Consider the following 57671-nt stretch of genomic DNA (forward strand, 5'->3'; position numbering starts at 1 on the left):
GTTCCTTTCCTGGATAAAAAATTCCTCGATGTGGCAATGCGTATCAACCCGCAAGATAAAATGTGCGGTAACGGCAAAATGGAAAAACACATTCTGCGTGAATGTTTTGAATCCTACCTGCCAGCCAGTGTGGCATGGCGCCAGAAAGAACAATTCTCCGACGGCGTTGGCTATAGCTGGATTGACACACTGAAAGAAGTTGCTGCAGAACAAATTACCGATCAGCAACTGGAAACCGCGCACTTCCGTTTCCCGTACAACACGCCAACGTCAAAAGAAGGTTACTTGTACCGTGAAATTTTTGAAGAGCTGTTCCCGGTACCAAGCGCGGCTGAATGTGTACCTGGTGGCCCGTCAGTTGCCTGCTCTTCTGCCAAAGCCATTGAATGGGATGAATCATTCAAAGCGATGAACGACCCATCAGGCCGTGCTGTTGGTGTGCACCAGTCTGCATATAAATAACACTGCTATACAATTTCACTGCCAATGCCCGCTATATGCGGGCATTAAGGCTGATGGCAAACCTCATGTCCGCACAAAACGAGAGCTTCTCACCCAATAAAAAGTCTGGGAAATCAATTCATTGATTTTCGGCTGCTAACTAAAAAGAAGGAAAAACCACGTTTTTTCCTTCTTTTTCATCAATATGAATGCCCGCTATATGCGGGCATTTTTTATGCGGGCAGCAAACGAACATAAGCCATTACTATTATTTGCTGAGTCGTTCGCAAGCACCCTGCTTAATTCCTCTGTTCATTTCCCTCATCACTTTGTTTGTTATCTCACCAGGCATTTCTGCAATACCGTATTCCTCAGGCGATTACCGGCAGATACGCCAAAAACTTCGCCACTGATAATGATGGCTTTTTAACCAGGAAAATCATAAAAAACGTAATATTTTGTTGATTATCACACCAAGTCGTTCGCAAGATAGTCAAACAGACATTCATAGCCACTTTTCGGGAAAAAATGTGTTGACGCTGCAAGGCCCAATACGCATAATGCGCCCCGCAACGCCGATAAGGTAACGCGAAAAAAAGATGGCTACGTAGCTCAGCTGGTTAGAGCACAGCACTCATAATGCTGGGGTCACAGGTTCGATTCCCGTCGTAGCCACCATCTTTTTTGCGGGAGTGGCGAAATTGGTAGACGCACCAGATTTAGGTTCTGGCGCCGCAAGGTGTGCGAGTTCAAGTCTCGCCTCCCGCACCATTTCCGTTAGCGTTGTCGGATGGGGTATCGCCAAGCGGTAAGGCACCGGTTTTTGATACCGGCATTCCCTGGTTCGAATCCAGGTACCCCAGCCATTTTTTTTGCGACTCCTGCGTGGATACGCGTCAGTCGTTGGGGTATCGCCAAGCGGTAAGGCACCGGTTTTTGATACCGGCATTCCCTGGTTCGAATCCAGGTACCCCAGCCAGTCGTTTTTTTTGGCTGGTCAATAGCAGTACAATTTGGCTACGTAGCTCAGCTGGTTAGAGCACAGCACTCATAATGCTGGGGTCACAGGTTCGATTCCCGTCGTAGCCACCATTTTCTTGGGGTATCGCCAAGCGGTAAGGCAGCGGATTCTGATTCCGCCATCCGGGGTTCGAATCCCTGTACCCCAGCCAAATTTAAAAAGACGTTATACGTAACGCACCTGTTGGGGTATCGCCAAGCGGTAAGGCAGCGGATTCTGATTCCGCCATCCGGGGTTCGAATCCCTGTACCCCAGCCACTCAATAAAAAAAGCCCGTTTATCGGGCTTTTTTTGCATCTGTAGTTTACCGAACTATAGCTTACCGAACTGCCGTTTCCTGAATGTAGTTAACTGAATGTAGTTAACTGAACTCTGGTTTAATCATACCAGCCACAGAAAAGCCCGGCGGCAACAGCCGGGCACAGAGATCAGTTACGGCTACAAACCAATTGCATATTTCAGCACCTGTGATTTGACCTTTCCTGCATTCGCTGCCGCCATCAGACCTAAATTCCGGACCAACTTTACGGGCCCCAGCCGGTTAGAGAAACTGGCATAGAACAGATCCATCCCGGTTTGCATCAATATGTTATCCGGGTAGCGGCGTGCCTGGTAACGCAACAATACGTTTTTGGATGACCAGTCTTCACCATAACTGCGGGCATTAACCAGCACATCAAGTAGTGCATCGACATCCCGGTAACCAAGGTTCACGCCCTGCCCCGCCAGCGGGTGAATAGTGTGTGCTGCATCGCCAATCAGGGCCACACCTTGTTTGACATAGCGCCACGCATGGCGCCGCACCAGCGGAAATGCTCCCCGGGCAACCGGTTCGGTCTCACCAATACGCTCAGGGAAATGGGCCCGGATTTCATTCGCCAGTTGTGCCAGCGGCATTTTATTCAGTGCCTGAATGCGTGCAGGCTTGTCATACCAGACAACTGAACCGTAATTTCCCATTAACGGTAACCACGCCCGGGGCCCGTCTGGCGTGAATTGCTGCCAGGTACGGTCTCCTGATTCCTGTGACCGCTTTACTGTAATCAGCATACAGGCCTGGTCATACTCCCAGCCATGAATACCGATACCGGCCATCTCGCGCACTTTTGAATGCGCGCCATCTGCCCCCACCACTAACCGCGCAGTGAGCACTTCACCGGAATCGAGTACCAGTTGCTGCCCTTTCGCAACAGTGGATAGCGAACGTAATGTTGCCGGGCAGAAGCAAGTCACCGCCGGATGAGACGAAACGGCATCCCACAGTGCACGTTGTAACACAGGGTTTTCAACCATATGCCCTAAAACCGGCACACCTAATTCACCGGCGGAAAAAACCACCCGGGCATTATCCCATTCCCAGGTTTCCAGCTCGCGCCAGGGGTGGCTGCGCATGGCAGTAACAGACTGCCAGACACCAAGGCTGTTTAATAAAGCAATGGACGCAGCACTGACAGCAGAGACCCGCACATCAGGGGGTAACTCCGGGTTAAAAACAGCCGGCGTTTGCTGCTCAACCAGCGCAACGCTAAAGCCGTTTTGAGCAAGCCCCAGGGCCAGTGCCGCCCCAACCATACCGCCGCCAATAATCGCAACGTCTGTGGATAGATTCGTCATGGTTAATTATCCTTAGCACACATAGGCTAAGTGTACCGGATTTTCAATCCAGTGCGCTGTCTGTCTCTCACCTACTGGTCACAACAGCGCCAAAGCATTACAATACGCGCCCTGCATTCCTGGCGTTAACTGAGCAATGAGTCAATGACAAAAAAACTGCATATCAAAACCTGGGGCTGTCAGATGAACGAATACGATTCATCGAAGATGGCCAGTCTGCTGGAGACCACTCACGGTTTTACTCTGACCGAAGTGGCTGAAGAAGCAGATGTTCTGCTGCTGAATACCTGTTCAATTCGTGAAAAGGCACAGGAGAAGGTTTTCCATCAGTTAGGCCGCTGGAAAACATTAAAAGACAAAAACCCTGAGCTGATCATTGGTGTTGGCGGCTGCGTGGCATCGCAGGAAGGTGAACATATTCGCCAGCGTGCCCATTATGTCGATATTATTTTTGGGCCACAAACTCTGCACCGCCTGCCGGAAATGATCAAACAAGTCAGTGGCACTCGTAGCCCTGTGCTGGATATCAGCTTCCCGGAAATCGAAAAGTTTGACCGCCTGCCGGAACCCCGTGCAGAAGGGCCAACAGCATTCGTTTCTATTATGGAAGGCTGTAATAAATACTGTACTTACTGCGTAGTGCCTTATACCCGCGGTGAAGAAGTCAGCCGCCCAAGTGACGACATCCTGCTGGAAATCGCCCAGTTGGCTGCACAAGGTGTGCGTGAAGTTAACCTGTTAGGCCAGAACGTCAATGCCTACCGTGGCCCAACTTTTGATGACGGTATCTGCACATTTGCTGAGCTGCTGCGCCTGGTGGCGGCCATTGACGGGATTGACCGGATTCGCTTTACCACCAGCCACCCAATTGAGTTCACTGACGATATCATTGAAGTCTACCGAGATACGCCTGAACTGGTGAGCTTCCTGCACTTACCGGTACAAAGTGGCGCAGACCGCGTTCTGAATATGATGGGGCGCACGCATACTGCGCTGGAATACAAAGCCATCATTCGTAAACTGCGCGTGGCGCGGCCGGATATCCAAATCAGTTCCGACTTTATCGTTGGTTTCCCGGGGGAAACTGAACAGGATTTCGAACAGACCATGAAACTGATTGCTGATGTCAATTTTGACATGAGCTTCAGCTTTATCTTTTCTGCCCGCCCGGGTACACCGGCAGCCGATATGGTTGATGATGTCAGCGAAGAGGTGAAGAAACAGCGCCTGTGGATCCTGCAAGAACGGATTAACCAACAGGCAATGGCCTGGAGCCGCCGGATGCTGGGTACTACACAGCGGATTCTGGTAGAAGGCACTTCGCGCAAAAATATTATGGAACTGTCAGGGCGTACTGAAAATAACCGGGTGGTTAACTTTGAAGGGACACCGGATATGATTGGTAAGTTTGTTGATGTCGAGATTGTTGATGTCTTCCCCAACTCATTGCGCGGAAAAGTGGTGCGCACTGAAGACGAAATGGGGTTGCGTATCACCGAATCTCCGGCGTCTGTAATTGCCCGTACCCGTAAAGAAAATGAACTGGGTGTGGGTACCTGGCAACCCTGATTTCGGTCTGGCCCTCTTGTGGGGCCAGTTCCCCTTGCATTCTTCACAATCTATCCCCATATCCGCCTTAAGTGTTGTGTCCGGCCTTACGGGCAGGAATAATTTCACATGCCGCCCATGAGCGGTACATCTTCTTTGCTAACAGGCCCTGTGTGACCCAGAGGATAAGTTTGAATATCGAAACACGCGAATTAACGCTGGAGCCGGCAGACAATCAACGGCTGTTGAGCTTATGTGGCCCGTTTGATGACAACATCAAACACCTGGAGCGCCGGTTAGGTATCGAAATTAACCGCCGCGACAACCATTTTAAACTGACCGGTGGCACTCTGGTCATCAATGCCGCAGCAGATATTCTGCGTCATCTGTATGTTGATACCGCCCCGGTACGCGGCCAGACTAAAGACATTGATCCCGAGCATATTCACCTGGCTATCAAAGAGTTCCGGGTACTGGAACAGGCCGCAGAAAGTGTACCGGAATACGGTAAAGCCATTAATATCAAGACCAAACGCGGTGTTATTAAACCGCGCACGCCAAACCAGGCGCAATATATTGCCCATATCCTTGATCATGATATTACCTTTGGTATTGGCCCTGCCGGGACGGGTAAAACCTACCTTGCTGTCGCTGCTGCAGTAGATGCCCTGGAGCGCCAGGAGATTCGCCGTATTCTGCTGACCCGCCCGGCGGTGGAAGCCGGTGAAAAACTGGGTTTCCTGCCCGGCGATTTAAGCCAGAAGGTTGACCCTTATTTGCGGCCACTGTATGACGCACTGTTTGAAATGCTTGGTTTTGAACGGGTAGAAAAGCTTATGGAGCGCAATGTTATTGAAGTTGCCCCACTGGCTTACATGCGCGGTCGTACCCTCAATGATGCATTCATCATTCTTGATGAAAGCCAGAACACCACCATTGAGCAAATGAAAATGTTCCTGACGCGTATCGGTTTTAACTCCAAAGCCGTTATTACCGGGGATGTTACTCAGATAGACTTACCACGCAATACCAAATCTGGCCTGCGTCATGCAATTGAAGTGCTGTCTGAAGTTGATGAGATAAGTTTTAACTTCTTCCACAGCGAAGACGTGGTACGCCACCCGGTGGTTGCGCGTATTGTTAATGCTTATGAAGCATGGGAAGAAGCAGACCAAAAACGCAAGGCAGAACTGGCCGAAGAGCGTAAACGTGAAGCGCTGGCTGCTCAAAACAGCCTGCAGGAGCACAAATGAGCAAGGTGATAGTCGATCTCCAGTTAGCCTGTGAGAACAACCAGGGGCTGCCAGATGAAGCAGCATTCCAGCGCTGGGCCGATGCAGCTATTCTGCAATTTCAGGAAGAGGCAGAAATCACTGTCCGCCTGGTTGATGAAGCTGAAAGCCATGAGCTGAATCATACTTACCGTGGCAAAGACCGGCCAACCAATGTGCTGTCATTTCCGTTTGAAGCCCCGCCAGGTATTGAAATGCCACTGCTGGGTGATTTGGTGATTTGCCGCCAGGTTGTCGAGCGCGAAGCACAGGAGCAGGAAATCACTACCGAAGCACACTGGGCGCATATGGTGGTGCATGGTTGCCTGCACTTGCTGGGTTACGATCATATCGAAGATGACGAAGCAGAAGAGATGGAAAGTCTGGAAACAGAGATAATGCTTGCTCTTGGCTATGCTGACCCGTACATTTCCGAGAAAGAATAACGGTATTTTGCTGTTATTCTTCAATGAAGATGGTTGCCGGCCGGATGAGTTTGCTCCGGGCCGGTTATTTTTAAACTGATACAGGAACCCAAAATCACCGCCATGAGCGACGATAATTCACACAGTAGCGACACGCCTCACAGTAAAAAGGGATTCTTTTCCCTGATCCTCAGCCAGCTTTTTCATGGCGAGCCCAAAAACCGGGATGAGCTGCTGGCGCTAATTCGTGATTCTGAACAAAATGAGCTTATCGACCAGGATACGCGGGATATGCTCGAAGGGGTAATGGACATCGCCGACCAGCGAGTTCGCGATATTATGATTCCCCGCTCACAAATGGTCACCCTCAAACGAAATCAACCTCTTGATGAATGTCTGGATGTCATTATTGAATCCGCACACTCTCGTTTCCCGGTAATCAGTGAAGATAAAGATCACATCGAAGGGATTTTGATGGCAAAAGACTTGCTGCCGTTTATGCGCAGCGATGCTGAGCCATTTAGCATGGACAAAGTGTTACGAACTGCGGTGGTGGTGCCTGAGAGTAAACGTGTAGACCGTATGCTCAAAGAGTTTCGTTCTCAGCGTTACCACATGGCTATTGTTATTGATGAATTCGGCGGTGTTTCCGGCCTTGTTACTATTGAAGATATCCTCGAGCTGATTGTCGGCGAAATTGAAGACGAGTACGACGAAGAAGAAGATATCGATTTTCGCCAGTTAAGCCGTCACACCTGGACCGTGCGCGCACTGGCTTCAATTGAAGATTTTAACGACACCTTCAGCACGCAATACAGTGACGAAGAGGTGGATACAATTGGTGGTCTGGTGATGCAGGCATTTGGTCACCTGCCAGCCCGTGGCGAAACGATTGACATTGACGGTTACCAGTTCAAAGTTGCCATGGCTGACAGCCGCCGTATTATTCAGGTTCATGTCCGTATTCCGGATGACTCTCCGGCGCCTACAGTGGAAGAATAATTGATGGCATTCGCCTTTTTGTCTCGCCAGTGGCAACGACTGCTGCTGGCGTTACTTTTCGGGGCCTGCGGCACGCTGGCCTTTTCTCCTTATGATTTCTGGCCTGCGGCGATTATCTCGCTCACTGGTCTGCATTTGCTCACGCTGAACCGCCGCCCATGGCAAAGTGCCGCCATTGGTTTTATCTGGGGTTTTGGCCTGTTTGGAACCGGAGTCAACTGGGTTTATGTCAGCATCGCTCAGTTTGGTGGCATGCCAGGCCCGGTTAATATCTTCCTGGTTATCTTGCTGGCAGCCTGGCTGTCACTATTCCCGGCGCTGTTCAGCGGCCTGCTCAGCCGCTTGTTTCCGTCAACCACATTATGGCGAGTGGTTCTGGCAAGCCCTGCACTCTGGCAAGTCACAGAGTTTCTGCGCGGATGGGTGCTGACTGGTTTCCCCTGGCTGCAATTTGGCTACAGCCAGATAGACGGCCCACTGAAAGGCCTTGCCCCGGTCATTGGTGTAGAAGGCATTACCTTTTTGCTGGTGATGCTCACCGGTTTTCTGGCCTTCGCAATTGCGCAGAAAAGCTGGCGTTCATTGGTTGCCGCATGCGTGTTATTAGCGCTGCCATGGCCTCTGCGCTACATCACCTGGTATCAGGCACAGCCTGAGCGGGCAGTTAATGTCGCACTGGTTCAGGGTAATATTCCCCAGTCAATGAAGTGGGATGAAGGCCAGTTGCTGCACAGCCTGCAAACCTATGTCGACCTGAGTTCACCCTGGGTTGGCAAAGCGCGCCTGGTTATCTGGCCGGAATCGGCAATCAGTGATCTTGAAGTTAACCAGCAACGTTTTTTACACCAACTGGATGATACTTATCAGGCACATAACACCGCGCTGGTTACCGGTATCGTAGATGCCCGCCTGAATAAACAAAACCGTTACGATACCTACAATACGGTAATTACGCTTGGGGAAGGCAACCCCTATAACTATTTCTCGCCTGACAGGTATAACAAGAACCATTTGGTTCCCTTTGGGGAGTTTGTCCCGCTGGAATCCATTCTACGCCCGCTGGCGCCGTTCTTTGACTTGCCCATGTCGTCATTCAGCCGCGGGCCTTATAAACAGAAGCCACTGGAAGCGAATGGTTACAAGCTTACCACTGCCATTTGCTATGAAATCATTCTTGGCGAGCAGGTACGCGACAACTTCCGCCCTGATACAGATTTTCTGCTCACCGTCTCAAATGATGCCTGGTTTGGCCATTCAATCGGCCCGTGGCAGCATTTCCAGATGGCTCGTATGCGTGCGCTGGAACTGGCCCGCCCTCTTCTGAGAAGCACCAACAATGGCGTGACTGCTGTTGTTAAACCCGATGGCGATGTACAGGCAATTGTCCCGCAGTTTACCCGCCAGGTGCTGGATGCCACCGTCACACCAACTCGCGGCCTGACACCTTACGCCCGTTTCGGCAACTGGGGGGTTTGGTTACTCTCGTTGCTGGCTGGTTTCGCCGCACTGGTCTGGAGTCTGGGCCGCCGTAAACGCTAATTCTTTCCCGGCGCAGGCTTCGTTCTGCGCCGTTTTTTTATCCGTTTGTTATGCTGCTGTAACCTTTATTTTCCTTTCTGGCACGACCTTTGCTTAGACATTTCCAGAGGTAACAACTGTTTGCTGCTATAGCAGTAAACATTAATGCCAGGTTGCACCATCAGGGTTCCCAACCAGCACCACAAAGGTGCATTGGTATCTTTTTGCCTCTATTTGGTGCGTGGTGTATCGCAAAAAATACATCCGCATTACGCAATTTGTTTACATTCGCCTGGATTGAATGTTAATAAATTGAATGTATTTCCATACTAATTTTAACAACACAACTACAAACTCACGACAATGGCCCGGGTGATTACACCACGGGCTGCAATAAAGGAGTTGGATATGCAATTAGCAAAACTGGCCACAGCACTGTTAGCCGCGGGTATTTGCGTTGGTGTGGCGCATGCAGCAGATGCACCTCAGACCACACTGGACAAAATCAAAAGTAGCGGTGTGGTTGTGGTTGGTCATCGTGAATCTTCCGTACCATTCTCCTACTACAACAACGAACAGAAAGTGGTGGGTTACTCACAGGATTTTTCTAACGCCATTGTTGATGCCATCAAAACTAAGCTCAACATGCCTAACCTGACTGTGAAACTGATTCCTATCACTTCTCAAAACCGTATTCCATTGCTGCAAAATGGTACCTTCGATTTTGAATGTGGCTCCACCACAAACAACCTTGAACGCCAGAAGCAAGTGGCATTCTCCGACACTATTTTTGTTATCGGTACTCGTTTACTGGTTAAAAAAGGCAGCCCAATCAAAGATTTTGATGATCTGAAAGGGAAGAATGTCGTTGTTACTTCCGGTACAACCTCAGAAGTGCTGTTGCATAAACTGAACGACGAGAAACACCTTGGTATGCGTATCATCAGCGCTAAAGACCATGGCGACTCTTTCCGTACTCTGGAAAGCGGCCGTGCCGTTGCCTTTATGATGGATGATGCGTTACTGGCAGGCGAACGCGCTAAAGCTAAAAAACCGGGTGACTGGGTGATTGTAGGGACCCCGCAATCCAAAGAAGCTTACGGCTGTATGCTGCGCCAAAACGACCCAGAGTTTAAAAAGCTGATGGATGACACCATCGCCAAAGCTGAAACTTCTGGTGAAGCAACCAAGTGGTTTGATAAGTGGTTCAAAAACCCGATTCCGCCGAAAAACCTCAACATGAACTTTGAACTGTCTGATGATATGAAAGCGTTGTTCAAAGCCCCTAATGACAAAGCTATTAACTAATTACAAAACAAAGGGGCAGGTTACCTGCCCTTGCGATTGATCACAGGGACCCGGACAGACTATACGCCGGATGGTCGTTCCCCATCGGGCGCGAAAAGAGGTCTCTCATCAATCTTGGGGGGTAGCACTGCTACCCTCATTTTTTTCGGAGTTGAAATATGTCTATAAACTGGGACTGGGGAATCTTTTTTCAGCCTGCCCCTTTCGGGAACACCACCTATCTGGGCTGGTTATGGAGTGGTTTTCAGGTCACTATCGCGTTATCAGTTTGCGCCTGGATAATCGCTTTTCTCGTCGGTTCATTCTTCGGGATTTTACGTACCGTACCACACCGTGGCATTTCAGCCATTGGTACCTGTTATGTTGAGTTATTCCGTAATGTGCCGCTTATCGTGCAATTTTTTACCTGGTACCTGGTCGTACCGGAATTGCTGCCGGAAAACATCGGCATGTGGTTTAAAGCCGAGCTGGATCCGAATATTCAGTTCTTCGTTTCGTCTATGCTGTGTCTGGGCTTGTTTACTGCCGCGCGTGTCTGCGAGCAAGTCAGAGCGGCAATTCAGTCTTTACCACGCGGGCAAAAAAACGCCGGGCTGGCCATGGGTCTTACCCTGCCACAAACCTACCGTTATGTCCTGCTACCCAATGCTTACCGCGTTATTGTTCCACCGATGACATCAGAAATGATGAACCTGGTTAAAAACTCAGCTATCGCATCCACCATTGGTTTGATGGATATGGCGGCGCAGGCAGGAAAACTGCTGGATTATTCCGCACATGCATGGGAATCCTTCACTGCCATCACGCTGGCCTATGTGCTCATCAATGCCGTCATTATGCTGGTGATGAACATTGTGGAACGCAAAGTGCGTTTACCAGGTAATATGGGGAGCAAATAATGTACGAATTTGACTGGAGTTCTATTCCGCCTTCCCTGCCTTTTTTAGCAGATGGCATGATCCTGACTTTCAAAATCACCCTGACGGCGATTATTGTCGGGATTGTGTGGGGGACTATGCTGGCAGTAATGCGCCTGTCCTCTTTTAAGCCCGTCGCCTGGTTTGCCAAAACCTATGTCAACGTGTTCCGCTCAATTCCGCTGGTCATGGTGTTACTGTGGTTTTACCTGATTGTGCCCGGCTTCCTGCAGCAGGTATTGGGCTTATCACCCAAAACTGATATCCGGCTGGTCTCAGCATTAGTCGCATTCTCCATGTTTGAGGCTGCCTACTACTCGGAAATTATCCGTGCCGGGATTCAGAGCATTTCCCGCGGGCAATCCAGTGCATCACTGGCGCTGGGAATGACCCAATGGCAGACCATGCAATTAGTTATTCTGCCCCAGGCATTCCGCGCCATGGTGCCTTTGCTACTGACACAAGGCATTGTCCTGTTCCAGGATACATCGCTGGTGTATGTGCTTAGTCTGTCTGATTTTTTCCGCACCGCATCCACTATTGGAGAACGTGACGGCACCCAGGTTGAAATGGTGCTGTTTGCCGGTGCGGTCTATTTTGTAATAAGTCTCAGTGCCTCCTTGTTGGTCGGCTGGTTGAAGAAAAGGACTGTGTGATGATCTCCCTGAAAAATATTTCTAAATGGTACGGCCACTTTCAGGTACTGACCGATTGTTCGACTGAAGTGCAAAAAGGTGAAGTTGTGGTGGTCTGCGGCCCGTCGGGTTCCGGCAAATCCACCCTGATTAAAACCGTGAATGGCCTGGAGCCTGTTCAGCAAGGTGAAATCATTGTCAATGGCACCAAAGTGAATGACAAAAAAACCAACCTGGCACAGTTACGATCCCATGTGGGCATGGTGTTCCAACACTTTGAATTATTTCCGCACCTGTCGATTATCGATAACCTGACACTGGCACAGGTGAAAGTGCTCAAGCGCGACAAAGCTTCCGCACGGGAAAAAGGCCTGAAACTGTTAGATCGTGTTGGCCTGTCTGCTCACGCCAACAAATACCCGGCACAATTGTCTGGCGGCCAGCAGCAACGTGTGGCTATCGCCCGTGCATTGTGTATGGATCCTGTCGCCATGCTGTTCGACGAACCTACGTCCGCACTGGATCCAGAAATGATCAACGAAGTGCTGGATGTGATGGTTGAGCTGGCAAAAGAAGGCATGACAATGATGGTGGTGACTCACGAAATGGGCTTTGCCCGTAAAGTGGCGACCCGGGTTATCTTTATGGATGAAGGGAAAATTGTTGAAGACTCGCCCAAAGAAGCGTTCTTTGCCAACCCGCAATCCGATCGTGCCAAAGACTTCCTGGCTAAAATCATTCACTAATTTGTAAAAATATCGCGCGGTACAGACTCAGGCTGAAAGGTTACCCTTTCAGCCTTTTTATTTTTACCCTCAAGGATCAAATGGCTGGCGATGAAACTGGTTATGCCCGCATTTTGGGCAACGGGGCAGTATATCCGGGGTATACACCGCCAGGTGATAATGGCAATGTTCGCACACCAGGTTGCCAAGCCCTACGACCTCGCCACTGTGGTAAACACCATGGCGGGTTAAATCCTCAAAGACTTCATGCCACTCCAGTTGCGTTTTATCAGTGATATCTGCAAGTTCCTGCCACAAACTCTCCTTAATCACACGCATAAAAACACTGTCGCTGACTTCCTGCTGGCTTTCCTGGTAACTGAGTGCGAACTCTTCTAAATCACGGCGTACCGCACGCACCAGTTCATCCATTTCCGTACGAGTGAGCTCTCCTGTTTCGCTCATATGACGCCGGGCACTCGCAACCAGCGCGTCAATATCGCGCTCCCCATTACGTAATCGCTCACTCAAGGACGAAACAAGTTCACGGTAGTATTGCGCAACTTTACTCATGGCGCTGGCCTCCTGGACTTAACGTCTTCTAATAATAGACGTTATTCTGCCAGGCCTGTGTTAGCCGCCCCACAACCGCACCAAATAATTCTCACAGGTGATGGGGCAGGAAATCATTCTTACGGGCATGGAAGTGCTGTTGTGCTGCGCCCTAATCGGCTATGCTATGCCGATCTGAAAAAACACATACAGGCTACATTTGTAGCTTTCTATAGCACAGGACCACTCGCAGCCATGCAAGAGCAATACCGCCCGGAAGAGATAGAATCTAACGTTCAGCTTCACTGGCAAGAGAAGCGTACATTTGAAGTAACTGAAGACGAGAGCAAAGAGAAGTATTACTGCCTGTCGATGCTTCCTTATCCTTCTGGTCGACTACACATGGGTCACGTGCGCAACTACACCATTGGTGATGTGGTTGCCCGTTATCAGCGCATGCTGGGTAAAAACGTCCTGCAGCCAATTGGCTGGGATGCATTTGGTCTGCCCGCTGAAGGTGCTGCGGTCAAAAACAACACAGCGCCGGCACCCTGGACTTACGACAACATCGAATACATGAAAAACCAGCTTAAAATGCTGGGTTTTGGTTATGACTGGAGCCGTGAACTGGCAACCTGCAAACCGGAATATTACCGTTGGGAACAGCAATTCTTCACCCAGCTGTATAAAAAAGGTCTGGTTTACAAAAAAACCTCTGCGGTTAACTGGTGCCCGAACGACCAGACCGTGCTGGCTAACGAACAAGTTATTGATGGTTGTTGCTGGCGTTGTGATACCAAAGTTGAGCGTAAAGAAATCCCGCAGTGGTTTATTAAAATCACTGACTACGCCGAAGAGTTGCTTAACGACCTGGATAAGCTGGATCACTGGCCAGATACCGTTAAAACCATGCAGCGCAACTGGATTGGGCGTTCCGAAGGTGTGGAAATTACCTTTGACGTTGAAAACAGCGACCAGAAGCTGACCGTCTACACCACCCGCCCGGATACCTTTATGGGTGTCACTTATCTTGCTGTGGCCGCAGGCCACCCGCTGGCGCAACAGGCAGCACAAGGTAACGCAGAAATTACTGCCTTTATTGATGAATGCCGTAATACCAAAGTGGCCGAAGCCGATATGGCGACCATGGAGAAAAAAGGCATCGCAACAGGCATTAACGCCATCCATCCACTGACTGGCGAAGCGGTTCCGGTATGGGTTGCTAACTTTGTCCTGATGGAATACGGCACTGGCGCAGTAATGGCTGTTCCGGGGCACGATCAGCGTGACTGGGAATTCGCCAGCAAATACCAACTGGCAATCAAACCAGTCATTCTGGATGCCGAAGGCAACGCGCCTGACCTGAGCCATGCAGCGCACACCGAAAAAGGCGTGCTGTTTAACTCTGGTGAGTTTGATGGCCTGGACTTCCCGGCCGCCTTTAACGCCATCGCCGACAGCCTGGCTGCAAAAGGGGTTGGTGAGCGTAAAGTTAACTACCGCCTGCGTGACTGGGGGGTTTCCCGTCAACGTTACTGGGGGGCGCCAATTCCGATGGTGACACTGGAAGACGGCACCGTGATTCCTACTCCGGAAGACCAGTTGCCTGTTATCCTGCCAGAAGACGTGGTAATGGATGGCATCACCAGCCCAATTAAAGCCGACCCTGAGTGGGCGAAAACAACGGTTAACGGCCAGCCTGCACTGCGTGAAACCGATACCTTTGATACCTTTATGGAATCCTCATGGTATTACGCTCGCTACACCTGTGCGCAATACGACAAAGGCATGCTGGACGAAAAAGCAGCAAATTACTGGCTGCCGGTTGACCTGTATGTAGGTGGTATTGAGCACGCCATCATGCACCTGCTCTACTTCCGCTTCTTCCACAAACTGTTGCGCGATGCAGGTATGGTTAACTCCAACGAACCAGCCAAACAGTTGCTGTGCCAGGGTATGGTGCTGGCAGATGCCTTCTACTACACAGGTGTAAATGGCGAGCGTAACTGGGTTTCTCCGGTTGATGCCATTACTGAACGTGATGAAAAAGGCCGTATTGTTAAAGCGACCGACAGCGCAGGCCATGAACTGGTTTACGCGGGCATGAGTAAGATGTCCAAGTCCAAAAATAACGGTATCGACCCGCAAGTAATGGTTGAACGTTATGGTGCTGACACCGTGCGTCTGTTCATGATGTTTGCTTCCCCGGCAGAAATGACGCTGGAATGGCAGGAATCTGGTGTAGAAGGGGCCAACCGCTTCCTGAAACGTGTCTGGAAACTGGTGTTTGAGCATACAGAAAAAGGAGCAGTCACTGCTCTGGATGAAGCTGCACTGTCAGAAGACCAGAAAGTACTGCGCCGCGAACTGCACAAAACCATTGCGAAAGTGACCGATGATATTGGCCGCCGTCAGACCTTTAATACCGCGATTGCGGCCATTATGGAACTGATGAACCGCCTGACCCGTGCTACACAGGAAACTGAGCAGGACCGTGCACTGATGCAGGAAGCTCTGATTGCAGTAGTACGCATGCTGTATCCGTTTACTCCGCATATCTGCTTCAACATGTGGCAGGCTCTGGGTTGTGAAGGTGATATCGATAACGCGGCATGGCCGGTTGCTGACGAACAAGCCATGGTTGAAGACACCCGCCTGGTCGTGGTTCAGGTCAATGGCAAAGTCCGCGGCAAAATCACCGTTCCGGCAGATGCCGACCAGGAACAGGTTCAGGCCCGGGCGGCACAGGAACACCTGGTCGCCAAATACCTTGAAGGGGTAACCATTCGCAAGGTTATCTACGTACCGGGTAAATTGCTCAACCTGGTTGTTGGTTAAACGCAGGAGGACGCGTGAGATATTTACTCACTTTAATCTTAAGTATGGCGGTGCTGGTCACCGCCGGGTGTGGCTGGCACCTGCGGGGTACTTCCGCGGTGCCAACCAGCATGCAGACGTTGATTCTCAATTCGGGTGACCCGAATGGCCCGCTAAGCCGTGCGGTACGCAACCAGTTACGTCTTAATAACGTAACGATTGTGGAAGCCTCTTCTGTTCGCCAGGATATTCCGTCCTTGCGTCTGAATGGCGCGGCAATACATAAAGACACCGCGTCTATTTTTCAGAATGGGCAAACTGCGGAATACCAGATGGTAATGACGGTGAGTGCAACTGTGTTGATTCCGGGGCATGATATTTACCCCATTTCAACCAAGGTCTATCGCTCATTCTTTGATAACCCGCTCACCGCACTGGCAAAAAGTGCTGAGCAGGATCTTATCGTAAAAGAAATGTACGACAAGGCAGCGGAACAACTGGTGCGCAAACTGATGTCGGTGCAGACAATGGACCAGCAGAGAAGCAGTGAATATAGTGACACCACTGCAACGCAACCCTCTGCGGCAACGTCTCCCCGCCAGTCGGCCACGCTGACACCCGCTACTGCACAATAATGGTTAAGTTGTATCCGGAACAACTCAGTACGCAGCTCAATGACGGGCTGCGTACTGTTTGGTTATTAGTGGGCAACGATCCTCTGTTGTTGCAGGAAAGCCAGCAATCCATTCTGAACACAGCCAAAACTCAGGGCTTCGATGAGCACTACAGTGTGCAAATCGATGCGTCTACAGACTGGCCTGACTTGTTCACACGCTGCCAGTCTATGAGCCTGTTTTCCAGCCGCCAGTCTCTGGTGTTACAGTTACCGGAGAATGGCCCAAATGCAGCTATCAATGCTCAACTGGAAACACTGGTTAGCCTGTTACATGAAGATTTATTACTGATTATTCGTGGTAATAAACTCACCAAAGCGCAGGAAAATGCAGCCTGGTTTGCGGCAGTCAGTGCGCAGGCGGCGCAAGTCACCTGCCAGACGCCCGAACAGGCGCAACTCCCCCGCTGGCTTGCAGCCCGCGCCAAACAGATGAAGCTCTCGCTCGATGACGCGGCCAGCCAGTTACTCTGCTATTGTTATGAAGGTAACTTACTGGCTCTGGCACAGGCTCTTGACCGTTTAGCGCTACTCTGGCCGGACGGCAAACTAACGCTGCCCCGTGTTGAACAGGCCGTGAATGATGCCGCACACTTTACGCCCTGGCACTGGGTTGATGCATTGCTGGCAGGTAAAAGCAAACGCGCATTACATATCCTGAACCAGCTTCAGCGAGAAGGTGATGAACCGGTTATTCTGGTGCGAACTATTCAGCGCGAATTGTTGTTGATGGTCAACCTGAAGCGCCAGTCATCCCAGGTACCACTGCGTTCTTTGTTCGACCAGCATCGGGTTTGGCAAAACCGCAGGGGCCTGCTGACTGAGGCTCTGAACCGTTTACAACCTGAACAGCTGTTTCAGGCTGTAAAGTTATTAAGCCAGACTGAGCTGACGCTTAAACAGGATTTTGGTCAGGATATTTGGCCGTCACTTGCGGCTTTGTCACTGTTACTCTGCCACGGCGCATTACCCGATACCTTTATTCATGGCTGATTCTTTATCTGAACTGATAGCACTCTATGGCGGCACCTTCGACCCGGTACATTACGGGCACATCAAGTCCGTCATTGCCATGGCAAAAGCGGCACAACTTAAGCAGGTTATCGTTCTGCCCAACAATGTGCCGCCACACCGCCCCCAACCCGATGCCAGCAGTGAACAGCGCAAAGCCATGGTGCAACTGGCGGTAGCAGGTAACTCCCTGTTTACTGTGGATTGCCGTGAGCTGGAGCGGGACACCCCTTCCTGGACTGTCGCCACACTGGAAACCTTTCGCCATGATATTGGCCCGGAACAACCTCTGGCTTTTATTATTGGCCAGGATTCCCTGTTAACACTCCACAAGTGGTACCAGCACGAAAAAATTCTGTCGTTATGCCACTTGTTGGTTTGCCGCCGCCCTGGATACCCATTAACCCTGCCGGAACCAGGACGCCAGCAGTGGCTGGAAGATAACCTGGTAACAGAGGCCAGCCTGCTTCACCAGTCACCCTGTGGCTCAATTTTCCTTGCCGATACCCCTGAGTATGCAATTTCAGCAACAGAAATTCGGACACGCCTTGCCAACAACAGCCCCTGTGATGATCTGCTGCCAGACAGCGTGCTGGACTACATCCGCCGCGAGCATTTATACCAAAGCTGACATCACCTGATGCAGCGCATCCAGCAAAGACTGGTTCGCTGCACGTGACTTCACTGCAATACGGTAGTAACGCGCATCGAGCCCCGGGTAGTTAGCGCAAGAACGAATTAAAATACCAGCCTGCTCCAACAGCGCCCACTGTAAATCCAGTGACGGAACATCGCAGCGGAAAAACAGATAGTTTGCCTGCGGCTGCCATGCCTGAATGCCTGGTACTTTACTCAGCGCCTGATACAACCACTGATTTTCTGTGCGCACCCACTGCCATGTTTGCTGTTGGTACTCTGTTTCCTGCAACACCTGCTCACCAGCAATAGCCGCCAGGGTATTAATACTCCAGGGGGCACGCTTTGCTCGCAGGGCCGCCATAGATTCCGGGTGGCTACTCAGTGCATAGCCCAGTCGCAACCCGGGAATAGCATAAAACTTCGTCATCGAGCGCAATACCCACACCCACGGCATCTTCCCCAGTACAGGAATAAAACCCGGGTGTTGTGGGGAAAAATCGAGAAAGGCTTCATCAACAATTAACCAAATATGGTTGTCTTCGCATTTGCGTGCGATGCGCTCCAGCAAAGACCAGTCGGGCAGTAACCCGGTCGGGTTGTTTGGCGTACATAAAAACACACAGTCAAGTTCAGGCGTTAACGCACCAAGAATTCCGTCATCAAGCTGCCAGCCATTGTTTTCCTGCAACCACCAGGTATGCACCTGGCACCCAACCAGAGCCAGTGCCCGTTGATACTCAGCAAACCCAGGAGATACCACTAAAGCCTGTTTTGGATCCAGCGTTTTCACCAGGTCAAAAATCAACTCAGTTTCCCCGTTACCAGCCTGTATCCAGTCTGGTGGTACTGAGTGATAAGCTGCCAGCGCCTGGTGTAATGATTGATAGTCGACATCCGGATACTGCTCCAGTTTGCCCAGCGACTCCGCCAGGCGCTGGCGCACACCCAACGGCATCCCCAGCGGGTTAATGTTGGCGCTAAAATCCAAAAGGGTATCCTCATCAACGCCCAAATGCTGGGCAACCTCGCGTCGATTTCCGCCATGCTGACTGGTGAAACGGGACATAATTTTTCCTTTTATTGAAAGCGTTATCATAGCGGAAACTTGCGTGCTATTAGATAATGCGAACTGGAAAGCAATCATTGCAGGAGAGGAACATGCGTTTATGGCTGGTACGGCACGGGCAAACTGAAGCAAATACCCGGCAGCTTTTCTGCGGTAAAAGTGAATCGCCACTAACGCCGACCGGTATTGGGCAGGCATGTGTGGTTGCCAACCTGCTTCGCAATGTGCCTTTCGACCATGTGCTAATGAGTGAACGAGAACGCGCACGGCACACAGCACAACTGATCCTGCAACCGCATCACCCACAACCACGTACCAGTGCCCTGTTGAACGAAATGGATTTTGGCGCCTGGGAAATGCAACACCATAGTACGCTGATTGAACAGGATAAGCAGTATCAGGCCTGGTGTGCCGACTGGCAGCATGTCACCCCACCGGAAGGGGAAAGTTTTGCCCGTTTTACAGAGCGCGTTGCAAAACTTGCCGGGGCGGCACGGTCGTTACAGGCAGATAACCTGCTGTTAGTCAGCCACCAGGGCGTGATAAGCCAGTTACTGGCGCAACTGCTGAATATGCCGCCAGCAGCCATGTGGCGCTTTGCTATTGAGCAAGGCGCGTGGAGCCGTATCGACCTCAAAGGCGATTATGCAACCCTGCGTTATCTCAATAACCATGGAAACAGTACGCATAATGATTAACCAACCCGCCGTACCACGGCTTATGGGTCAATTCTGGCATTGACACCCCTTGTCAGCCTGTTATTCTCCGCAGCCAGAATTGCCTGCGCCGCCATTTCTAAATTGTTTTACAAAAATGGCGATGCATTCCAGCCCGGCCAGTGGGAAGATAGCTCGCCTGGCGTAATGCTGCTGGCCGGCCAGGTCTGAGCCATCAGCGTGGTATCATGCAGGCACCATCACACATTGTTAATCCACCAGGGGGAACACTTGCAGGGTAAAGCACTCCAGGACTTTATTGTCGACAAAATTGATGATCTGAAAGGTCAGGACATTATTGCCATTGATGTCAAAGGCAAATCCAGTATCACTGACTGCATGATTATTTGCACCGGTACATCCAGCCGCCATGTCATCTCCATTGCCGATCATGTTGTTCAGGCTTCACGTCAGGCTGGGCTGCAGCCACTGGGTGTGGAAGGTGAGAACGGTGCTGACTGGGTGGTTGTTGACCTGGGCGATGTGATTGTGCACGTTATGCAGGAAGAAAGCCGTCACCTGTATGAACTGGAAAAACTCTGGAGTTAAGTGTGAAGCTTCAGTTAGTTGCCGTCGGGACCAAAATGCCCGACTGGGTACAGACCGGTTTCAGTGAATACCTGCGTCGTTTCCCTAAAGATATGCCTTTCGAGCTGGTTGAAGTACCGGCAGGCAAACGCGGGAAAAATGCAGATATAAAACGTATTCTCGACAAAGAAGGCGAAGCCATGCTCGCCGTTGCCGGGAAAGGTAACCGAATCGTCACTCTGGATATTCCAGGTAAACCCTGGGATACGACGCAACTGGCTGAACAACTTGAACGCTGGAAGCAGGATGGCCGCGATGTCAGCTTATTAATTGGCGGCCCCGAAGGTCTTTCTCCTGCATGTAAAGCAGCAGCAGAGCAAAGTTGGTCTCTTTCCACTCTGACACTGCCGCACCCACTGGTGCGCGTTTTAGTCGCGGAAAGTTTATACAGGGCGTGGAGTATCACCACGAATCATCCCTATCATCGTGAGTAATGCACCAGGTAGATTAAGCAGCGGATGAAATTACAGGATTCTTTTCGCGATTATACGGCTGAGTCCGCGCTTTTTGTGCGCAGGGCATTAGTGGCCTTTACCGGTATTCTGGCGCTGACTGGGGTACTGGTAGCCAACCTCTATAATCTGCAAATCGTCCGGCATGATGACTACCAAACCCGCTCGAACGAAAACCGTATCAAGCTGGTTCCCATCGCGCCGACACGCGGCATCATCTACGACAGGAACGGTACGCCACTGGCGCTTAACCGCACCATTTACCAGTTAGAAATGATGCCCGAAAAAGTAGACAGCGTGCAGGGTACGCTGGATGCGTTACGCCCGGTGGTTAACCTGACAGACGATGATATCGCCAATTTCAAGAAAGAACGCTCCCGTTCTCACCGTTTCACTTCCATTCCAGTCAAAGTTAACCTGAACGAAGAACAGGTTGCCCGCTTTGCCGTTAACCAGTACCGTTTCCCGGGTGTGGAAGTCAAAGGCTACAAACGCCGCTATTATCCCTACGGTTCAGCCCTGACTCATGTCATCGGTTATGTTTCCAAAATCAACGACCGTGATGTTGACCGTCTGGATAAAGAAGGGAAACTGGCTAACTATGCCGCGACCCATGATATCGGCAAATTGGGTATTGAACGCTATTATGAAGACCTGCTCCATGGTCAGACCGGCTATGAAGAAGTCGAGGTCAATAACCGTGGGCGCGTCATTCGCCAGTTAAAAGAAGTACCGCCTCAGGCCGGTCATGATATTTACCTGACGCTCGACTTCCAGTTACAAAGCTACATTGAAACACTGCTGGCAGGCAGCCGGGCCGCAACTATTGTCACAGACCCACGTACAGGTGCGATTCTTGCTCTTGTGTCCATGCCCAGCTATAACCCGAACCTGTTTGTTGATGGCATTTCCTCCAAAGACTACTCTGGCCTGCTGCATGACCCGGATACTCCATTGGTTAACCGTGCAACACAAGGGATTTACCCGCCAGCCTCCACAGTAAAACCTTATGTTGCGGTATCAGCCCTGACTGCCGGTGTGATTACCCGCAGCACCAGCCTGTTTGACCCGGGGTGGTGGCAACTGCCAGGTTCTGAGAAGCGTTACCGTGACTGGAAAAAATGGGGTCATGGGCACCTTAATGTAACCAAAGCGCTTGAAGAGTCTGCAGATACCTTCTTCTACCAGGTCGCCTACGACATGGGGATAGACCGCCTGTCTGAATGGATGGGCAAATTTGGTTACGGTCACCTGACAGGTATCGACCTGGCAGAGGAACGTTCCGGCAACATGCCTACCCGCGAATGGAAACTCAAGCGGTTCAAGAAACCCTGGTACCAGGGGGATACCATCCCGGTTGGGATTGGTCAGGGTTACTGGACAGCCACCCCCATCCAGATGAACAAAGCGCTGATGACACTGATTAACAATGGCGTCATTAAAACACCGCATTTGTTGATGGATACTGTCGTAGATGGCAAAAAAGTGCCCTGGGTCCAAAAAGAAGATGGTCACATTGGTGATATCCATTCCGGCTTCTGGGAAATTGCCAGAGATGGGATGTATGGTGTGGCAAACCGCCCTAACGGTACAGCGCACCGTTATTTCGCCGGCGCACCCTATAAAATTGCAGCAAAATCCGGGACAGCGCAGGTCTTTGGCCTGAAAGCCAATGAAACCTATAACGCCCACAAAATTTCCGAGCGCCTGCGCGACCATAAACTTATGACCGCGTTTGCGCCTTATGATAATCCGCGCGTCGCGGTTTCCATTATTCTGGAAAACGGCGGTGCAGGCCCGGCGGTTGGTACCGTCGTTCGGCAAATTCTCGATCATATTATGCTAGGCGATAACAACACCGCGTTACCAACTGACTCCCCTGCCCAACACGTCGCCGGAGAGGATCAATAACCCATGACTGACAACCCGAACAAAAAGTCCCTCTGGGATAAGATACACATCGATCCCTTGCTGATGGTCACCATTCTGGCACTGTTACTTTACAGCGCCCTGGTTGTCTGGAGCGCCAGCGGGCAAGACCCGGGCATGATGGAACGCAAAATCGCCCAGATTTGTATGGGGCTGGTTATCATGATAGTGCTGGCTCAGGTGCCCCCGCGGGTCTATGAAGGTTGGGCTCCCTGGCTGTATATCATCTGTATTGTGTTACTGGTCGCCGTTGACGCCTTTGGGGCAATATCCAAAGGGGCTCAACGCTGGCTGGATCTCGGCATTGTGCGTTTTCAGCCATCAGAAATTGCCAAAATTGCGGTGCCACTGATGGTGGCCCGCTTTATTAACCGCGATGTCTGCCCGCCCACACTCAAAAACACAGCTATCGCACTGGCGCTTATCTTTATGCCAACCCTGCTGGTTGCTGCTCAGCCAGACCTGGGGACATCCATCCTGATTGCTGCATCCGGTATCTTCGTACTGTTCCTTTCGGGGATGAGCTGGCGCTTAATTGGTATAGCCGTAATACTGGTGGCGGCATTTATTCCGGTTTTGTGGTTCTTCCTGATGCATGATTACCAGCGCGCCCGCGTCATGATGCTGCTCAATCCAGAGAGCGACCCACTGGGTGCCGGGTATCACATTATTCAGTCTAAAATTGCGATTGGTTCCGGCGGGTTACGAGGTAAAGGCTGGCTGCATGGTACGCAATCCCAACTGGAGTTTTTACCAGAGCGCCATACTGACTTTATTTTTGCCGTACTGGCTGAAGAACTTGGCCTGGTTGGCGTGCTGGTTCTGCTAACGCTGTATTTATTGCTGATTATGCGTGGGCTGTGGATTGCCGCACACGCGCAGACCACTTTTGGCCGCGTGATGGCCGGTGGCCTGATGCTGATTTTGTTTGTTTATGTCTTTGTTAATATTGGTATGGTTAGTGGAATTCTACCGGTGGTGGGCGTCCCCCTGCCGCTGGTAAGTTATGGTGGTTCCGCGCTTATCGTACTCATGGCGGGGTTTGGTATTGTTATGTCGATACACACCCATCGAAAACTGTTATCGAAAAACGTATAAGAGGTAAGTGATGCGCAAGCAATGGCCTGGAGTTTGTGTTGCCGCACTTTTACTGGCGGCCTGTAGTGGGGAGCAACAGCAGGCAGGTGTTGAACAAGTGCCCGCCACACCAGTATGTAATGGACCAACCGTTGAGGTATCTGGCGCCGAACCGCACTATGAAACCCCATCGGCTACAGCGAACCAAAACTACCAACGGGATGGCCGGACTTTTACCATTGTCCAGGACCCATCGCGCTTCAGTCAAAGCGGGCTTGCTGCTATTTATGATGCCGAACCAAACAGTAACCTCACGGCATCCGGGGAAGTGTTCGACCCAACGCAGCTTACTGCAGCACACCCGACACTGCCAATCCCGAGTTACGCGCGGATTACCAACCTTGCCAATGGCAGAATGTTGATTGTTAAGATCAATGATCGTGGCCCTTACGATGACGGGCGGGTTGTCGCGGTATCTCGTGCCGCTGCCGACCGCCTGAATATGTCCAATAATACCCGCGTGCGTATCGACCCGATTCTGGTCGCCCAGGATGGCACAATGTCTGGCCCGGGTATGGCGTGCATTACTGTTGCCAAACAAACTTACGCCCTGCCCGCCCGCCCGGACCTCAACTCCGGGTTAGGTAGTGCATCTTCAGCTGTTCCTGCGGCACAACCGCAAAACGGCGACGTGCAGGCTATCAGTAACAGTACTCTCCAGCCGCAGAATACCAGTACACCAGCACAAAGCGGTGGTTTTCTGGCTCCGGCAGCATCACAGGCAACCACAGACACAGGCGTTACATCTGGCAGCGCAGCTACTGCTGCCGGAGCCACTGCCACCTCACAAATGGTGACACCACCGGATCAAACACCGGCAGCCAGCACTTCGGCCACAACCGAACAACCTGCGCCAGCACCGGTTAACCCGGCCCTTGGCCTGCACAGTGATCCTGTCACTGCGCCGGGTTCCATTCAGGGGAGTGTCGCCGGGCGTAGCGCCACGGTGGCAAGCGGGGGTTATGTTGTCCAGGTGGGCGCAGTAAGTGATGCCGGGCGTGCACAACAGTGGCAGCAAAAACTGAGCCAGCAATTTAGTGTTCCCGGTCTGGTAACGCAAAATGGCGCCATCTGGCGAGTACAACTGGGGCCATTTAGCAGCCGCAGCCAGGCAATCAGCCTGCAGCAACGCCTGCTTAACGAAGCGCAACAGCAGTCATTTATTACCGCTGCGCCAGCTCAATAAGTTCTGCTGGCACCAGCTTTGTCAGTTTGCGTAAATAACATTAACAAACTCATGCGCAAAGTCTGGTGCCAGGTAAAAAACCATTTGTTATAGTAAGTCACTTTTTCTAATTCCATCACGGATGTTGCTGTTCTGACCATGAATACCACTTTCTCCGCTAATGCTGTAAAGCGTATTGCCTTTGGGGCTGCGTTAACACTGGCCGCTACTGGGTTAGCCAGGGCTGATGACCTGAACATCAAAACGATGATTCCTGGCGTACCGCAAATCGACGCTGAGTCATACATTCTTATTGATTACAACTCAGGCAAAGTACTTGCCGAACAAAATGCTGACGAGCGCCGCGACCCGGCGAGTCTGACCAAAATGATGACCAGCTATGTTATTGGTCAGGCAATGAAAGCGGGTAAGTTCGATGAAAGCGCTGTAGTGACTATCGGGAAAGACGCCTGGGCAACAGGTAACCCGGTATTCAGAGGTTCATCGCTGATGTTTCTCAAACCCGGTATGCAGGTGCCGGTTTCTCAGTTGATTCGCGGGATTAACCTGCAGTCCGGGAACGACGCCTGCGTGGCGATGGCGGATTTCGTTGCGGGTAGTCAGGATGCCTTCGTTGGCCTGATGAACAGCTACGTAAATGCACTGGGTATGAAAAACACCCATTTCCAGACAGTCCATGGTCTGGATGCCGATGGCCAGTACAGCTCAGCACGTGATATGGCGTTACTGGGCCAGGCGCTGATTCGTGATGTTCCAAACGAATACTCCGTCTATAAAGAAAAAGAATTCACCTTTAATGGCATTCGCCAGATGAACCGTAATGGTTTGCTGTGGGATAAAAGCCTGAACGTGGATGGCATCAAAACCGGCCATACTGACAAAGCAGGTTATAACCTGGTTGCTTCAGCCACTGATGGCAATATGCGTCTTATCTCCGCAGTTATGGGCGGGCGGACATTCAAAGGCCGCGAAGTGGAAAGCAAAAAACTGCTGACCTGGGGCTTCCGTTTCTTTGAATCCGTTAACCCGATTAAAGCAGGTAAAGAATTCGCTTCTGAACCCGTATGGTTTGGTGACAGCGACCGCGCATCACTGGGTGTGGATAAAGACGTTTGGCTGACCATTCCTCGTGGCCGGATGAAAGATCTGAAAGCCAGTTATGTGCTGAACAACACGGAATTACATGCGCCACTGCAAAAAAATCAGGTAGTGGGTACCATTAACTTCCAGTTGGACGGTAAAACAATTGATCAGCGCCCACTGGTTGTCCTGAATGAAATTCAGGAAGGCAACTTCTTTGGCCGGATGATTGATTACATCAAACTGATGTTCCACCACTGGTTTGGTTAAAAACCGCACACTTGAAAGTGTGACGGCTGCCCCCATATACTATGTAACACTGGAACTCCCGCTCAGGCGGGAGTTCGTTTTTTATTTTTGCTGGAGCTGACATGAAAACCAAACTGAATGAACTCCTTGAGTTCCCCTGCCCCTTTACCTACAAAGTAATGGGTCTGGCTCAACCTGAACTGGTGGACAGGGTTGTTGAGGTTGTACAGCGTCATGCGCCTGGTGACTACACACCTCAAATCAAACCCAGCAGTAAAGGTAACTACCATTCCGTATCCATCACTATTACGGCAACTCATGTTGAACAGGTAGAAACGCTTTACGAAGAACTGGGCAAAATTGAAATTGTCCGTATGGTTCTGTAACCGACACGTTGTTCCCCGCCACCCGGCCTGAAGGCCGGGTATTTGTTGGTTCCGCTATGCTATACTGTCCGCCTGTATTCCTGACTCCGGAAACATCTGTCTTGTCTCAAGATACCATTCTAATCCGCCATCTTGGCCTGCAGCCTTATGAACCTGTGTCACTCGCCATGCATCAGTTTACTGATACTCGTGATGAAACTACCCCCGATGAAATTTGGCTGGTAGAGCACAACCCAGTGTTTACTCAGGGCCAGGCAGGTAAAGCTGAGCACCTGTTAGCCACAGGTGATATTCCCGTTATTCAGAGCGACCGTGGCGGCCAGGTCACTTATCATGGCCCGGGCCAACAAGTGATGTATGTACTGCTCAACCTCAAACGCCGTAAACTGGGTGTGCGTGAACTGGTAACGGTACTGGAACAATGTGTAGTCAATACCCTTGCAACCCTGGATATCGAAGCCCATGCCCGGCCCGATGCACCGGGCGTTTATGTCGGTGAAGATAAAATCTGTTCTCTTGGGCTGCGTATTCGCAAAGGGTGTTCATTTCACGGCCTGGCGCTGAACATCAATATGGATCTCACCCCTTTTTTACGCATTAACCCCTGTGGCTATGCCGGGATGAAAATGACCCAGGTCAACCAGTTTCGCCCAGGCGCGCAAGTAGCAGATATTCAACCCATACTGTTGGATAATTTTTTGCGTTTGCTGGGTAACCCGCCGATTTCTGTAGCCAGCAAATAATCAGAAAAACCGAAACAAGAATGATTTTGTTTCGGTTTATTAGATTATTTAATTGAATTTTATCCTTCGCTATTTTTTTGCTTAATCGTCACTTTACGTCTACCTTTTATTCATGTTGTGCAAGCACTTAGCACAACAGCAAACTTATATAAAAAGTGCTTTGCCGTTTTGTCTTTCAAAACGGCGGTGTTTCCTTGTGCCCAAAATAGACGACGCATTTTTCAGCAAACAGACAACACATTCTAAAAATGGGAGAAAGAATGAATAATACTGGCAAGGATAATAATTTACTTTCCCGTTCAAATAGTGCCCGCCTGAGTGGTTTCCAGGCACTGCGCACTATTGATCTTAACTTATTGACGGTATTTGAAGCAGTTTACATTCACAAAGGCATTGTCAACGCAGCAAGGGCGTTGAATCTCACCCCTTCCGCCATCAGTCAGTCCATTCAAAAACTGCGAAATGTTTTTCCTGACCCGTTGTTTGTGCGTAATGGGCAGGGGATCATGCCCACCAGTTATGCCGCCCACCTGCACGAATATATCAGCCAGGGGCTTTCATCCATACTGGGCGCACTGGAGTTCAACGAAGTCAGTAATGCACAACGCACCATTACAATTGCGACCCACCCTTCCGTTGGGGCGCTGGTAATGCCAACAATTTATAAAGCGATTCACCGCCGTTGCCCCAATATCAACATTAATAATGTCCCTATTTCTCAGGCAGAAACGCAGTTAAGCCAGCTTCAGGCAGACATGGTGATAGATACCCGCCGGCCGGTAATGAGCAAAATAGGCAGTTTTCGCTTGTTTGAAGAACGAGTGGTGATAGTTTGCCGCAGTGACCACCCGGCATTAACCGACGAGGTATCATTAGATATTCTGAACCAACAGCAGCAAACCATGCTGGTGTTGCAGGATGATATCTTGCCAGACGTGCGTAATGTGGTTGAGCAGACATTCCCCGACCGGCAAATAACCTTCAGTAGTTACAATGTCCTCACACTGGCAGCCATGCTGGCGAACAGTGATCTGGTTGGTTTTATGTCTTCCGGGTTGTACCACATGTTCCGGGATAACTGGAATCTGCGAGAAATTGAGTGTGAAGGCTTTGCCGGAGGTAAATTCGAAACGCATCTGTTTTATAACAAACTCAGCCAGCATGACGAGGTGTTACGCAACTGCATGGAAACGATTCAGGGTGCATTTGTGCAAAAACACGGTGAAGCGATACTCTGACCGACAAACGCACAAAATAACAACTTATTTACACTAAAATCACGTTTTGCGTGCCCGGCAGGCTGCTTTCACAACAATATAAATGTTATACTGCCTGCCATTAATTCAAAAATAGTTGATAAATACAACATTTGATTGAATTGAAACGTTTTCACTCGATATCCGCAACTGGAATACGCACGCTATGAGTAAACCCATTGTCATGGAACGCGGTGTTAAATACCGGGATGCCGACAAAATGGCGCTAATCCCGGTGAAAAACGTCGCCACTGAACGCCAGGAGCTGTTAAGAAAGCCGGAGTGGATGAAAATCAAACTCCCGGCGGACTCCACCCGTATTCAGGGTATCAAAGCTGCCATGCGTAAAAATGGCCTTCACTCTGTTTGTGAAGAAGCATCCTGCCCTAACCTTGCCGAGTGCTTCAACCACGGCACGGCAACCTTTATGATCCTCGGTGCAATTTGTACCCGTCGCTGCCCATTCTGTGACGTTGCCCATGGCCGCCCGGTTGCACCAGATGCCGGTGAAGCAGAAAAACTGGCGCGCACAATTGCCGATATGGGTCTGCGTTATGTGGTTGTCACTTCAGTTGACCGTGACGACCTGCGTGACGGTGGTGCTCAACACTTTGCTGATTGCATTGCAGCCATTCGCCGTGAAAGCCCGAATATAAAAATTGAAACACTGGTTCCCGATTTTCGTGGAAGAATGGACCGTGCGCTGGAAATTCTCACTGCCACTCCACCAGATGTTTTCAACCATAATCTGGAAAACGTTCCCCGCCTGTACCGCCAGGTACGCCCGGGTGCTGATTACAACTGGTCACTGAAATTACTCGAACGCTTCAAAGAAGCACATCCGGAAATTCCGACCAAATCAGGCCTGATGGTTGGTCTGGGTGAAACCAATGAAGAAATCATCGAGGTTATGCGTGACCTGCGCCGCCATGGTGTAACGATGCTTACTCTGGGGCAATATCTGCAGCCAAGCCGCCATCATCTGCCGGTTCAGCGTTATGTCACCCCGGAAGAGTTTGATGAAATGAAAGCTGAAGCACTGGCAATGGGCTTTACCCACGCAGCTTGTGGCCCATTTGTGCGCTCGTCTTATCATGCTGATTTGCAGGCGCGTGGCGAAGAAGTGAAATAAACCTGAGCCACCAGGCTTACAGCATAAAAAAACCGGCTTTGCCGGTTTTTTTATATGTTTTGTAACCTCATCAGAAATAGCTGCCCCTGCACAGGCCAGTCATTTCACAGACTCACAAGATTACTCTTTGTTGTTCAGGCGCTCGCGCGTTTCTTGCGCGTCATTTTTTTCGCCAGAGATAATCGCCTGGTTATTATCGTCTTCACTCATGGCTTTCTTGAACCCTTTCACCGCAGAGCCCAGGTCGCTTCCCAGGGTACGTAACTTCTTCGTACCGAAAAGCAACACGATCAATGCCCCTACAACCAGCAATTTAGTAATACTAATCTCACCCATACTTACCTTCTTAAGCTTCAGCCATACTCGCCTGTAAAGCACTATACCCCACCACAGTGCATTACCTACATAGCCCTGTGCTATTAACGGTTATTAACGCCGCGTATACAAAATAATTCTGTAACAAAGTGAATCAAACACACTCAGTTGTTACCCAGCACCGGAGGCAAAAAACGCCGGTTTGCCAGCACCGGCAACCGGGCGCGAACCTGCTCCACACGCTCCAGAGTAATTTCACTGGCAATCAACCCCGGTTGATTGCTGGCACTGGCAAGCACATTGCCCATAGGATCAATAATCTGGCTCATGCCAATATTCTTCTCTCCACACTCGCCACTTGCCACAATATAACAGGTGGTATCAAGAGCCCGCGCCGCCAGTAATGTTTGCCAGTGGTGCACTTTATTTTCACCCTTTAGCCATGCAGCTGGCACCACCAGAACATGTGCGCCAGCCAGTGCAAGGCTCATGGCCTGCTCAGGGAAACGTATATCATAGCAGGTCATCACCCCCACCATCAGGTCGCCAACGGCAATCAATGGCGTAAGAGCCTGCCCCGGGCTGACAAACCTGGACTCCTGAACATTAAATGCATCATACAGATGTAATTTATCATAGCGCGCAGTCACCTGCCCACGGTGCAAAGCAAGCAAGGAATTTGTCACCCGTCCGGCGGCGTCAGGTATGTGCATGGTAAACACCAGTGTCAGGTCACAATTTTCTGTGAGCTGGCACATTCCCTGAATAAATGGTCCGTCAAGGGTTTGTCCGTGCCGCACGGAATAACCCGGGTCGGAGTTATCCCTTGCCTGAATAGCTTCTGGCAATACCAGTAAATTGGCGTGTTTCTCAATAGCCTCACTGACTAACAAACGGCATTGAGCTAAATTACTCTGCCAGTCTGGCATAACGGCAAACTGCCCGGCTGCAACATTCATACAAACACTCCCCGACACATTGCGTGAATCAACACTACCCCATAGCCAGCTTGCGCGGTAGACTTTCTGCTTTAATGATTAATGAGATATACCTTATGCAGATGTTATTTGCGGTATTTATTGGTGGCGGCCTTGGGAGTATTTGTCGCTGGTTGATTAGCCAACGCCTGAATCCCCTTCATCACGCCATCCCAATGGGTACGCTTTCAGCTAACTTACTTGGTGCTTTTATTATTGGTATTGCGCTGGCAAGTTTTAGCCGCCTGACCAACCTCGACCCCATGTGGAAGCTATTAATTACCACAGGTTTTTGTGGTGGTTTGACTACGTTCTCAACATTTTCATCAGAAGTGGTGTTTTTACTTCAGGACGGGCGCCCGGCCTGGGCCGCGACTAATGTCGTGGTTAACCTGGCAGGTTCGCTCATTATGACCGGGCTCGCATTTTGGCTGGTTTCAGTACTGGCAGCACGATAATTTTGGTTACCAAACAGGTGCGTTAATGTAGGCTTCATCTTTCTCTGCCAGTATCTGCCTGAATCAATCACACAGACATGGGCACCATAATGAAAGAAAGCCTGGTAAACATCAGTACACTATTGTTAAGCGCACTTATTGTCGGTTGCTTTTTAAAACTCTACTTGTTCAGTTGAAAATAAACTTTAGCCGCACCCGGCGTAACCGGGTTGCCGGGCTGGTGTGGTAAAACGCCAGATTTTGAACAAAAAAAACCCGCCTGAAGGCGGGTTTTGTCGTTCTCAGCCAGACGTTATTACAGAGCAATTACGTTAGCAGCAGAAGGGCCTTTGGCACCGTTAGTGATTTCGAACTCTACACGCTGACCTTCAGCCAGAGTTTTGAAACCATTGCTCTGGATTGCAGAGAAGTGTACGAACACGTCTTTGCTGCCATCTTCCGGAGTAATGAAACCGAATCCTTTGGACTCATTAAACCACTTAACGTTACCTTTAATCTTAGACATCAAAATTACCTTTTATGAAAAAACGACACAAATACCGTGTCGGTGTCCAGTACATCAATTGTGGTGCCGTTTGTCCAGTTGATATTTACTAAAAAGTGATAAAAATCGCTTTCTTTTTGCTTTCTGGACGATAACCCTTTGCTTTTTCGTACAATGGGCACGAAAAAAATTTCGCAGCAGCTATCAGAACTGGAAGCGTAACCAGGCAAAATAGACGTTACCATTGTTATAAGTTCCCGGGATGTACGTCATCTGGAATGTTGCCGGGCCGTAGCCAACAGACGCCATAGGCAACACCACAGGAATCGGGATATAGTTCCAGTTATCTCGCGCTGTTACGCCCAGGGTATAACCCAACCCCACATGGAAACGTGAATCTGCGCTGACTGGCCGCCAGGTAGCCTCCCAGCCATACCCACCAATAGGCTCCCATTTGTTAAATGAGTCTTTAAACGCCATTAAATACAAACCGTGCCAGTTACCCTTTTCATCCCAGCGAGAAACACCAAACCCGGCCCCCCAGGGGCGCTCATTGTATTTATCTGTTTTTTCTTTATCGTAGGCAAAACGCGCATGCCAGGTAATTGCCGGGACATACAAATCGTAGTGCTGAGGTTCGCGCCAGGTTTCAGCAATGTTCCCTGTCAGGGTGCTGAACCACCCACCGTCACTGCCACCATCATTTGCCTGCACCTGCGATGAAAACAGGCAGGGTGCCAATAAACCACATACTACGAGTAAATGCTTAATCATCTTGATCACTTTATCGCCACCAAATACTTTCCAAACAAGCACAGATTACTGGTGCTTTTATTAATAGAACCTGAACAAAGAATCGAAAAAATTATTTTTTTAAAAAGCAAGATTCACAATTCCGAAAAAACGCCTCACATTTTCTGAGCCAATGAGTATTGAGGCCACAGCATGCCCCGCATCACAAGCCAGGCCTGGCGTACCTTGCGAGTGCTACATTGCTCCAATAAACTATTAATCGCCATTCTGATGAATACAATGGAATATATAAACTGAATACTCCTTGTTTGCGGGCCATCATAACATGCCATTTTACGCGCAGTTTATAACACAGAAAAATCCTGGTTATTTTTATTATTGAATAACAAATACCAGTAACCGTTATTAATTCTTTTTTAGCCACCATGGTTTTCCAGTAAATAGATACCAACAAAAAACCCCAGGCCAGTGCATGACAAACTGGCAACATTTACAACCATTCAGCCAGCACAGCAGAGCCAGAAAAGCGCAAAATATCAGATTTTATTGCTGCTTTATTGATTTTTGTCAGCAAAAAAAGTGGAATGATTAGGCACATTCCTCTGCGTTACTTACATAATTTACACTGTGTTACTAAGCGTCACGGTTCTGCCTCATAGCCATGCTATGCCATGAACCAACGTGCGCGTTTAGCCACAAACAGGGGAAACTATGCTCACTCTTTTTGAACTTGCCGTTGGCATTCTGGTCATTGTCGGCGTTGCCCGTTACATCATCAAAGGCTACTCCGCTACCGGCGTGTTGTTTGTCGGCGGCCTGGTGTTACTTATCATCAGTGCCATCATGGGTCACCGTATTCTGCCTGCCAGTGAAACAGGCACTGGTTTTCTCAGCGTCGATATCGTGGAATACATCAAAATTTTGTTGATGAGCCGCGGTGGCGATCTGGGCATGATGATCATGGTGCTGTGCGGTTTTGCAGCATATATGACGCATATTGGCGCCAATGACATGGTGGTAAAGCTGGCATCCAAACCACTGCAATTCATCAACTCGCCTTATTTACTGATGGTTGCAGCTTATTTTGTCGCCTGCCTGATGTCACTGGCGGTCTCCTCCGCAACCGGGCTTGGCGTGTTGTTAATGGCAACGCTGTTCCCGGTGATGGTCAATGTCGGTATCAGCCGTGGTGCCGCTGCCGCAATTTGTGCCTCTCCTGCCGCCATCATTTTGTCACCCACGTCTGGCGATGTAGTGCTTGCTGCCAAAGCGTCAGAAATGGAACTGGTCAATTTTGCGTTTAAAACCACGCTGCCTGTTTCTATTGCGGCAATTATCTGCATGGCCATTGCGCATTTTTTCTGGCAGCGCTTTCTTGATAAAAAAGAAAACATTGCCAGCGAGCAACTGGATGTCAAAGAAATTGACACCAAAGCCCCGTCTTTCTACGCGATTCTGCCCTTCACCCCCATCATTGGGGTATTAATTTTTGACGGTAAATGGGGCCCCAGCCTGCACATCATCACCATCCTGGTCATTTGCATGCTGTTGTCCGCCATCATCGAATTTTTGCGCAGCTTCAATACCAAAACGGTTTTTGCCGGGCTGGATGTGGCCTGGCGAGGCATGGCCGACGCCTTTGCCAATGTGGTTATGCTGTTAGTAGCCGCCGGGTTATTTGCGCAAGGGCTAAGTACTATTGGGTTTATCCAGAGTCTGATATCCATAGCGACATCCTTTGGTTCCGGCAGCATTATTCTGATGCTGGTGCTGGTGGTTCTGACTATGTTAGCGGCGATGACGACAGGCTCCGGTAATGCCCCATTCTACGCATTTGTTGAGCTGATTCCTCGCCTGGCACACCAGTCAGGCATTAATCCGGCATATTTAACCATTCCGATGCTTCAGGCATCTAACCTGGGGAGAACCATTTCTCCCGTATCAGGCGTGGTGGTTGCCGTTGCCGGTATGGCGAAAATATCCCCTTTTGAAGTTGTAAAACGCACATCTGTACCTGTGCTGGTTGGCCTGATAGTGGTCATTGTCGCAACCGAAATTCTGGTTCCTGCAACCGTGGTAGCGCCTTAATTCGCACTGCCCCCGAAAGGGGGCTCAGATTGATGAAAAAGAAGGAAAAAGCGTGGTTTTTCCTTCTTTTTAGTTAGCGGGCGAAAATCAATAAATTGATTTTCCTGGTTTTTTATTGGGTGACATCCTCTCGTTCTGTGCGAACATGATATTTGTCATCAGACTCAGCCCCCGAAAAGGGCTACACTGTAGCGCTAAACACAACTGCAACACATTCAATGATTACCCCATGATTATCCGTACAATAACCGGCTGTTTTCTTGCCACACTGTTATCTGTTTCCGTACCGGGCTATAGCGCTCCATTACAGGCACAGCGCTATAGTGATTTTGACCACTATGTGCTGGCACTCTCATGGCAGCCCGGATTTTGCGAAACAATGCACCAAAACCAGCGTGTATTACCCAGCGAGTGCCAGAACCAGCAAGAACAGGCAGACAAAACACAGTTTCTGACAATTCACGGATTATGGCCGGATCTGCCACGCAGTATTGCCCGGCAAGGGGTGGACAGGCAGCGTTGGATGCGCTTTGGTTGTGCAACCCGCCCGGCACCCAATATGCCGGAAGCCAGGGCCAGCAGAAAATGTTCAGCACCCGATACGGGCATTTCCCCTTCACTTGCCGAACAACTGGTCAAACAGATGCCAGGCGCTGGCGGAAGCTCCTGCCTTGAGCGCTATGAATATGCAAAACACGGTGTCTGTTTTGGTTTTGCACCTGACGACTATTTTGGCGCAATGCTGCGCCTTAACAGTGAAATCCGTCATAGCGCGCCGGGTGCTTTTCTTGCCAGCCATTATGGTGAAACCGTTTCACGTGCTGCGCTTAACCAGGCAATCAGCAAGGCTTACGGCGAGAAAAGCGTAAAAGCATTTCGTTTTATGTGCCACGGCAACCCGGCATGGCTGACAGAAATCCAAATCGCTATTCGGGCGGGCAGCATTAACGAACCTTTATCACCAGCCAGTTTTTCCCCCGGAGCGCACCCCGGGAACTGCCCGGCACAATTCCGCCTGGATACGGCTGGCTTCTGACACATGTTGATGCCCGTTATTTCATCAACGGGCCTCTCCTGCCCTTGCTATGGTCATGCCACAGGAATAATTACGCGCCTGCTTAAGCTGTTTTCTCACAACCTAATACCTCTGCAGGCAGTAACCTTCCCTGTTTTTGCCACAATTTAATTTCATTCACTCCCATGAAAAGCTTCATTTATTCTTCATTCCTCGGTCACCACTGGATATAACGCTATAATTAACATAAGAATTACATTTGCCAATCAATGCGCTAACAAAGCTATTTTTTAAAAACAAGTGAGTAGATCAACAAAGCACGTATTTATGTCTAATGCTTGATACATATCTCAAAATATTAATAAACATGTCAGGAAGGCTTTAAGAGTGGTAAATGTTACCAGTATCATGTTACCGGTATCAGCACGGAACGAAGGGTCTTTCTTTTCGTACTACGCTCAAGTTTCATAGGGGTTATTCCATGACAGAATTAACACACGCATATGGTGCAGGCACCCTTCTGGGTATTGCTGCAGCTTCAGTTGTTGTCCTTTTAATACTCATTATGCGTTTTCGGGTACATGCATTTTTGGCCCTCACCCTGGTCAGTATTCTGGTGGCACTGGCAACCAAAGTGCCCTTCGACAAAGTTGTCCCCACGCTGTTAAGTGGTTTTGGCAGTACGCTGGCGGGTGTTGCCTTGCTGGTGGGACTGGGAGCCATGATTGGCCGCCTGCTGGAAGTATCTGGGGGTGCACAAGTTCTGGCCGACACCCTGATTAACAAGTTTGGCGAAAAGCGCGCACCACTGGCGGTTGGCGTCGCCTCACTGATGTTCGGTTTCCCTATCTTTTTCGATGCAGGCCTGGTCGTGATGCTGCCGATTATTTTCAGCGTGGCAAAACAATTTGGCGGTTCAACACTGAAATATGCGTTCCCTGCTGCCGGGGCTTTCGCTGTAATGCATGCGCTGGTTCCGCCTCACCCGGGCCCGGTTGCCGCCAGTGAATTACTCGGTGCCAATATTGGCCTGCTGGTTATCCTTGGCCTGGTTATTGCCATCCCGACCTGGTATATCGGTGCATATCTGTACGGGCAATATGCTGGCAAAAAATTCGACGTGAAATTGCCGTCATCATTTTTAGGTGATATTGAACGTGACGCATCGCATCAGCCGCCTTCATTTGGCATGGTGATGACGATTCTGATGTTGCCATTGATCCTTATTTTTTTAGACACGGGCCTGAATACCGCAACAGTTATTGGCTGGGTTTCAGCAGACAACACACTGGTGCAAATCTTACGCATGCTGGGTAAAACACCGGTTGCACTCCTGATTACCGTGTTTTTCGCCCTGCAAGTTTTCAGCGGCAGCCGTAGCCGCCAGCACCTGGAAAAAATCTGTGATGGTGCGCTGGGTCCAATTTGCGCCATTGTTCTGGTAACCGGTGCCGGTGGGATGTTCGGTGGTGTACTGCGCGCCAGTGGTATTGGTAATGCGCTGGCCGATGTTCTGGGCAATATCGGGCTGCCAATTATTGTCGCTGCGTTTGTTGTTTCGGCAATTCTGCGCATCGCTCAGGGCTCAGCAACCGTTGCATTAACCACCACTGCGGCACTGGTTGCGCCGATGGTGCAGGCAACTCCGGGGCTCAGCCAGTTCGACCTGTGCTTTATTGTGATTGCCATCGCAGGCGGCGCTACTGTGCTGTCACATGTGAACGACTCAGGCTTCTGGCTGGTTGGCCGTTTCCTTGAAATGGATGAAAAAACCACGCTGAAAACCTGGACTGTGATGGAAACCTTACTGGGAACGATTGCTTTCCTGCTGGCTGCACTGGGTAGTGTTATTCTGTAAACCGGTATGTAAATTATTCCGCGAACTGCCAGGCATTAATTAGGTTATCGTGAAGAGAAAACAAAAAGGCTGCCAATAATGGGCAGCCTTTTTTATTTAATAAACAATCAATTATGCTGTTTTGGTACGAATCAGGTAATCAAACGAGCTCAGAGACGCTTTTGCCCCTTCGCCAGTCGCAATAATTATCTGCTTGTACGGCACGGTGGTGCAGTCGCCCGCAGCGAATACCCCTTTCACATTGGTTTCGCATTTCGCATCAATGATGATTTCACCCATGCGGTTGCGCTCAACAGCCCCTTCCAGCCAGGTGGTATTAGGCAGTAAACCAATCTGCACAAAAATCCCTGCCAGTGACAACTGGTGAACATCACCACTATTACGGTCACGGTATTCAAGGCCGGTCACTTTGGTGCCATCGCCTTTCACTTCAGTGGTTTGCGCATTCAGAATGATATCCACGTTGCTCAGGCTGCGGACTTTATCCTGCAATACCTGGTCGGCTTTCATTTCCGGTGCGAACTCAAGCAAGGTGACATGTTCAACCACACCCGCCAGATCAATCGTCGCTTCAACACCAGAGTTACCGCCACCGATTACGGCAACACGTTTACCTTTAAACAACGGGCCATCACAGTGCGGGCAATAGGTTACGCCGCGAGTACGGTACTGGTCTTCACCAGGTACTCCCATATTGCGCCATTTGGCACCGGTTGCCACAATAATGCTACGAGCTTTCAGTGTTGCACCTGATGCCGTCTGGATCTGATGCAGTCCGCCTTCAACATCTGCCGGAATCAGTTTTGCCGCACTCTGGCTGTCAATCACATCCACATCATAATCATCAACGTGGGATTTAAGCGCGCCTGCCAGTTTTGCGCCTTCGGTTTTCGGCACAGAAATATAGTTTTCGATATCTACTGTATCGAGGATCTGGCCGCCAAAACGCTCACCCATCAACCCGGTGCGGATGCCTTTACGTGCAGAGTAAACAGCTGCTGCTGCACCTGCCGGGCCTGAGCCCACAATCAACACATCATAAGCATCGCGCTTGCTCAGCTCTTCTGCCGTGCGTTTTTCTGCACCGGTGTCCACTTTGGCGACGATTTCTGCCAGGGTCATACGCCCCTGACCAAACTCCTGACCATTCACAAATACCGCAGGAACACCCATGATATTACGGTCAGTGATTTCATTCTGATAGGTACCGCCATCAATCGCAGTATGTTTAATACGCGGATTGAGAATAGCCATTAAATTCAGTGCCTGAACAACATCCGGGCAATTATGGCAAGAGAGCGAATAGTAAGTTTCAAACTCAAAGTCACCGTCGATATCGCGGATCTGCTCAAGCAGAGCCTGCGCTTCTTTTGACGGGTGCCCACCGGTCCACAGCAATGCCAGCACCAGTGAGGTAAATTCGTGTCCCAACGGTGAACCGGCAAAACGCGGCCCTTGTTCACTGCCTGGGTTAGTAATCAGGAACGACGGTTTACGTACATTCCTTGCGTTGTCTTCTTTAACAGAAACTTTGTCAGATAATTGTGCGATTTCTGCCAGAAGCTCCTTGATTTCAGCGGACTGTGCACTGTCGTCCAGTGTAGCAATCAACTCAACAGGTTTAGTCAGACGCTCAAGGTATCCCTTAAGCTGTGTTTTCATGGTTGTGTCGAGCATGTTTATCTCCCTGGCAAGAAATTCGGGTGCCAGGCACCCGAATGCGTTTGATTCATCGCCCGTCAGTTCGGGCGATTTTTTGGCCAGTGCAAGTAACTGTTATGCCACTCGCACCAGTGTGGTTCGGTAATTAGATTTTACCAACCAGGTCCAGAGACGGAGCCAGAGTGGCATCGCCTTCTTTCCATTTAGCCGGGCAAACTTCACCTGGGTGAGTAGCAACGTACTGAGCCGCTTTCACTTTACGCAGCAGGTCAGATGCGTCACGGCCGATGCCTTCAGCAGTAACTTCGATAGCCTGGATGATACCTTCCGGGTCAACAATGAAAGTACCGCGGTCAGCCAGACCTTCAGCTTCGCGCATGTTTTCGAAGTTACGGGTCAGGGTGCCGGTCGGGTCGCCGATCATCGCGTATTTAATTTTAGCGATGGTGTCAGACTCGTCGTGCCATGCTTTGTGAGTGAAGTGGGTATCAGTAGATACAGAATAGATATCAACACCCAGTTTCTGGAATTCTTCGTAGTGGTCAGCTACGTCGCCCAGTTCAGTCGGACATACGAAGGTAAAGTCAGCCGGGTAGAAGAAGAACACGCTCCAGCGGCCTTCAACATTTTTTTCGGTAACTTCGATGAATTCACCGTTTTTAAATGCCTGGTTTTTAAAAGGTTTGATTTTGGTATTAATTAAGGACATCTATACTTCCTCCGTGTTATCGACGGGATATAAAGTAACGAATATTCGTCACTTCAGCCAATGCGTTTACGTTATCAAATCAATAAGCAATACCTACTATTCATGCTTATTGTTGCAACTTGACGTATGAACCGCCATACCAGCAGCCACACTCCGGGTACCTTAAAACAAAAAGGCCACCCGGAAGGCGGCCCGAGACTGAAATACCACTCAGTACTTCAGTGCCATAGCTGGCGTAAATGTTGCCACCCATTTTTCAGGCGTAACAACTTACGATTACACCACCTGGTTCGCTGGCGGACAATGCCTCCGGCCTTACATCCTGCCTATGGCTGTGATTGGTTTTACATATCAAACAAGCCGAGGCTCCTTTTCTCCGACATAACTCTGTCTCTGCATAACAGTGACGGCGTTGCCGGGCATGCACTACATGCTCACCACTGAGCCTGTATAGTGTAGACGTAAATAACCATACATAAAACAAGGAAAATAAATCAAGAACGCGCTCACCATCCAGGTATTGTCTGTGGCAGTTACATGCAGAAAGTTTTCGTCAACACAGTATGTAACCGCTGAACAATAAAACACCAAAAACAAGAATTATCCATATTCACAAACACTAAAAACATGCCATCACCGTTCCAAAAAGGTGAGTAAAATCGCGACATACCTTACACACCGGCAATATTTCGTGATGTAACGCCTATTTTCATTATGGAACGCACGTCACAAAACCACATGTAGCAGCATAATAATCCATATCACCGGCGGTTTAAGCCAGACGCAAACAAACGGAAATACCGTACCGTAGCCTCATAAAAACAACCCTATGCTGGAGTTACACTATGTCTTATGTCAGCGAAACAGGCGATATACTGTCCATCCAGGCACAAAAAGCACGCCGGATGAATCTGTTTGTCTCGATCTCAGCAGCCGTAGCCGGTTTGCTGTTTGGTCTGGATATCGGTGTTATATCGGGTGCTCTGCCTTTTATTACTCATCACTTCACATTATCCAGCCAGGCACAGGAATGGGTTGTCAGCAGCATGATGCTCGGTGCTGCGCTGGGGGCGCTCTTTAATGGCTGGTTATCTTTCCGTTTAGGCCGCAAATACAGCCTGATGGCGGGTGCGATTCTGTTTATTCTCGGGTCACTGGGCTCGGCCATGTCCACCAACCTGGAAATCCTCCTGATGTCCCGTGTGGTGCTGGGGGTTGCAGTTGGCATTGCGTCCTACACCGCGCCACTGTACCTGTCTGAAATGGCATCTGAGAACGTGCGTGGCAAAATGATCAGCATGTACCAGTTAATGGTCACACTGGGTATTTTGCTGGCGTTCTTATCAGATACCGCACTGAGTTACAGCGGTAACTGGCGCGCCATGCTGGGTGTTCTGGCACTGCCCGCTCTCGCATTACTGGTCATGGTAGTGTTTCTGCCCAACAGCCCACGCTGGCTTGCGGCAAAAGGCCAACACAGCCAGGCAGAAAAAGTGCTGCGTATGCTGCGTGATTCCTCAGAAAAAGCCCGTGAAGAACTGAACGAAATCCGCGAAAGCCTGAAAGTGAAACAAGGTGGCTGGGCTCTGTTTAAAAGCAACCACAATGTACGCCGTGCAGTGTTCCTTGGGATGTTGTTGCAGGCTATGCAGCAATTTACCGGGATGAACATCATCATGTATTACGCGCCCAAAATCTTCCAGATGGCGGGGTTCACCAGTACCGAACAACAAATGATTGCCACTGTTGTTGTCGGGTTGACCTTTATGCTTGCCACATTTATTGCCGTGTTCACGGTAGATAAATCAGGGCGCAAACCGGCACTGAAAATCGGTTTTACGGTGATGGCGCTGGGGACACTGATTCTGGGCTACTGCCTGATGCAGGTAGAAAGTGGCCACAGCTCTGGTGCGCTGTCCTGGCTGTCAGTGGGTATGACCATGATGTGCATCGCGGGTTATGCCATGAGTGCTGCGCCGGTAGTGTGGATCCTGTGTTCTGAAATTCAGCCGCTGAAATGCCGTGACTTTGGTGTGACCTGCTCCACCACCACCAACTGGGTTTCCAATATGATTATTGGGGCGACCTTCCTGACACTGCTCGACAGCATTGGGGCTGCAGGTACGTTCTGGCTGTATACCGCACTGAACGTTCTGTTCATCATTGTCACCTTTGTGCTGATTCCGGAAACCAAAAACGTCACACTGGAACATATTGAACGTAATCTGATGACCGGGAAAAAACTGCGCGATATCGGCCAGTAATAACCCGCTCATAAAAAACCTGGCGCTGTTACCGGCGCCAGGTTTTTTATATTACTACTACTGAGACAATCAGAGTTTCACCAACCGTTCTGCCGCTGCATCCAGCGTTGCTTCCTGCTTGGCAAAACACAGGCGAATCAGTTTATGAGGGAACGGATCCGCACAGAATACTGACAACGGTATTGCCGCAACACCATGTTCAGTGGTTAACCAGCGGCAAAAGCTCACATCATCCATATCAGAGATGGCACTGTAGTCCGCCAGTAAGAAATAGGTTCCGCTGCAAGGTAAAACTTCCAGGCGGCTGGCAGATAATGCCTGCACAAAACGGTCACGTTTCGCCTGGTAAAACGCGGGCAGTGCGCGGTAATGCTCAGGTTCAGCCTCCAGCATATCAGCAAGAGCCAGCTGTGCCGGGGTATTCACCGAAAAGGTCAGGTACTGGTGAATCTTACGGATCTCCGCACTGATGGCAGCAGGAGCCACGCAGTAGCCCACTTTCCAGCCTGTCATATGGTAAGTTTTACCAAATGACGAAACTGCCACAGCGCGCTCACGCAGTGCTTCATGAGCCAGTACGCTGGCATGGCCGTCAGGTGCAAAACAGATGTGCTCATACACTTCATCGCTCAGCACATAGATTTCCTGGTCCGCAATGGCCTGCCATAACTGGGCAAAATCGCTCTGCTGCCACACGGTTGCGGTGGGGTTATGGGGCGTATTCAGGATAACCATGCGGGTTTTCGGCGTAAGCATGTTTTTGAATGCGGCCCAGTCCACCCGGAAATGCGGCGGCTGCAACGCCAGGCGCTTCACCACGCCACCTGCCAGCTCAATGGCCGGAGCATAGCTGTCGTAACTTGGGTCAAAGCAAATCACTTCGTCCCCGGTGCGCACTAATGCAGTAATGGCTGCATACAGGGCTTCTGTTGCCCCGGCGGTCACAGTGATTTCACTGTTGGCGTCGGGCTGCCAGCCATACAACTCAGCGGTTTTGCGGGAAATCGCCTCACGCAATGGCTGAGCACCCGTCATCGGCGCATACTGGTTCGCGCCCCTGGCGACATGCCATGCAAGGCGTTCCTGTAAATAACGCGGCCCGTCAAAGTCAGGAAAACCTTGAGACAGGTTAATGGCGTTATGCTGCTGTGCCAGAGCGCTCATCTGCGTGAAAATAGTGGTGCCTAAGGATGGCAGTTTACTCTCTGGAATCAAAGGGTTACTACTATTCATTCTCTCCCCTTCCCGGTATTTTGTTGTGATGCGTGTGTTGCTGCCACTATAACACGATGTTAATATTTGGCAATCAAGACGCTTAGACGTCCAAATAATAACGTAATGCCAGAATTCACACTGCGCATAATAAGGAATGTAATGACACAACAACTGCAACTGGCTGAATTAGTCGCGGCCTGCCGCTGGCTTGGTGCCAAAGGCTGGGCTCCTGCAACTGGCGGCAACATGTCTGTGCGCCAGGACACCCAATGGTGCTGGCTTAGTGAATCCGGTAAAGATAAAGGCAGCCTGACAGAAAGCGATTTTTTGCAGGTCAGCATTGCCGACAATACAGCGCCTTCCGGGCGTACACCTTCTGCGGAAACCGGGCTGCATACCCTTATTTACCGCCTGTTTCCTGAAGCTCAGGCGGTTCTCCATGTTCATACTGTCAACGCAACTGTGTTATCCCGCCTGGTTAAAGGCAACCGCCTGACACTTCAGGGCTACGAAATGCAAAAATCCCTGCGCGGCCAGTCATCGCACCTGGATGCCCTGCAGATCCCGGTATTTGATAACGACCAGGATATCAGTGCGCTGGCGCAACGAATCCACTCGGGCACCAGCAAAGAAGACCTGCAATGGGGGTTTCTGCTGCGTGGACATGGTCTGACCTGCTGGGGAAGAAATGTTGAAGAAGCCCGCCGCCACCTGGAAGGGCTGGAATTCTTATTTGAATGCGAAATACTGCGCCGCCGCCTGGAGGTATTATGATTAAGGCCATCGTGACGGATATAGAAGGCACAACCAGCGATATCCGCTTTGTGCATAATGTGTTGTTCCCCTATGCACGCCAGCATCTTGCCTCGTTTATTGCCAGCCATGGGCAACAACCCGCGGTTGCTGCTGAACTGGATGCCGTGCGCAGTGAAATCGGCCTGCCGCAAGCCACTACCCGCGAAGTTGTCAGCGCACTTCTGGCCTTTATGGATGAAGACCGCAAATCAACCCCGCTCAAAGCATTGCAGGGCATGATTTGGCAAACCGGTTATCAGCAGGGCGATTTTACCGGCCACCTCTACCCGGATGTGCTGCCAGCGCTGGAAAAATGGCAGGCTTCAGGTATCGCGTTATATGTCTATTCCTCAGGTTCAGTCGCCGCGCAGAAACTGTTGTTTGGTTACAGTGACGCTGGTGATATCACGCCGTTGTTCAGTGGGTATTTCGACACCCACGTTGGCCACAAGCGGGAAACCGCTTCTTACCAGGCTATCGCCCGTGAAACGGGTTTTGCACCAGGTGAATTACTGTTTTTATCGGATATACACCAGGAGCTGGATGCCGCACGCGAAGCGGGCTGGCAAACAGTACAACTGATTCGAGGCCCGGCAGATAACGCCAGCCAACATTCCCAGGTCGGCGATTTCAGCGCCATTAACCCCGAGGCATAATCACAATGAGCACGCTTACCATTTATTCCGAAACCGATGCCAGCCAGCCGCTTTGGCACAGCCAGGACGCAGAGGCTATCCGTGAACAACTGAATGCCGCCGGTGTGCGTTTTGAACGCTGGGAAGCCAACCAGCCACTGGGAGATGAACCGACACCGGAAACAGTGCTGACAGCCTACCAGCACGAAATTGAAAAGTTGGTTGCCGAGAAAAACTACCAAAGCTGGGATGTTATCAGCATGCGCGCCAGTCACCCGGAGAAAACGGCGCTGCGGGAAAAATTTCTCTCTGAGCATACTCATGGCGAAGACGAAGTCCGTTTCTTCGTTGAAGGAGCGGGTTTATTCTGCCTGCACCTGAATGGCAAGGTTTACCAGGTCTTGTGTGAAAAAAATGATTTAATTTCTGTTCCCGCAGGCACACCGCACTGGTTCGATATGGGTTCACAACCCAATTTCACCGCCATTCGTATTTTTGATAACCCGGAAGGCTGGGTAGCAAAATTTACCGGCGACCCGATTGCCGATACTTACCCGCGCATTGACTGAATCCTGCACGCGGCCAGGCTGACTGGTTACCTGGCCGCACCACGCTTCAGGCCTGAGCTTTAAACACCCCGTCGCGCACCTGCTCCGGGGTAATCACACCACTGTCCAGTACCCAGCCACTAATCAGCTCTGCCGGTGTTACATCAAACGCCGGGTTGTACACCTGAGCATTCTCTGGCGCCCACTGCACCGCGCCAAAACTCCCTGCCACACCGGTTACTTCCGCGGCTGCACGCTGTTCAATGGGAATGGCCGCGCCATTTGGGCAGGATGAATCCAGCGTGGTAACCGGTGCCGCAACATAAAACGGAATACCGTGGTATTTTGCCAGCACCGCCAGGCTATAAGTGCCAATTTTATTCGCCACATCGCCATTGGCAGCAATGCGATCTGCCCCTACCCAGATGGCATCCACCTCACCTTTTGCCATCAGGCTGGCCGCCATGGAATCACAAATTAGTTGGTATGGGATATTCAGCTCACCCAGTTCCCAGGCGGTTAAGCGCCCACCCTGCAACAGCGGGCGCGTTTCATCCACCCAAACCTGCTGCACATTGCCTGCGAGAAATGCTTTGTGAATCACCCCAAGCGCAGTACCACAACCCGCTGTCGCCAGCCCACCGGTATTGCAGTGGGTTAACAGGCGGCTGTCTGGGGTAACTAACTGGCTACCGGCAATGGCAATCGCCTCGCACAGTTGCTTATCTTCTTCCACCAGCCGCCAGGCTTCATTAACCATGGCACTCACCCAGTCACTCTGGTTCAGCGCCTGCTTCATCCGGTCGAGGTTATTCATCAGGTTTACAGCGGTTGGGCGGGAAGCGCGTAAGGTTTCCAGCGCCACACTCAGGCTTTTTTGTTCTTCACCGTGTTCCGCCAGCAAAGCCAGCAACAGGCTGGCAGATAAACCAATCAGTGGCGCACCACGCACCCGTAAAGCATGAATATGGCCCACCAGTAAATCAACAGAGCTGGCATCCAGCCAGTTTGATTGTTGCGGCAATGCCTGCTGGTCGAGGATCCACAGTTGATTATCTGCAATGCGCAAACTGGTGGTCTGGAGATTATTCATTTTAGTTAAATCCTTGTTGCGTTGATGTGTTCTATTGTGTCAGGATGGAAAGCGGATGTATAGACGTCTGAACGGCTTATTAACCAGAATTCGAGAATTGATAAGGAAAGAAGTCACATGTCGCACTACCGCACTTTTACTGCCGATGATGCAGTTGCCTGGGCCAAACAACATGGTGGGCTGGCAAACCCGGAAAAGCTTACCCATGCTGAAGAAGTGGGCGATGGTAACCTTAATCTGGTGTTTAAGGTGTTCGACAACGAAGGAATAAGCCGCATTATTGTTAAACAGGCGTTACCTTATGTGCGCTGTGTGGGGGAATCCTGGCCGTTAACCCTGGACCGTGCCCGCCTGGAGGCAGAAACCCTTATTGCCCATTACCAGCACTGCCCGCAGCACACGGTCAATATTCTGCACTTTGACCAGCCACTGGCAGTGATGGTGATGGAAGATTTATCCAGTTACCGTATCTGGCGCGGCGAACTGATTCGCGGTGAGTATTACCCGCAGGCCGCCAGCCAGTTAGGTGAATACCTGGCGCAGGTTCTGTTCCACACTTCCGATTTTTACCTGCACCCGCACCAGAAAAAAGCTGAAGTTGCCCGGTTTATTAACCCGGAAATGTGCGAAATCACTGAAGATTTGTTTTTTAACGACCCGTACTGCCAGCATGAACGCAACAATTACCCCGCCGCGCTGGAAAGCGACGTTGCTGCCCTGCGTGAAGACAGCGACCTGAAACTGGCTGTGAGCGCCCTTAAACACCGCTTTTTCTCCCATGCGGAAGCCCTGCTGCACGGTGACATCCACAGTGGTTCTATTTTTGTCGCTGAAGGCCGCCTCAAAGCCATTGATGCCGAATTTGGTTTCTTTGGCCCCGCAGGCTTCGACCCTGGCACAGCGATTGGCAACCTGTTGCTCAATTACTGTGGATTACCCGGTTTGCTCCCACTGCGTGAAGCCGCTGATGCCCGCGAGCAACGCCTGGCGGATATCAGCGAGTTATGGCACACCTTTACGGAACGCTTCCAGACACTGGCGCGCGAGAAAACCCGTGACCAGGCACTGGGTTGCCCCGGGTACACCAGCCAGTTCCTGAAAAAAGTGTGGCACGATGCAATTGGCTATGCCGGCACCGAATTAATTCGCCGCACCGTGGGGTTATCTCATGTGGCAGATATCGACACCATCACCGATGACGCCATGCGCCTTGCCTGCCAGCGCCAGGCGCTGGCACTGGGTAAGGCGTTGATTCTGATTGCAGATAAAATTGACAACGTGGAAGAGTTTATCGCACGGGTGCGCCAGTATAGCTGAGCCTGCTAATGGGGCAGAGAGCCACTTACAAATGGTTCTCTGCCCCTGTAATACAAACAGCCCCGTTAACCAGCACCTGCCCGCACTATGCCTTATGCACCTCAGTGAACATCACACCAGGCTGTAGCAACAATGGTGTACGGTACTCAGCCCAGGTACTCGATAATTGACAGCCCGCCGTTGTAATCAGTGCTGTAGATAATCCCCTGCGCATCCACAAACACATCACACGACTGAATAACCTGAGGCCTTCCCGGGCGGGTATCCATCATTGTTTTGGGTGCGGCAGGAACCAGTGCGCCAGTTTCTACCGGACGATACGGGTTGCTGATATCAACAGCACGTACCCCGGCATTCTGCCAGGTGGCAAAAATCAGTGTCTCACTGACAAAGCTCCCCGGGCGGTTTTCATGCAGATTATGTGGGCCAAAATGTGCGCCCTTCGCAACATAATCCCGTTCATCCGGCACCGGGAATGTGGAAATACTCACCGGATTTGCCGGTTCACGGATATCAAACAGCCAGATAAATTTCTCGCCATCCTGCTGGTCGTCTAACACGGCTTCGTCCAGCACCACCAGCAAATCCCGCCCCGGAAGCGGCAGGGCTGTATGGGTCCCGCCACCATAGGGCGGGCTCCAGTTCCGGTGGCTGATAAGTGAGGGAGCGGCCCGGTCGCTGACATCCAGCAAAGTCAGCCCGCCATCACGCCAACTACCGTAAGCCGTGTCACCATGGATAATCGCGTGGTGCAGTGCATAACGTTTCCCTTCCGGCCAGCCAGGTTGTTCGCCCGCCGCTTCGTTCATACCTGGCATCCACCAGCGCCCGGCAACTTCAGGCTTGCGTGGGTCTGCCAGGTCAATCGTCAGGAAGATATAGTCGGTGTAGCCATCCAGCAATGCTGAAACATATGCCCAGCGCCCGCCGGTATACCAGATGCGGTGCACACCAATGCCATCCAGCGCAAGGAAGCTGATTTCACGCGGGTTTTCCGGCTGGGAGATATCAAAAATACGTACCCCGGCAGACCAGTCCCGGCCAGAGACTGTTTTAACCGTTTCCCCCACCTGACGGGTGTAATACACCCGCTCGTCGGCAAACCGGCTGTCGGCAAACAAGTCACGGGCATTAATCACCAGCAACAGGTCATCATGTGCCTGCAAATGGACATTCCAGGTACCAGGAGGTGCCGGAACATAACGCACCGTGCGCGGGTTTTTCGCATCGCGCACATCAACAATGGAAAACCCCTGCGACACCATATGGCCAATATAGGCATAACCACGGTGCACCATAACCTGCACACCGTCTGGTCTGCCGCCCTGGTCACTGTGGCCTATCAGCCGCATGTTGCGGCTATATTCGGGTTCCGGCAACGACATCCCTGCCCTCCTTATTTTTGCTGTTTCGCTTCAAGCGTGGCGAACCACGGCGCGATAAAGTCCTGAGACTGGCCCCAGCCTGGAATAATTTTGCTCAGAGATGCCATGTTCACATTACCCGGCTGGCTTGCCAGTAGTGCCTGAGGAATTGCCGCAGCTTTAAAATCGTAGGTAGCCGGTGTTGGCTCGCCAGCAATTTTGTTTGCAATCAGGCGAACATTCATGGCACCAATCAGCTTTGGATCAACAGCAACCGTTACTTTCCACGGGCTGTTTGCCTCGCGCATCAGTTGCAAGTCCTGGTTAGAAGCATCAATGCTGTACAGTTTGATTTCAGTGCGGCCATTCTCTTCCAGCGCTTTATAAGCGCCCTGGCTGAACGCATCCCAGGTCCCCCAGATTGCGTCAATTTTCCCTTTCGGGTATTTCGCCAGCACCGCGCCCACTTTATTGGCTGTATCACCCTGCACATCGGAAGACACTGCACCAATAGATTCCAGTTCATGAACGCCTGGGTTGTCTTTGAGCATTTTTTCGTATTCAGCCTGGCGGCGCTCCATGGGCGGGAAGCCGGCAACCCACAGTTTGATGATATTGGCTTTGCCGTTAAAGTCTTTCACCAGTTGGCCGAAGGAGAGACGAGTCAGTGAAGCATCATCCTGCTGAGTAACAGTTACGCCCGGAATATCGCCGTTTACTGCTGTATCAAAGACCGACACTTTGATCCCGCTATCCACAATACGTTTTACCAGTGTTGTGGAGTACGGGTCACGGCCCTGAGACAGAATAATCCCGTCGTATTTCTGGCTAATGGCCTGGTTTACAAAATCCTGAAAGCGCGCATCATCGCCATTGGTTAAAAATACACTCACTTTAAACCCCAGTTTCTTGCCCTGCTGAATGGCACCGGCAAGAAACTGCGAAGTATTATCATCCGAGCCCAGGTTACGAATCACGGCGATTCTTATTGGCCCGTTATGGTCTGCGATTGCCGCGGGTACTGGCGCAAGCGTGGCAGCAAAACTGGTGGCTGTACCGGCCAGCAACCCCAGGGCAATTAGCGAGCACTTCAGCATTTTCATTATTGTCTGTTTCCTGTCTGTTTTAGATGATGTTATTCAATATGTTGCAGGCTTACCCTGCACAAAAATTCGCCTGATTAACGGCGCTGGATATATGTCAGGGCCAAAGCGCCTGCCAGTACCAGGCCTTTGATAATGTCCATGGCGTAGTACGGCACAGAGATCATCACCAGCCCGTTTTGCAGCACGCCAAGGATGACAGCGCCCAACAAGGTTCCCAGCGCATTGGGTTTACCGGAGCCTGCCAGTGAAAAGCCAATCCAGGCGGCAGCCACGGCGTCCATCAGGTAGCCACTGCCTGCGTTTACCTGGGCTGATCCAATGCGAGATGCCAGTAAAATCCCGCCCAACCCGGCCAGTAAAGAGGCCAGCACATAGGCCAGCACGCGGTAGCGTGTAGTGCGAATACCAGACAGCCTCGCTGCTTCCGGGTTACCGCCAATGGCATACATCCGGCGGCCGTGGGTGGTCAGTGAAAGGCCAAGCTGCGCCACTACCGTAACCACCAGCATGATGATAACGATGACCGGCACCTGCCCCAGTTGGCTGAAGCCCGCCGGGATCAGGCCTTCAGCCATATCTCCGCTCGGCAACACCATATTCTCAGTAATGGAACCGCCGTAGCTGTAAGTCATCGCCACGCCCTGAATCACGAACAGGCTGGCAAGGGTTGCCAGCATGTCGGGAATTTTCAGAACCACAATCAGAAAGGCATTAAACAACCCAACCAGGCAGCACAACGCCAGAGTGATAACAATCGCCTGAGTGGTGTCAAAGCCGTACCAAACAAACAGGGAAATCACCAGCGCATTGGCCAGTGAAGCCGTTGAGCCGACCGATAAGTCAAAGCCCCCAACAGTGAGTGACAGCGACACCCCCACGGCAATAACCGTTACAATGGCGATAGAACGCAGAATATTGATGATGTTATGCGGGTCGAGAAAGTTATCGGTTGTAATCCCAAACAACCCAATCAGAGCCACAACAGTGAGCAACATTCCCCACTTGTAGAAAAAATCAAAGAGACGCTGGCGCCCGGGGGCCTTCGCTTCAAGGGACAGGGCTTTACTCACGCAGGTGTTCCTCCAGTGGAATACATCAACAAAATTTCTTCGCTGGCCTCACGACCATCCAGTTCAGCCACAATGCGCCCATCCCAGAGCACACAAATTCGGTCACACAACCCAACCAGCTCGGCAAATTCGCCACTGGCGTAAATCACCCCTTTGCCCTGACCCGCAAGGCCGGATATCAGGGTAAACAGATCGGTTTTGGCCCGAACATCCACCCCTTTGGTTGGTTCATCAAAAATCAGTACATCGGCATTGCCTTTCAGCCACTTACCAATCGCCACTTTTTGCTGATTGCCGCCGGACAAACGGCGCAATACCTGATCTGGCCCGTTAGTGCGCACACCAAGGCGCGCAATCACCTCTTCCGCCCAACGCCAGGCAGCACCGAAACCAAACAAGCCGCCGCGGGAAAAGTGTTTATCCGCGCTGACTGACAAATTCATGGCAACCGGTTCATCAATAAAAACACCTTCTTTGCGCCGCTCTTCCGGCACCAGCGCAATACCCCGGGAAACTTCACGCGCCGGGCTTACCGGCCGCCATTTCTTACCACGCAACACCCCGTTAGCCACCTGGCAAGGTGAAGCACCGAACAAGGCTTTGCACAATTCCGTTTTGCCCGCGCCCGCCAGCCCGGCAATACCCAGGATCTCGCCTTCGCGCAGGGTTAAACTGATATCTCGTAACAGATGCTCATCATTCAGCCCTTCAACCGCCAGTAATGTGCGGGCATCAGCTTCCACACCCGCCCGTTCCGGATAGAGGTTTTCCAGAGTGTGACCCAGCATTTTCTCTACCACTTCCTCACCAGACAGCGATGCCATTGCCCCGGTTTCAACCAGGCGACCGTCACGTAATACCGTGAGCGTGTCACAAATAGCTTTAAGCTCATGAATGCGGTGGGAAATAAACACCACACCAATTCCCTGAGCCTGAAGCCGCCGAACCACGGCAAACAGGCGATCACTTTCATGCTGGTCAAGGGGAGCGGTGGGTTCATCAAGGATCAGAAAACGGCAATGGTGAGACAGTGCGCGCGCGAGCAACACATGTTGTTTCTCAGCAAGGGAGCAATGATCAATGGGCTTTTTCACATTCAGGCTGACATCCAGTTGGGCCAGTGCCGCACGCGCCTGCTGCCAGACTGAACGCCAGTTAAACCTGTGCCCGGGTGCGGCCAGGTGGTCGAGCATGATGTTTTCACCCACACTCAAGCCTGGCACCAATGCAACGTCCACTTCCTGTTGAACCAGGTGAATGCCCAGTTTCTTTGCATCACGCGGGGTATGTAATTGCACCGGTTCGCCATCAAGGAGAATCGCCCCTTCATAGTGCGCCCAGATGCCAGACAGCACCGCCATCAGGGTTGATTTTCCGGCACCATTCGCCCCTGTCAGCGCATGGACACTTCCCCCTTTAAGGGTGAAATCCACGTTCTGCAACGCATTGAAACCACCAAAGCTGATGGAAACGCCACGCATTTCAACCTGATGAGGTTGTGCCATAAATGCCAGTCTCTATAAAATTAACCCAATAATTGAGTCTGATGACAAACCTCATGTCGCACAGAACAAGAGGTTGTCACCCGATAAAAAACCAGGAAAATCAATTCATTGATTTTCGCCCGCTAACTAAAAAGAAGGAAAAACCACGCTTTTTCCTTCTTTTTCATCAATCTGATAATTCATCGTATTTTTCATATTGCCCCTTCCATGACAATGAATGAAATGGCATAACATAAAGCGAAATGTTATTAGCCATCTGGACATCCAGACATAATATTGGGCAGATAACATAAAACAGAGACGATTCCTTTTATCCCCACACGGAGAACGGACGAAAATCGCCTGAACACAGACAGGAACCGAATATATGCAACAGACCGACATCCGTGTTGTACCAGGCCCGGCAAATTACTGGTCCCAGCCCGGCGCACTGAATAAACTTGCCAGCCACTATTCGCATGAACAACTGGCCCATGCAGTATGGGTTTACGGTGCGAAAGCCCTGCAGGCAGCCACCCCATTTCTGCCCACTGAATTTCACCTGGATGGCGCCAAAAAATTACTCAGCGCCGGGCATTGCAGCGAAAATGAAGTCACACGGCTGGCAGATGCTGCCGGTACAGACCGCCAGATTGTAATTGGTGTGGGTGGTGGCACGGTTCTGGATACCGCAAAAGCACTGGCCCGCCGTTTGGGTTGCCCGCTGGTTGCCATTCCGACAATCGCTGCGACCTGTGCTGCATGGACACCGCTTTCTGTGTGGTATAACGATGCAGGCCAGGCGCTGCACTTTGAAGTGTTTAACGATGCCAACCACCTGGTTCTGGTGGAGCCCCAAATCATCCTTCAGGCTCCGGCAGAATACCTGCTGGCAGGCATTGGCGATACCCTGGCGAAATGGTATGAAGCGGTTGTGCTGGCCCCCCAACCGGAAACCCTGCCGCTCAGCGTACGCATGGGTATTGCCGCCGCAGAACAAATTCGCGACGTGTTACTTGAACAAAGTGAACAGGCGCTGGCAGACCAGGCTGGCGGGGAACTGACCCGCGCATTTTGTGATGTGGTGGATGCCATTATTGCTGGTGGTGGGCTGGTGGGTGGGCTGGGAGACCGTTACACACGGGTCGCTGCCGCACATGCTTTCCACAATGGGCTCACAGTTGCCCCGCAAACCCACCGTTTTCTGCACGGCACCAAAGTTGCTTACGGGATTCTGGTGCAAAGTGCCCTGCTCGGCCAGGACGATGTCACTACGCAATTAATCACCCTGTTCCGCCAGCTCCACCTGCCTGTTTCACTGGCTGAACTGGATGTGGACATTCATAACCAGGCACAAATTGATGCGATTATTGCTCACACCCTGCGCCCGGGCGAATCCATTCATTACCTCAGCAGCCAACTGACACCAGCACACCTGCAGGCGGCACTGGAAAATATCGAAGCCAGAACCCGCTAACCGCGTCTGCTAACCATGGCGGCCTGCGTAAACTTATTACGCACAGGCCGCCATAAAACGCAGCCGAATATCTTCCATGGGCAAGTTTCTGCCAATAATCACCAGCCGTGAACAGGCCGTTTCATTCTCATGCCAGGGCGACCCATAATCAAACCCCACCACGCTGTGTATTCCCTGTACCACCAGGCGTTCCGGCTTTCCCACAACCGCCAGTACACCTTTATAACGCAACATATCCGCCCCCCAATTTTCCACGCACCAGTTCATAAACTCACCTGCCGCATGCAAATCCAGCCAGCCGGCTTCAAGCACCAGAGACGAAATCGCGTCATCCCAGTGCCGGGTTGCTCGTGGCCGTGAAAGTGGCTGGAAGCTTACCGCTTCGCTCAGTTGTGGCCGGGCAATAAAAAAACCACGCTGCACCGTGGCGTCATCACTCAGAGTGAAGGCGGCCAGATCAAGCCATAACTCAACCGGGCAAACGCCATTGGTCACCTGGTAAATCGTGGCCCGCGGGTTGATACGGTTAAGGCGTGCCATTACGGCATCACGCTCTTCTGGCTCCACCTGGTCACCGTGGGTGACTAAAATTCGGTCGGCAAAACCCACCTGAGAAACCGCCACCGGGTGTTCATCCAGTTGCCGGTGAATATGTTGCGCATTCGCCAGGGTAACCACGGCATCCAGTTGCAATGACTCACGCAAGCGTTCATCCACAAAAAAGCTTTGAATAACCGGAGCCGGGTCAGCCAGCCCTGTGGTTTCCACCACCAGCCGGTCAAAACTCAACTCACCATTAGCCCGCTTATCCAGCAGGCCATGCAATGCCGCCGTGAACTCCCCACGCACATTGCAACACAGGCAACCATTACTTAACTCTACAATACTGACGTTTTCGCGCGCTTCCAGTAGCGCACCATCAATGCTCACCGGGCCAAACTCATTTTCCACAATCGCAACGGCACCCGCTTGTGGTTGCTGCAAGAAGTGGTTGAGCAAGGTGGTTTTCCCTGCGCCAAGAAATCCGGTCAACAGGGTGACGGGTACAGTTGTCGATTGCATAAATATCCTGTGTTAACAGCAGCGTGGGCCGCCATTCCCGCCATAACGGGCATCCTGGCGCTCACGGAAAAATTCTTCATAACTCATCGGCGTTTGTTCAGGGTGATTAAGCCGCATATGCTGTACATAGTTGTCATAATCCGGCACCCCTACCATCAGTTTGGCTGCCTGGCCCAAATACTTTCCGGCTTTTGCCAGGGTATCAAACATGTTTCCTCCTTCCGCCTGCCACGGCAATCAGAGGGGCGGTTGCCCGCCCTTCAGATTAATGTGCGTTACGAGCCGAATGGGTTGCTACCGGAGCTTCTGGCGGCATGGCCTCCCACGGCACTTCATTCACAGTGGGTTTATCACTCTTCAGCGCTTTCAGGCAGCAGCGCAGCGCAAACCAGGCCAGCACCACCACAACCACCATGAAAAACAGCGTTAACCCGGCATCAAGGCGGTTGTTAAATACCAGCCGCGCCAACTGGCCTTCCGTGTATTTCGCCGGAATAGCCCCGGTGTCGAGCATGGTCTGGAATTTATTGGCAATGGCCAGGAAACCAACTCGCGGGTCACTACTGAAGGTTTTCACCCAACCGGCAGACAGTGTGCAAATCAGCAACCAGGCAGTCGGCACCAGCACAACCCAGGCATAACGCTGGCGTTTCATTTTGAACAGCACAACCGCACATAGCAGCAGCGCCATTCCTGCCAGCATTTGGTTGGCTATTCCGAACAACGGCCAGAGCGTATTAATCCCACCCAGGGGATCAACAACCCCCTGATACAGGAAGTAACCCCAGGCCAGTACACACAGGCCAGTGGCAATCAGGTTAGCCGGTAATGAGTCCGTGCGTTTAAGCCCGGGCGAAACCAGGCCCAGTAAATCCTGGAGCATAAAGCGTGCCGAGCGGGTACCTGCATCCACCGCAGTCAGGATAAACAAGGCTTCAAACAGAATAGCGAAGTGATACCAGAAGGAGACATCCATCAGGCCACCCAGCGCGCCATGGAGGATATAAGCCATACCCACCGCAAGCGTTGGAGCACCACCAGCACGGGAAACAATACTTTGTTCCCCAACTTCACTGGCAATGTTATGCAGAATATCCGGTGTTATCTGGAAGCCCCAACTGCTGACCACCTGGGCGGCCGACGTCACCACATCAACTGTGCTGTCCGGAACCAGCACCGCAAGCGGGCTGTTCATGGCAAAGTAGACACCCGGGTCAATCACACAGGCCGACACCAGCGCCATAATTGCCACGAAGGATTCCATCAACATGCCACCATAGCCAATAAAGCAGGCCTGGTTCTCATTCGCCAGCATCTTCGGCGTGGTACCAGAAGCAATCAGCGCGTGGAAACCAGACACCGCGCCACAGGCAATAGTAATAAACAGAAACGGGAACAGATCTCCGGCCCATACCGGCCCGGTGCCATCAACAAAGCGAGTCAGAGCGGGCATTTTCAGTTCAGGGCGAACCAACAAAATACCGATAGCCAGGCCAAGGATGGTGCCAATCTTGAGGAAGGTAGACAGATAATCACGAGGAGCCAGCAGCAGCCAAACGGGCAGTACTGCGGCAATAAAGCCATACACGCCCAGCATGATAGTCAGTTGCACGCCCGTGAAATCAAAGAACACCGACCATGTGGGGCTTGCAGCTACCCAGCCACCGGAGATAATGGCGAACACCAGCATCACAAGACCAATAACCGACACTTCGCCAATCCGGCCAGGGCGCAGATAGCGCAGGTACACACCCATAAATAGCGCCAGCGGAATGGTAAACGCAACGGTCCAGGTCCCCCACGGGCTGTGAGTCAGAGCCTTCACCACAATCATCGCCAGCACCGCGAGGATAATCACCATAATCATAAAGCAGGCGACCAGCGC

Annotated in this window: 53 protein-coding genes and 7 tRNA genes (2 of these 60 cut by a window edge); 42 read left to right on the plus strand and 18 right to left on the minus strand. The window is 51.1% G+C overall.

The genetic code is table 11. The features are described from left to right. The 8 genes from asnB to DT73_RS12995 all read left to right on the plus strand — a co-directional run. On the plus strand, window positions 1–462 hold the end of the coding sequence (gene asnB / locus DT73_RS12960) for an asparagine synthase B (RefSeq protein ID WP_036109437.1). 1203 nt of this gene lie to the left of the window's left edge; only the last 462 of its 1665 coding nucleotides appear in the window; its start codon lies beyond the left edge, outside the window; its stop codon occupies window positions 460–462. Window positions 463–1042: 580 nt separating this feature from the next. Beyond that, window positions 1043–1119 (plus strand) — tRNA-Met (locus tag DT73_RS12965). An 8-nt stretch (window positions 1120–1127) separates the two neighbouring features. Further along, window positions 1128–1212, plus strand: a tRNA-Leu gene (locus tag DT73_RS12970). Window positions 1213–1232: 20 nt separating this feature from the next. Continuing rightward, a tRNA-Gln gene (locus tag DT73_RS12975) sits at window positions 1233–1307 on the plus strand. Window positions 1308–1345: 38 nt separating this feature from the next. Further along, window positions 1346–1420, plus strand: a tRNA-Gln gene (locus tag DT73_RS12980). Window positions 1421–1456: 36 nt separating this feature from the next. Next, a tRNA-Met gene (locus DT73_RS12985) sits at window positions 1457–1533 on the plus strand. A 6-nt stretch (window positions 1534–1539) separates the two neighbouring features. After that, window positions 1540–1613, plus strand: a tRNA-Gln gene (locus DT73_RS12990). A 33-nt stretch (window positions 1614–1646) separates the two neighbouring features. Beyond that, window positions 1647–1720 (plus strand) — tRNA-Gln (locus DT73_RS12995). 180 nt (window positions 1721–1900) lie between these two features. Here DT73_RS12995 and ubiF read toward each other — a convergent pair. Then, window positions 1901–3076, minus strand: coding sequence for a 3-demethoxyubiquinol 3-hydroxylase (ubiF, locus tag DT73_RS13000; RefSeq protein WP_036109440.1), 1176 nt, complete (start codon window positions 3074–3076; stop codon window positions 1901–1903). 144 nt (window positions 3077–3220) lie between these two features. On the opposite strand from ubiF, the gene miaB reads away from it, so the two are divergent. The 9 genes from miaB (at window position 3221) to DT73_RS13045 (ending at window position 12446) form a co-directional block, all read left to right on the plus strand. Then, window positions 3221–4645, plus strand: a complete 1425-nt coding sequence (miaB, locus tag DT73_RS13005) for a tRNA (N6-isopentenyl adenosine(37)-C2)-methylthiotransferase MiaB (protein ID WP_036109443.1) — start codon at window positions 3221–3223, stop codon at window positions 4643–4645. 170 nt (window positions 4646–4815) lie between these two features. Next, entirely contained in the window at window positions 4816–5877 is a 1062-nt protein-coding gene (locus DT73_RS13010; RefSeq protein WP_036109454.1) for a PhoH family protein, read from the plus strand. Next, window positions 5874–6341, plus strand: a complete 468-nt coding sequence (gene ybeY / locus DT73_RS13015; RefSeq protein WP_036109458.1) for an rRNA maturation RNase YbeY — start codon at window positions 5874–5876, stop codon at window positions 6339–6341. Before DT73_RS13010 ends, ybeY begins: the two co-directional genes overlap by 4 nt. 102 nt (window positions 6342–6443) lie before the next feature. Further along, a complete protein-coding gene (gene corC, locus DT73_RS13020) occupies window positions 6444–7322 on the plus strand; it encodes a CNNM family magnesium/cobalt transport protein CorC (RefSeq protein ID WP_036109461.1) in 879 nt (292 codons plus the stop codon). Window positions 7323–7325: 3 nt separating this feature from the next. Further along, complete coding sequence (lnt, locus tag DT73_RS13025; protein WP_036109463.1) at window positions 7326–8861, plus strand: apolipoprotein N-acyltransferase; 1536 nt, start codon at window positions 7326–7328, stop codon at window positions 8859–8861. A gap of 387 nt (window positions 8862–9248) precedes the next feature. Continuing rightward, a complete protein-coding gene (locus DT73_RS13030) occupies window positions 9249–10148 on the plus strand; it encodes a glutamate/aspartate ABC transporter substrate-binding protein (protein WP_036109467.1) in 900 nt (299 codons plus the stop codon). A gap of 158 nt (window positions 10149–10306) precedes the next feature. Next, the gene (locus tag DT73_RS13035) at window positions 10307–11047 is read left to right on the plus strand and encodes an amino acid ABC transporter permease (RefSeq protein ID WP_036109470.1); all 741 of its coding nucleotides are present in this window, start codon (window positions 10307–10309) and stop codon (window positions 11045–11047) included. After that, window positions 11047–11721, plus strand: a complete 675-nt coding sequence (gene gltK, locus DT73_RS13040) for a glutamate/aspartate ABC transporter permease GltK (protein WP_036109473.1) — start codon at window positions 11047–11049, stop codon at window positions 11719–11721. Before DT73_RS13035 ends, gltK begins: the two co-directional genes overlap by 1 nt. Beyond that, window positions 11721–12446, plus strand: a complete 726-nt coding sequence (locus DT73_RS13045; protein ID WP_036109476.1) for an amino acid ABC transporter ATP-binding protein — start codon at window positions 11721–11723, stop codon at window positions 12444–12446. Before gltK ends, DT73_RS13045 begins: the two co-directional genes overlap by 1 nt. A 69-nt stretch (window positions 12447–12515) precedes the next feature. Here the strand turns inward: DT73_RS13045 and DT73_RS13050 are convergent, their stop codons facing one another. Next, the gene (locus tag DT73_RS13050) at window positions 12516–12998 is read right to left on the minus strand and encodes a zinc ribbon-containing protein (protein WP_036109478.1); all 483 of its coding nucleotides are present in this window, start codon (window positions 12996–12998) and stop codon (window positions 12516–12518) included. A 234-nt stretch (window positions 12999–13232) separates the two neighbouring features. Between DT73_RS13050 and leuS the strand changes: the two genes are divergently transcribed. Genes leuS through nadD form a run of 4 tightly spaced genes read left to right on the plus strand, consistent with a single transcriptional unit; the run spans window position 13233 to window position 18109 of the window. Then, a complete protein-coding gene (gene leuS / locus DT73_RS13055; RefSeq protein ID WP_036109481.1) occupies window positions 13233–15815 on the plus strand; it encodes a leucine--tRNA ligase in 2583 nt (860 codons plus the stop codon). Window positions 15816–15829: 14 nt separating this feature from the next. After that, complete coding sequence (lptE, locus tag DT73_RS13060; RefSeq protein ID WP_036109485.1) at window positions 15830–16429, plus strand: LPS assembly lipoprotein LptE; 600 nt, start codon at window positions 15830–15832, stop codon at window positions 16427–16429. Beyond that, entirely contained in the window at window positions 16429–17460 is a 1032-nt protein-coding gene (holA, locus tag DT73_RS13065; protein WP_036109488.1) for a DNA polymerase III subunit delta, read from the plus strand. Before lptE ends, holA begins: the two co-directional genes overlap by 1 nt. Next, window positions 17453–18109: a nicotinate-nucleotide adenylyltransferase gene (nadD, locus tag DT73_RS13070; protein WP_036109491.1), complete on the plus strand. Its 657-nt coding sequence runs from the start codon at window positions 17453–17455 to the stop codon at window positions 18107–18109. Before holA ends, nadD begins: the two co-directional genes overlap by 8 nt. On the opposite strand, the gene cobD is transcribed toward nadD, so the two are convergent. Continuing rightward, a complete protein-coding gene (gene cobD, locus DT73_RS13075; RefSeq protein WP_036109496.1) occupies window positions 18095–19183 on the minus strand; it encodes a threonine-phosphate decarboxylase CobD in 1089 nt (362 codons plus the stop codon). The two genes, nadD and cobD, sit on opposite strands and share 15 nt — an antisense overlap. Window positions 19184–19275: 92 nt before the next feature. Between cobD and DT73_RS13080 the strand changes: the two genes are divergently transcribed. The 11 genes from DT73_RS13080 (at window position 19276) to lipA (ending at window position 30037) form a co-directional block, all read left to right on the plus strand. After that, window positions 19276–19881, plus strand: a complete 606-nt coding sequence (locus DT73_RS13080; protein ID WP_036109498.1) for an adenosylcobalamin/alpha-ribazole phosphatase — start codon at window positions 19276–19278, stop codon at window positions 19879–19881. Between the two features lie 249 nt (window positions 19882–20130). Continuing rightward, a complete protein-coding gene (gene rsfS, locus DT73_RS13085; protein ID WP_036109500.1) occupies window positions 20131–20448 on the plus strand; it encodes a ribosome silencing factor in 318 nt (105 codons plus the stop codon). Window positions 20449–20450: 2 nt separating this feature from the next. Further along, window positions 20451–20921 (plus strand): 23S rRNA (pseudouridine(1915)-N(3))-methyltransferase RlmH, encoded by a 471-nt coding sequence (gene rlmH, locus DT73_RS13090; protein ID WP_036109502.1) that lies wholly within the window; start codon window positions 20451–20453, stop codon window positions 20919–20921. A gap of 24 nt (window positions 20922–20945) precedes the next feature. Next, window positions 20946–22850 (plus strand): peptidoglycan DD-transpeptidase MrdA, encoded by a 1905-nt coding sequence (gene mrdA / locus DT73_RS13095; protein WP_036109504.1) that lies wholly within the window; start codon window positions 20946–20948, stop codon window positions 22848–22850. Between the two features lie 3 nt (window positions 22851–22853). Continuing rightward, entirely contained in the window at window positions 22854–23966 is a 1113-nt protein-coding gene (gene mrdB, locus DT73_RS13100) for a peptidoglycan glycosyltransferase MrdB (protein WP_036109534.1), read from the plus strand. Between the two features lie 10 nt (window positions 23967–23976). Further along, on the plus strand, window positions 23977–25191 hold the full coding sequence (rlpA, locus tag DT73_RS13105; protein WP_036109536.1) for an endolytic peptidoglycan transglycosylase RlpA: 1215 nt from the start codon (window positions 23977–23979) through the stop codon (window positions 25189–25191). Window positions 25192–25329: 138 nt separating this feature from the next. Beyond that, window positions 25330–26541, plus strand: a complete 1212-nt coding sequence (gene dacA, locus DT73_RS13110; protein ID WP_036109539.1) for a D-alanyl-D-alanine carboxypeptidase DacA — start codon at window positions 25330–25332, stop codon at window positions 26539–26541. A 101-nt stretch (window positions 26542–26642) separates the two neighbouring features. Then, complete coding sequence (gene ybeD / locus DT73_RS13115; RefSeq protein WP_036109542.1) at window positions 26643–26906, plus strand: DUF493 family protein YbeD; 264 nt, start codon at window positions 26643–26645, stop codon at window positions 26904–26906. Window positions 26907–26962: 56 nt separating this feature from the next. Continuing rightward, window positions 26963–27649 carry a lipoyl(octanoyl) transferase LipB gene (lipB, locus tag DT73_RS13120; protein WP_369792613.1) on the plus strand — a complete coding sequence of 229 codons (687 nt, stop codon included), beginning with the start codon at window positions 26963–26965 and terminating at the stop codon, window positions 27647–27649. Between the two features lie 260 nt (window positions 27650–27909). Beyond that, the gene (locus DT73_RS13125) at window positions 27910–28887 is read left to right on the plus strand and encodes a YbeF family transcriptional regulator (protein ID WP_036109549.1); all 978 of its coding nucleotides are present in this window, start codon (window positions 27910–27912) and stop codon (window positions 28885–28887) included. A gap of 184 nt (window positions 28888–29071) precedes the next feature. Then, window positions 29072–30037: a lipoyl synthase gene (gene lipA, locus DT73_RS13130; RefSeq protein ID WP_036109550.1), complete on the plus strand. Its 966-nt coding sequence runs from the start codon at window positions 29072–29074 to the stop codon at window positions 30035–30037. A gap of 120 nt (window positions 30038–30157) precedes the next feature. Here the strand turns inward: lipA and tatE are convergent, their stop codons facing one another. Together tatE and DT73_RS13140 are read right to left on the minus strand one after the other, a co-directional pair. Continuing rightward, window positions 30158–30373: a twin-arginine translocase subunit TatE gene (tatE, locus tag DT73_RS13135; RefSeq protein WP_036109553.1), complete on the minus strand. Its 216-nt coding sequence runs from the start codon at window positions 30371–30373 to the stop codon at window positions 30158–30160. Window positions 30374–30516: 143 nt separating this feature from the next. Continuing rightward, the gene (locus DT73_RS13140; RefSeq protein WP_036109556.1) at window positions 30517–31311 is read right to left on the minus strand and encodes a deaminated glutathione amidase; all 795 of its coding nucleotides are present in this window, start codon (window positions 31309–31311) and stop codon (window positions 30517–30519) included. A 74-nt stretch (window positions 31312–31385) separates the two neighbouring features. Between DT73_RS13140 and crcB the strand changes: the two genes are divergently transcribed. Further along, window positions 31386–31787, plus strand: a complete 402-nt coding sequence (gene crcB / locus DT73_RS13145; protein ID WP_036109559.1) for a fluoride efflux transporter CrcB — start codon at window positions 31386–31388, stop codon at window positions 31785–31787. Between the two features lie 295 nt (window positions 31788–32082). Here the strand turns inward: crcB and cspE are convergent, their stop codons facing one another. Together cspE and pagP are read right to left on the minus strand one after the other, a co-directional pair. Continuing rightward, window positions 32083–32292 carry a transcription antiterminator/RNA stability regulator CspE gene (gene cspE, locus DT73_RS13150; RefSeq protein ID WP_002439184.1) on the minus strand — a complete coding sequence of 70 codons (210 nt, stop codon included), beginning with the start codon at window positions 32290–32292 and terminating at the stop codon, window positions 32083–32085. 183 nt (window positions 32293–32475) lie between these two features. Then, window positions 32476–33045 carry a lipid IV(A) palmitoyltransferase PagP gene (pagP, locus tag DT73_RS13155; RefSeq protein WP_036110703.1) on the minus strand — a complete coding sequence of 190 codons (570 nt, stop codon included), beginning with the start codon at window positions 33043–33045 and terminating at the stop codon, window positions 32476–32478. A 690-nt stretch (window positions 33046–33735) separates the two neighbouring features. Between pagP and dcuC the strand changes: the two genes are divergently transcribed. The 3 genes from dcuC to DT73_RS13170 all read left to right on the plus strand — a co-directional run bounded on the left by dcuC (window position 33736) and on the right by DT73_RS13170 (window position 37985). After that, on the plus strand, window positions 33736–35112 hold the full coding sequence (gene dcuC / locus DT73_RS13160) for an anaerobic C4-dicarboxylate transporter DcuC (RefSeq protein ID WP_036109565.1): 1377 nt from the start codon (window positions 33736–33738) through the stop codon (window positions 35110–35112). Between the two features lie 229 nt (window positions 35113–35341). After that, window positions 35342–36148, plus strand: coding sequence for a ribonuclease I (locus tag DT73_RS13165; protein ID WP_036109567.1), 807 nt, complete (start codon window positions 35342–35344; stop codon window positions 36146–36148). Between the two features lie 460 nt (window positions 36149–36608). Continuing rightward, window positions 36609–37985, plus strand: coding sequence for a GntP family permease (locus tag DT73_RS13170; protein ID WP_036109576.1), 1377 nt, complete (start codon window positions 36609–36611; stop codon window positions 37983–37985). Window positions 37986–38096: 111 nt separating this feature from the next. Here DT73_RS13170 and ahpF read toward each other — a convergent pair whose 3' ends face one another. Together ahpF and ahpC are read right to left on the minus strand one after the other, a co-directional pair. Continuing rightward, a complete protein-coding gene (gene ahpF / locus DT73_RS13175; RefSeq protein ID WP_036109578.1) occupies window positions 38097–39662 on the minus strand; it encodes an alkyl hydroperoxide reductase subunit F in 1566 nt (521 codons plus the stop codon). 130 nt (window positions 39663–39792) lie between these two features. Next, window positions 39793–40356 (minus strand): alkyl hydroperoxide reductase subunit C, encoded by a 564-nt coding sequence (gene ahpC, locus DT73_RS13180; protein ID WP_036109581.1) that lies wholly within the window; start codon window positions 40354–40356, stop codon window positions 39793–39795. 845 nt (window positions 40357–41201) lie between these two features. On the opposite strand from ahpC, the gene DT73_RS13185 reads away from it, so the two are divergent. After that, the gene (locus DT73_RS13185) at window positions 41202–42620 is read left to right on the plus strand and encodes a sugar porter family MFS transporter (RefSeq protein ID WP_036109585.1); all 1419 of its coding nucleotides are present in this window, start codon (window positions 41202–41204) and stop codon (window positions 42618–42620) included. Window positions 42621–42689: 69 nt separating this feature from the next. On the opposite strand, the gene DT73_RS13190 is transcribed toward DT73_RS13185, so the two are convergent. Then, on the minus strand, window positions 42690–43853 hold the full coding sequence (locus DT73_RS13190; RefSeq protein WP_036109587.1) for a pyridoxal phosphate-dependent aminotransferase: 1164 nt from the start codon (window positions 43851–43853) through the stop codon (window positions 42690–42692). 141 nt (window positions 43854–43994) lie between these two features. On the opposite strand from DT73_RS13190, the gene DT73_RS13195 reads away from it, so the two are divergent. From DT73_RS13195 to DT73_RS13205, 3 genes are read left to right on the plus strand one after another with little or no spacing between them, the layout of a single operon-like run. Continuing rightward, a complete protein-coding gene (locus DT73_RS13195; protein ID WP_036109591.1) occupies window positions 43995–44609 on the plus strand; it encodes a methylthioribulose 1-phosphate dehydratase in 615 nt (204 codons plus the stop codon). Next, complete coding sequence (gene mtnC, locus DT73_RS13200) at window positions 44606–45286, plus strand: acireductone synthase (RefSeq protein ID WP_036109594.1); 681 nt, start codon at window positions 44606–44608, stop codon at window positions 45284–45286. The genes DT73_RS13195 and mtnC overlap by 4 nt, the downstream gene beginning before the upstream one ends. A gap of 5 nt (window positions 45287–45291) precedes the next feature. Continuing rightward, entirely contained in the window at window positions 45292–45834 is a 543-nt protein-coding gene (locus tag DT73_RS13205; protein WP_036109597.1) for an acireductone dioxygenase, read from the plus strand. A 46-nt stretch (window positions 45835–45880) separates the two neighbouring features. Here DT73_RS13205 and mtnA read toward each other — a convergent pair whose 3' ends face one another. Then, complete coding sequence (mtnA, locus tag DT73_RS13210) at window positions 45881–46906, minus strand: S-methyl-5-thioribose-1-phosphate isomerase (protein WP_036109599.1); 1026 nt, start codon at window positions 46904–46906, stop codon at window positions 45881–45883. A gap of 117 nt (window positions 46907–47023) precedes the next feature. On the opposite strand from mtnA, the gene mtnK reads away from it, so the two are divergent. Continuing rightward, on the plus strand, window positions 47024–48223 hold the full coding sequence (mtnK, locus tag DT73_RS13215) for an S-methyl-5-thioribose kinase (protein WP_036109603.1): 1200 nt from the start codon (window positions 47024–47026) through the stop codon (window positions 48221–48223). Between the two features lie 146 nt (window positions 48224–48369). Here mtnK and DT73_RS13220 read toward each other — a convergent pair whose 3' ends face one another. The 4 genes from DT73_RS13220 to DT73_RS13235 form a co-directional block, all read right to left on the minus strand. After that, window positions 48370–49608: an LVIVD repeat-containing protein gene (locus DT73_RS13220; protein ID WP_036109606.1), complete on the minus strand. Its 1239-nt coding sequence runs from the start codon at window positions 49606–49608 to the stop codon at window positions 48370–48372. An 11-nt stretch (window positions 49609–49619) separates the two neighbouring features. Then, window positions 49620–50690 carry a sugar ABC transporter substrate-binding protein gene (locus DT73_RS13225; protein WP_036109609.1) on the minus strand — a complete coding sequence of 357 codons (1071 nt, stop codon included), beginning with the start codon at window positions 50688–50690 and terminating at the stop codon, window positions 49620–49622. Window positions 50691–50767: 77 nt separating this feature from the next. Further along, on the minus strand, window positions 50768–51763 hold the full coding sequence (locus DT73_RS13230; RefSeq protein WP_036109613.1) for an ABC transporter permease: 996 nt from the start codon (window positions 51761–51763) through the stop codon (window positions 50768–50770). After that, window positions 51760–53268, minus strand: coding sequence for a sugar ABC transporter ATP-binding protein (locus DT73_RS13235; protein WP_036109616.1), 1509 nt, complete (start codon window positions 53266–53268; stop codon window positions 51760–51762). Before DT73_RS13235 ends, DT73_RS13230 begins: the two co-directional genes overlap by 4 nt. A 367-nt stretch (window positions 53269–53635) precedes the next feature. On the opposite strand from DT73_RS13235, the gene DT73_RS13240 reads away from it, so the two are divergent. Then, the gene (locus tag DT73_RS13240) at window positions 53636–54724 is read left to right on the plus strand and encodes an oxidoreductase (RefSeq protein ID WP_036109619.1); all 1089 of its coding nucleotides are present in this window, start codon (window positions 53636–53638) and stop codon (window positions 54722–54724) included. Between the two features lie 36 nt (window positions 54725–54760). On the opposite strand, the gene DT73_RS13245 is transcribed toward DT73_RS13240, so the two are convergent. The 3 genes in view from DT73_RS13245 to cstA are tightly spaced (at most 55 nt apart) and all read right to left on the minus strand, a layout consistent with a single transcriptional unit that may run on beyond the window. After that, complete coding sequence (locus tag DT73_RS13245) at window positions 54761–55786, minus strand: GTP-binding protein (RefSeq protein WP_036109621.1); 1026 nt, start codon at window positions 55784–55786, stop codon at window positions 54761–54763. Between the two features lie 12 nt (window positions 55787–55798). Then, complete coding sequence (locus DT73_RS13250) at window positions 55799–55996, minus strand: YbdD/YjiX family protein (protein WP_036109624.1); 198 nt, start codon at window positions 55994–55996, stop codon at window positions 55799–55801. Window positions 55997–56051: 55 nt separating this feature from the next. Further along, window positions 56052–57671: the 3' portion of a pyruvate/proton symporter CstA gene (gene cstA, locus DT73_RS13255; protein ID WP_051691373.1), read on the minus strand. 453 nt of this gene lie beyond the right edge of the window; only the last 1620 of its 2073 coding nucleotides appear in the window; the start codon falls outside the window, past its right edge; it ends in the stop codon at window positions 56052–56054.

This window comes from Mangrovibacter sp. MFB070 (assembly GCF_000705335.1).
Taxonomy (GTDB): Bacteria; Pseudomonadota; Gammaproteobacteria; order Enterobacterales; family Enterobacteriaceae; genus Mangrovibacter; species Mangrovibacter plantisponsor.

Coding starts and splice junctions, on each gene's coding strand:
- ahpF (WP_036109578.1), bottom strand. CDS start 39,662: ATGCTCGACACAACCATGAAAACACAGCTTAAGGGATACCTTGAGCGT.
- DT73_RS13185 (WP_036109585.1), top strand. CDS start 41,202: ATGTCTTATGTCAGCGAAACAGGCGATATACTGTCCATCCAGGCACAA.
- tatE (WP_036109553.1), bottom strand. CDS start 30,373: ATGGGTGAGATTAGTATTACTAAATTGCTGGTTGTAGGGGCATTGATC.
- ybeD (WP_036109542.1), top strand. CDS start 26,643: ATGAAAACCAAACTGAATGAACTCCTTGAGTTCCCCTGCCCCTTTACC.
- mrdB (WP_036109534.1), top strand. CDS start 22,854: ATGACTGACAACCCGAACAAAAAGTCCCTCTGGGATAAGATACACATC.
- dacA (WP_036109539.1), top strand. CDS start 25,330: ATGAATACCACTTTCTCCGCTAATGCTGTAAAGCGTATTGCCTTTGGG.
- leuS (WP_036109481.1), top strand. CDS start 13,233: ATGCAAGAGCAATACCGCCCGGAAGAGATAGAATCTAACGTTCAGCTT.
- holA (WP_036109488.1), top strand. CDS start 16,429: ATGGTTAAGTTGTATCCGGAACAACTCAGTACGCAGCTCAATGACGGG.
- DT73_RS13235 (WP_036109616.1), bottom strand. CDS start 53,268: ATGGCACAACCTCATCAGGTTGAAATGCGTGGCGTTTCCATCAGCTTT.
- lipB (WP_369792613.1), top strand. CDS start 26,963: ATGCTATACTGTCCGCCTGTATTCCTGACTCCGGAAACATCTGTCTTG.
- corC (WP_036109461.1), top strand. CDS start 6,444: ATGAGCGACGATAATTCACACAGTAGCGACACGCCTCACAGTAAAAAG.
- DT73_RS13030 (WP_036109467.1), top strand. CDS start 9,249: ATGCAATTAGCAAAACTGGCCACAGCACTGTTAGCCGCGGGTATTTGC.
- DT73_RS13125 (WP_036109549.1), top strand. CDS start 27,910: ATGAATAATACTGGCAAGGATAATAATTTACTTTCCCGTTCAAATAGT.
- gltK (WP_036109473.1), top strand. CDS start 11,047: ATGTACGAATTTGACTGGAGTTCTATTCCGCCTTCCCTGCCTTTTTTA.
- DT73_RS13225 (WP_036109609.1), bottom strand. CDS start 50,690: ATGAAAATGCTGAAGTGCTCGCTAATTGCCCTGGGGTTGCTGGCCGGT.
- DT73_RS13080 (WP_036109498.1), top strand. CDS start 19,276: ATGCGTTTATGGCTGGTACGGCACGGGCAAACTGAAGCAAATACCCGG.
- DT73_RS13250 (WP_036109624.1), bottom strand. CDS start 55,996: ATGTTTGATACCCTGGCAAAAGCCGGAAAGTATTTGGGCCAGGCAGCC.
- DT73_RS13190 (WP_036109587.1), bottom strand. CDS start 43,853: ATGAATAGTAGTAACCCTTTGATTCCAGAGAGTAAACTGCCATCCTTA.
- miaB (WP_036109443.1), top strand. CDS start 3,221: ATGACAAAAAAACTGCATATCAAAACCTGGGGCTGTCAGATGAACGAA.
- cobD (WP_036109496.1), bottom strand. CDS start 19,183: ATGTCCCGTTTCACCAGTCAGCATGGCGGAAATCGACGCGAGGTTGCC.
- crcB (WP_036109559.1), top strand. CDS start 31,386: ATGATTAATGAGATATACCTTATGCAGATGTTATTTGCGGTATTTATT.
- cspE (WP_002439184.1), bottom strand. CDS start 32,292: ATGTCTAAGATTAAAGGTAACGTTAAGTGGTTTAATGAGTCCAAAGGA.
- mtnC (WP_036109594.1), top strand. CDS start 44,606: ATGATTAAGGCCATCGTGACGGATATAGAAGGCACAACCAGCGATATC.
- ybeY (WP_036109458.1), top strand. CDS start 5,874: ATGAGCAAGGTGATAGTCGATCTCCAGTTAGCCTGTGAGAACAACCAG.
- mrdA (WP_036109504.1), top strand. CDS start 20,946: ATGAAATTACAGGATTCTTTTCGCGATTATACGGCTGAGTCCGCGCTT.
- pagP (WP_036110703.1), bottom strand. CDS start 33,045: ATGATTAAGCATTTACTCGTAGTATGTGGTTTATTGGCACCCTGCCTG.
- rlpA (WP_036109536.1), top strand. CDS start 23,977: ATGCGCAAGCAATGGCCTGGAGTTTGTGTTGCCGCACTTTTACTGGCG.
- DT73_RS13240 (WP_036109619.1), top strand. CDS start 53,636: ATGCAACAGACCGACATCCGTGTTGTACCAGGCCCGGCAAATTACTGG.
- DT73_RS13245 (WP_036109621.1), bottom strand. CDS start 55,786: ATGCAATCGACAACTGTACCCGTCACCCTGTTGACCGGATTTCTTGGC.
- dcuC (WP_036109565.1), top strand. CDS start 33,736: ATGCTCACTCTTTTTGAACTTGCCGTTGGCATTCTGGTCATTGTCGGC.
- DT73_RS13195 (WP_036109591.1), top strand. CDS start 43,995: ATGACACAACAACTGCAACTGGCTGAATTAGTCGCGGCCTGCCGCTGG.
- DT73_RS13045 (WP_036109476.1), top strand. CDS start 11,721: ATGATCTCCCTGAAAAATATTTCTAAATGGTACGGCCACTTTCAGGTA.
- DT73_RS13165 (WP_036109567.1), top strand. CDS start 35,342: ATGATTATCCGTACAATAACCGGCTGTTTTCTTGCCACACTGTTATCT.
- lnt (WP_036109463.1), top strand. CDS start 7,326: ATGGCATTCGCCTTTTTGTCTCGCCAGTGGCAACGACTGCTGCTGGCG.
- mtnK (WP_036109603.1), top strand. CDS start 47,024: ATGTCGCACTACCGCACTTTTACTGCCGATGATGCAGTTGCCTGGGCC.
- nadD (WP_036109491.1), top strand. CDS start 17,453: ATGGCTGATTCTTTATCTGAACTGATAGCACTCTATGGCGGCACCTTC.
- DT73_RS13220 (WP_036109606.1), bottom strand. CDS start 49,608: ATGTCGTTGCCGGAACCCGAATATAGCCGCAACATGCGGCTGATAGGC.
- DT73_RS13050 (WP_036109478.1), bottom strand. CDS start 12,998: ATGAGTAAAGTTGCGCAATACTACCGTGAACTTGTTTCGTCCTTGAGT.
- DT73_RS13205 (WP_036109597.1), top strand. CDS start 45,292: ATGAGCACGCTTACCATTTATTCCGAAACCGATGCCAGCCAGCCGCTT.
- DT73_RS13170 (WP_036109576.1), top strand. CDS start 36,609: ATGACAGAATTAACACACGCATATGGTGCAGGCACCCTTCTGGGTATT.
- lipA (WP_036109550.1), top strand. CDS start 29,072: ATGAGTAAACCCATTGTCATGGAACGCGGTGTTAAATACCGGGATGCC.
- ubiF (WP_036109440.1), bottom strand. CDS start 3,076: ATGACGAATCTATCCACAGACGTTGCGATTATTGGCGGCGGTATGGTT.
- ahpC (WP_036109581.1), bottom strand. CDS start 40,356: ATGTCCTTAATTAATACCAAAATCAAACCTTTTAAAAACCAGGCATTT.
- mtnA (WP_036109599.1), bottom strand. CDS start 46,906: ATGAATAATCTCCAGACCACCAGTTTGCGCATTGCAGATAATCAACTG.
- DT73_RS13035 (WP_036109470.1), top strand. CDS start 10,307: ATGTCTATAAACTGGGACTGGGGAATCTTTTTTCAGCCTGCCCCTTTC.
- DT73_RS13140 (WP_036109556.1), bottom strand. CDS start 31,311: ATGAATGTTGCAGCCGGGCAGTTTGCCGTTATGCCAGACTGGCAGAGT.